General features: G+C 52.7%; 46 protein-coding genes, 6 tRNA genes, 1 other RNA gene and 1 pseudogene (1 of these 54 cut by a window edge). 25 read left to right on the top strand and 29 right to left on the bottom strand.

Features of this window, described 5'->3' with window-relative positions:
- Positions 1-8 precede the first annotated feature (8 nt).
- The 3 genes from OGV83_RS11045 to gap form a co-directional block, all read right to left on the bottom strand.
- Positions 9-1,571: a sensor domain-containing diguanylate cyclase gene (locus OGV83_RS11045; RefSeq protein WP_049011460.1), complete on the bottom strand. Its 1,563-nt coding sequence runs from the start codon at positions 1,569-1,571 to the stop codon at positions 9-11.
- Positions 1,568-4,111 carry an oxygen-sensing cyclic-di-GMP phosphodiesterase DosP gene (gene dosP / locus OGV83_RS11040; RefSeq protein ID WP_286463580.1) on the bottom strand — a complete coding sequence of 848 codons (2,544 nt, stop codon included), beginning with the start codon at positions 4,109-4,111 and terminating at the stop codon, positions 1,568-1,570. The genes OGV83_RS11045 and dosP overlap by 4 nt, the downstream gene beginning before the upstream one ends.
- Positions 4,112-4,495: 384 nt before the next feature.
- Positions 4,496-5,497 carry a type I glyceraldehyde-3-phosphate dehydrogenase gene (gap, locus tag OGV83_RS11035; protein ID WP_012131419.1) on the bottom strand — a complete coding sequence of 334 codons (1,002 nt, stop codon included), beginning with the start codon at positions 5,495-5,497 and terminating at the stop codon, positions 4,496-4,498.
- A gap of 182 nt (positions 5,498-5,679) precedes the next feature.
- On the opposite strand from gap, the gene OGV83_RS11030 reads away from it, so the two are divergent.
- Positions 5,680-6,021 carry a helix-turn-helix transcriptional regulator gene (locus OGV83_RS11030; protein WP_071818848.1) on the top strand — a complete coding sequence of 114 codons (342 nt, stop codon included), beginning with the start codon at positions 5,680-5,682 and terminating at the stop codon, positions 6,019-6,021.
- A 211-nt stretch (positions 6,022-6,232) separates the two neighbouring features.
- Here OGV83_RS11030 and OGV83_RS11025 read toward each other — a convergent pair whose 3' ends face one another.
- Positions 6,233-7,135, bottom strand: coding sequence for a LysR family transcriptional regulator (locus OGV83_RS11025; protein ID WP_012131418.1), 903 nt, complete (start codon positions 7,133-7,135; stop codon positions 6,233-6,235).
- 525 nt (positions 7,136-7,660) lie between these two features.
- Here OGV83_RS11025 and OGV83_RS11020 point away from each other — a divergent pair.
- From OGV83_RS11020 to OGV83_RS11010, 3 genes are all read left to right on the top strand, one after another.
- Positions 7,661-8,341, top strand: a complete 681-nt coding sequence (locus OGV83_RS11020) for a hydrolase (RefSeq protein ID WP_012131416.1) — start codon at positions 7,661-7,663, stop codon at positions 8,339-8,341.
- Positions 8,342-8,406: 65 nt separating this feature from the next.
- Positions 8,407-8,685, top strand: a complete 279-nt coding sequence (locus tag OGV83_RS11015; protein ID WP_012131415.1) for a XapX domain-containing protein — start codon at positions 8,407-8,409, stop codon at positions 8,683-8,685.
- A complete protein-coding gene (locus OGV83_RS11010) occupies positions 8,682-10,577 on the top strand; it encodes an amidohydrolase (protein ID WP_012131414.1) in 1,896 nt (631 codons plus the stop codon). The genes OGV83_RS11015 and OGV83_RS11010 overlap by 4 nt, the downstream gene beginning before the upstream one ends.
- Before the next feature lie 246 nt (positions 10,578-10,823).
- Here OGV83_RS11010 and OGV83_RS11005 read toward each other — a convergent pair whose 3' ends face one another.
- From OGV83_RS11005 to OGV83_RS21565, 4 genes and pseudogenes are all read right to left on the bottom strand, one after another.
- A complete protein-coding gene (locus OGV83_RS11005) occupies positions 10,824-12,335 on the bottom strand; it encodes an EAL domain-containing protein (RefSeq protein WP_115625769.1) in 1,512 nt (503 codons plus the stop codon).
- 62 nt (positions 12,336-12,397) lie between these two features.
- Positions 12,398-12,979: a LuxR C-terminal-related transcriptional regulator gene (locus tag OGV83_RS11000; RefSeq protein WP_047462248.1), complete on the bottom strand. Its 582-nt coding sequence runs from the start codon at positions 12,977-12,979 to the stop codon at positions 12,398-12,400.
- A gap of 97 nt (positions 12,980-13,076) precedes the next feature.
- On the bottom strand, positions 13,077-16,550 hold the full coding sequence (locus OGV83_RS10995) for an autotransporter outer membrane beta-barrel domain-containing protein (protein WP_286463578.1): 3,474 nt from the start codon (positions 16,548-16,550) through the stop codon (positions 13,077-13,079).
- A 174-nt stretch (positions 16,551-16,724) separates the two neighbouring features.
- Positions 16,725-16,952, bottom strand: a pseudogene (locus OGV83_RS21565) (hypothetical protein); the annotation flags it as partial.
- 1,086 nt (positions 16,953-18,038) lie between these two features.
- Between OGV83_RS21565 and lpxP the strand changes: the two are divergent.
- Both lpxP and ypdK read left to right on the top strand, forming a co-directional pair.
- Positions 18,039-18,959, top strand: a complete 921-nt coding sequence (gene lpxP / locus OGV83_RS10990) for a kdo(2)-lipid IV(A) palmitoleoyltransferase (protein ID WP_130028553.1) — start codon at positions 18,039-18,041, stop codon at positions 18,957-18,959.
- 379 nt (positions 18,960-19,338) lie between these two features.
- Entirely contained in the window at positions 19,339-19,410 is a 72-nt protein-coding gene (gene ypdK, locus OGV83_RS10985) for a membrane protein YpdK (protein WP_010723117.1), read from the top strand.
- A 52-nt stretch (positions 19,411-19,462) separates the two neighbouring features.
- Here ypdK and alaC read toward each other — a convergent pair whose 3' ends face one another.
- Entirely contained in the window at positions 19,463-20,701 is a 1,239-nt protein-coding gene (gene alaC / locus OGV83_RS10980) for an alanine transaminase (RefSeq protein WP_286463577.1), read from the bottom strand.
- A gap of 389 nt (positions 20,702-21,090) precedes the next feature.
- On the opposite strand from alaC, the gene ypdA reads away from it, so the two are divergent.
- The 3 genes from ypdA to OGV83_RS10965 are packed head-to-tail and all read left to right on the top strand — an operon-like array spanning position 21,091 to position 24,409.
- Positions 21,091-22,788, top strand: coding sequence for a two-component system sensor histidine kinase YpdA (gene ypdA / locus OGV83_RS10975; RefSeq protein ID WP_104868386.1), 1,698 nt, complete (start codon positions 21,091-21,093; stop codon positions 22,786-22,788).
- 14 nt (positions 22,789-22,802) lie between these two features.
- Positions 22,803-23,537, top strand: a complete 735-nt coding sequence (gene ypdB / locus OGV83_RS10970; RefSeq protein ID WP_058667806.1) for a two-component system response regulator YpdB — start codon at positions 22,803-22,805, stop codon at positions 23,535-23,537.
- A 14-nt stretch (positions 23,538-23,551) separates the two neighbouring features.
- Complete coding sequence (locus OGV83_RS10965; RefSeq protein ID WP_012131402.1) at positions 23,552-24,409, top strand: AraC family transcriptional regulator; 858 nt, start codon at positions 23,552-23,554, stop codon at positions 24,407-24,409.
- A 341-nt stretch (positions 24,410-24,750) separates the two neighbouring features.
- Here the strand turns inward: OGV83_RS10965 and ptsP are convergent, their stop codons facing one another.
- The 6 genes from ptsP to glk form a co-directional block, all read right to left on the bottom strand.
- Positions 24,751-27,246 (bottom strand): phosphoenolpyruvate--protein phosphotransferase, encoded by a 2,496-nt coding sequence (gene ptsP, locus OGV83_RS10960; RefSeq protein WP_286463576.1) that lies wholly within the window; start codon positions 27,244-27,246, stop codon positions 24,751-24,753.
- A gap of 26 nt (positions 27,247-27,272) precedes the next feature.
- A complete protein-coding gene (gene ypdE, locus OGV83_RS10955; protein WP_115614590.1) occupies positions 27,273-28,310 on the bottom strand; it encodes an aminopeptidase in 1,038 nt (345 codons plus the stop codon).
- The gene (gene ypdF, locus OGV83_RS10950) at positions 28,310-29,395 is read right to left on the bottom strand and encodes an aminopeptidase (protein WP_115614589.1); all 1,086 of its coding nucleotides are present in this window, start codon (positions 29,393-29,395) and stop codon (positions 28,310-28,312) included. Before ypdF ends, ypdE begins: the two co-directional genes overlap by 1 nt.
- A gap of 16 nt (positions 29,396-29,411) precedes the next feature.
- Complete coding sequence (locus OGV83_RS10945) at positions 29,412-30,659, bottom strand: PTS fructose transporter subunit IIC (RefSeq protein ID WP_047462213.1); 1,248 nt, start codon at positions 30,657-30,659, stop codon at positions 29,412-29,414.
- Between the two features lie 20 nt (positions 30,660-30,679).
- A complete protein-coding gene (locus OGV83_RS10940) occupies positions 30,680-31,006 on the bottom strand; it encodes a PTS fructose transporter subunit IIB (RefSeq protein ID WP_047462211.1) in 327 nt (108 codons plus the stop codon).
- Between the two features lie 247 nt (positions 31,007-31,253).
- Complete coding sequence (gene glk, locus OGV83_RS10935; protein WP_012131396.1) at positions 31,254-32,219, bottom strand: glucokinase; 966 nt, start codon at positions 32,217-32,219, stop codon at positions 31,254-31,256.
- A 204-nt stretch (positions 32,220-32,423) separates the two neighbouring features.
- Between glk and OGV83_RS10930 the strand changes: the two genes are divergently transcribed.
- Positions 32,424-33,659 carry an ion channel protein gene (locus tag OGV83_RS10930; RefSeq protein ID WP_286463573.1) on the top strand — a complete coding sequence of 412 codons (1,236 nt, stop codon included), beginning with the start codon at positions 32,424-32,426 and terminating at the stop codon, positions 33,657-33,659.
- Positions 33,660-33,672: 13 nt separating this feature from the next.
- On the opposite strand, the gene OGV83_RS10925 is transcribed toward OGV83_RS10930, so the two are convergent.
- Positions 33,673-35,328: an alpha-keto acid decarboxylase family protein gene (locus tag OGV83_RS10925; RefSeq protein ID WP_104868382.1), complete on the bottom strand. Its 1,656-nt coding sequence runs from the start codon at positions 35,326-35,328 to the stop codon at positions 33,673-33,675.
- A 182-nt stretch (positions 35,329-35,510) separates the two neighbouring features.
- Here OGV83_RS10925 and mgrA point away from each other — a divergent pair, with 182 nt between their 5' ends.
- Positions 35,511-36,509, top strand: a complete 999-nt coding sequence (gene mgrA / locus OGV83_RS10920) for an L-glyceraldehyde 3-phosphate reductase (protein WP_047462199.1) — start codon at positions 35,511-35,513, stop codon at positions 36,507-36,509.
- Between the two features lie 124 nt (positions 36,510-36,633).
- Positions 36,634-36,954 (top strand): DUF2502 domain-containing protein YpeC, encoded by a 321-nt coding sequence (gene ypeC, locus OGV83_RS10915; protein WP_058667818.1) that lies wholly within the window; start codon positions 36,634-36,636, stop codon positions 36,952-36,954.
- A 100-nt stretch (positions 36,955-37,054) separates the two neighbouring features.
- On the opposite strand, the gene OGV83_RS10910 is transcribed toward ypeC, so the two are convergent.
- Both OGV83_RS10910 and OGV83_RS21625 read right to left on the bottom strand, forming a co-directional pair.
- Positions 37,055-38,293, bottom strand: a complete 1,239-nt coding sequence (locus OGV83_RS10910; RefSeq protein WP_134769179.1) for an Nramp family divalent metal transporter — start codon at positions 38,291-38,293, stop codon at positions 37,055-37,057.
- The gene (locus OGV83_RS21625; protein WP_418222348.1) at positions 38,274-38,363 is read right to left on the bottom strand and encodes a hypothetical protein; all 90 of its coding nucleotides are present in this window, start codon (positions 38,361-38,363) and stop codon (positions 38,274-38,276) included. Before OGV83_RS21625 ends, OGV83_RS10910 begins: the two co-directional genes overlap by 20 nt.
- Before the next feature lie 275 nt (positions 38,364-38,638).
- On the opposite strand from OGV83_RS21625, the gene nupC reads away from it, so the two are divergent.
- On the top strand, positions 38,639-39,826 hold the full coding sequence (gene nupC / locus OGV83_RS10905) for a nucleoside permease NupC (protein ID WP_012131386.1): 1,188 nt from the start codon (positions 38,639-38,641) through the stop codon (positions 39,824-39,826).
- Positions 39,827-39,906: 80 nt separating this feature from the next.
- Here the strand turns inward: nupC and OGV83_RS10900 are convergent, their stop codons facing one another.
- The 3 genes from OGV83_RS10900 to OGV83_RS10890 all read right to left on the bottom strand — a co-directional run bounded on the left by OGV83_RS10900 (position 39,907) and on the right by OGV83_RS10890 (position 42,506).
- Positions 39,907-42,105, bottom strand: coding sequence for a sensor domain-containing phosphodiesterase (locus tag OGV83_RS10900; protein WP_286463570.1), 2,199 nt, complete (start codon positions 42,103-42,105; stop codon positions 39,907-39,909).
- Between the two features lie 210 nt (positions 42,106-42,315).
- Positions 42,316-42,391 (bottom strand) — tRNA-Ala (locus OGV83_RS10895).
- 39 nt (positions 42,392-42,430) lie between these two features.
- A tRNA-Ala gene (locus tag OGV83_RS10890) sits at positions 42,431-42,506 on the bottom strand.
- 221 nt (positions 42,507-42,727) lie between these two features.
- On the opposite strand from OGV83_RS10890, the gene OGV83_RS10885 reads away from it, so the two are divergent.
- A complete protein-coding gene (locus OGV83_RS10885; protein WP_012131384.1) occupies positions 42,728-43,090 on the top strand; it encodes a YfeC-like transcriptional regulator in 363 nt (120 codons plus the stop codon).
- 1 nt (position 43,091) lies between these two features.
- Positions 43,092-43,481 (top strand): MerR family transcriptional regulator, encoded by a 390-nt coding sequence (locus tag OGV83_RS10880; RefSeq protein WP_012131383.1) that lies wholly within the window; start codon positions 43,092-43,094, stop codon positions 43,479-43,481.
- Positions 43,482-43,557: 76 nt separating this feature from the next.
- Here the strand turns inward: OGV83_RS10880 and gltX are convergent, their stop codons facing one another.
- A complete protein-coding gene (gltX, locus tag OGV83_RS10875) occupies positions 43,558-44,973 on the bottom strand; it encodes a glutamate--tRNA ligase (protein WP_047462188.1) in 1,416 nt (471 codons plus the stop codon).
- Between the two features lie 259 nt (positions 44,974-45,232).
- Here gltX and OGV83_RS10870 point away from each other — a divergent pair.
- The 5 genes from OGV83_RS10870 (at position 45,233) to OGV83_RS10850 (ending at position 45,785) form a co-directional block, all read left to right on the top strand.
- Positions 45,233-45,308 (top strand) — tRNA-Val (locus OGV83_RS10870).
- 44 nt (positions 45,309-45,352) lie between these two features.
- Positions 45,353-45,428: transfer RNA gene (locus OGV83_RS10865), tRNA-Val, on the top strand.
- A 46-nt stretch (positions 45,429-45,474) separates the two neighbouring features.
- Positions 45,475-45,550, top strand: a tRNA-Val gene (locus OGV83_RS10860).
- Between the two features lie 4 nt (positions 45,551-45,554).
- Positions 45,555-45,630: transfer RNA gene (locus OGV83_RS10855), tRNA-Lys, on the top strand.
- A gap of 29 nt (positions 45,631-45,659) precedes the next feature.
- Positions 45,660-45,785: non-coding RNA, RtT sRNA (locus tag OGV83_RS10850), on the top strand.
- A gap of 71 nt (positions 45,786-45,856) precedes the next feature.
- Here OGV83_RS10850 and OGV83_RS10845 read toward each other — a convergent pair.
- From OGV83_RS10845 to xapA, 3 genes are all read right to left on the bottom strand, one after another.
- On the bottom strand, positions 45,857-46,741 hold the full coding sequence (locus OGV83_RS10845; protein ID WP_012131381.1) for a LysR family transcriptional regulator: 885 nt from the start codon (positions 46,739-46,741) through the stop codon (positions 45,857-45,859).
- Between the two features lie 97 nt (positions 46,742-46,838).
- Positions 46,839-48,095: a nucleoside permease gene (locus OGV83_RS10840; protein ID WP_286463569.1), complete on the bottom strand. Its 1,257-nt coding sequence runs from the start codon at positions 48,093-48,095 to the stop codon at positions 46,839-46,841.
- 59 nt (positions 48,096-48,154) lie between these two features.
- On the bottom strand, positions 48,155-48,988 hold the full coding sequence (gene xapA, locus OGV83_RS10835; RefSeq protein WP_047462182.1) for a xanthosine phosphorylase: 834 nt from the start codon (positions 48,986-48,988) through the stop codon (positions 48,155-48,157).
- A 235-nt stretch (positions 48,989-49,223) separates the two neighbouring features.
- On the opposite strand from xapA, the gene OGV83_RS10830 reads away from it, so the two are divergent.
- Positions 49,224-49,565, top strand: coding sequence for a FlxA-like family protein (locus tag OGV83_RS10830; protein ID WP_024130136.1), 342 nt, complete (start codon positions 49,224-49,226; stop codon positions 49,563-49,565).
- On the opposite strand, the gene OGV83_RS10825 is transcribed toward OGV83_RS10830, so the two are convergent.
- A complete protein-coding gene (locus OGV83_RS10825; RefSeq protein ID WP_012131376.1) occupies positions 49,556-50,482 on the bottom strand; it encodes a LysR family transcriptional regulator in 927 nt (308 codons plus the stop codon). The genes OGV83_RS10830 and OGV83_RS10825 overlap by 10 nt on opposite strands.
- 89 nt (positions 50,483-50,571) lie before the next feature.
- Between OGV83_RS10825 and OGV83_RS10820 the strand changes: the two genes are divergently transcribed.
- Positions 50,572-51,570: a bile acid:sodium symporter family protein gene (locus OGV83_RS10820; RefSeq protein WP_012131374.1), complete on the top strand. Its 999-nt coding sequence runs from the start codon at positions 50,572-50,574 to the stop codon at positions 51,568-51,570.
- Here OGV83_RS10820 and OGV83_RS10815 read toward each other — a convergent pair.
- The 3 genes from OGV83_RS10815 to zipA all read right to left on the bottom strand — a co-directional run bounded on the left by OGV83_RS10815 (position 51,567) and on the right by zipA (position 54,898).
- Positions 51,567-51,785 carry a DUF3820 family protein gene (locus tag OGV83_RS10815; RefSeq protein WP_012131373.1) on the bottom strand — a complete coding sequence of 73 codons (219 nt, stop codon included), beginning with the start codon at positions 51,783-51,785 and terminating at the stop codon, positions 51,567-51,569. The two genes, OGV83_RS10820 and OGV83_RS10815, sit on opposite strands and share 4 nt — an antisense overlap.
- A gap of 1 nt (position 51,786) precedes the next feature.
- Positions 51,787-53,802 (bottom strand): NAD-dependent DNA ligase LigA, encoded by a 2,016-nt coding sequence (gene ligA, locus OGV83_RS10810; protein ID WP_058667836.1) that lies wholly within the window; start codon positions 53,800-53,802, stop codon positions 51,787-51,789.
- A gap of 70 nt (positions 53,803-53,872) precedes the next feature.
- Complete coding sequence (gene zipA / locus OGV83_RS10805) at positions 53,873-54,898, bottom strand: cell division protein ZipA (protein ID WP_286463567.1); 1,026 nt, start codon at positions 54,896-54,898, stop codon at positions 53,873-53,875.
- 229 nt (positions 54,899-55,127) lie between these two features.
- Here zipA and cysZ point away from each other — a divergent pair, with 229 nt between their 5' ends.
- The 3 genes from cysZ to ptsH form a co-directional block, all read left to right on the top strand.
- Positions 55,128-55,889 carry a sulfate transporter CysZ gene (gene cysZ / locus OGV83_RS10800; RefSeq protein ID WP_112001786.1) on the top strand — a complete coding sequence of 254 codons (762 nt, stop codon included), beginning with the start codon at positions 55,128-55,130 and terminating at the stop codon, positions 55,887-55,889.
- Positions 55,890-56,077: 188 nt separating this feature from the next.
- Positions 56,078-57,049, top strand: coding sequence for a cysteine synthase A (gene cysK / locus OGV83_RS10795; RefSeq protein ID WP_047462171.1), 972 nt, complete (start codon positions 56,078-56,080; stop codon positions 57,047-57,049).
- Positions 57,050-57,432: 383 nt separating this feature from the next.
- Positions 57,433-57,671 carry the 5' portion of a phosphocarrier protein Hpr gene (gene ptsH / locus OGV83_RS10790; RefSeq protein ID WP_005971891.1) on the top strand. It continues 19 nt past the right edge of the window, so only the first 239 of its 258 coding nucleotides appear in the window; it begins with the start codon at positions 57,433-57,435; its stop codon lies off the right edge, out of view.

Genomic DNA, 57,671 nt, shown 5'->3' with positions numbered 1-57,671 from the left:
CTGCTTTTTTATCCTGCGACCACCTGGTTTCTGCCCGCCTGTTTCGCCTGGTACATCAATTCATCAGCCCGTTTCAGCGCCTGAGAGACAGAGTCAACGCCCGACGGCCACACCGTCACGCCAAGAGAAATGGTGATATGCCCTACCGTCTCTATCTTTGCGGCGGCGACCTCTTTTCTCAGCCGCTCCGCAATATCCGCCGCAGCCTCTACCGACGTCTCCGGGAAAAACATCATAAACTCCTCTCCTCCCATACGGCAGGCGGTATCATTTTTACGACAGCTTCGCTTCAGCAGCTGCGCCAGCGCTTTTAACGTAACATCGCCAATGTCATGACCAAACGTGTCGTTGACGGCTTTGAAGCGATCGATATCCAGAGAAATCACCGCAAACTGTCGCTGCTGATGTTCGTATTCAGCCAGCAGTTTCTCTGCCGCCCGTCGGTTGACCAGGCCGGTAAGCGGGTCAGTGCTGGCCTGATCGTTCAGCCATTTCATTTTCTCCCGGATTAATTCCATTCCCTGAAGCAACGCGCGCCTGAGTCGGGAGGCTTCGATATACCACGATCGAACGTTTCGTACTTTTTCTGCGGACTCATCGCTGTCCATCGAAATGGCGTGATCCGCCAGTTGACGCAATGGTCTGACGATTTCATTCCCCAGCCACCAGAGAATGAACAACCCCACAATACCCAGCGGTACAACGCCGCGTATCATTTGCCACATGAGCCCATCAAGCGCAGTAAGGGTTTTATCTTTTGGTTTTTGCGCCACAACGCCCCAGCCCGAAGTATTTATACTGGCATACCCTGCCAGCATTTCCACGCCACGGGAGTTTGTCACCTCCATCGCGCCGCTCAGCCCTTGCTCCACGGCTTTCACTGCGGCATTGCCTTCCTCTTTTTCCCCTCTGCGGGCCGGATCGGGGTGATATAAGAGCTGGTCATTTTTATCAACGACATAAATATAGCTGTCATCATTGCGGAAATGATTAGAAATGAGCGCAGAAAGAACGTTGCTTCTTTGCAGATAAATCGCGCCGCCAATAAAACCGAGGTATTTCCCCTGCGCATTCCTGACGGGATGTGAAATATACACCACCAGATTACCGGACAAAGAATTGTAGGCGCTGCTGACCGTCGGCTGCATTTCTTTGAGAGCCTCGACGCCGCCTGGCGTGGTCAGCATTTTCCCCTTCAGGTTCAGGGATTCAGGCAGCACGCCAATAATTTTGCCTTTTTCATCCACCAGCGTAACGGAATCAAAACCAAAATCTCGCCGCTGCATCCTCATCATTTCACCAGCGATAATGCTCTCATCATCGAAATGCTGACCGATGACGCTCGCACTGTATTCCAGACGCTCCATGAAAACCGCCAGATACAAATCAATAGTGGAAGCAATCCTCTCCGCATATGCCTGGTTTTCACTGAGTTCATTCTCAATGAGTACCTGCTTCTGGACACGCCAGGCTGAATAGAAACTATTGAAAAGAGTAAGGAGGGTCATCAGAAACGCAAAAGCAATAATAAGCAGACGCAAATTCAGCATCTGTAACAGTTTTTTCTTCATGATTGTGCATCCTGCAAGGGTGAACGGTAAGCCTCTAGCCATACCGGTAACGTATTCGCCGACAATGGTCGGGAAAAAAGAAATCCCTGAAGTACGGAACAGCCCATTTTTCTCAGTTGCTGATGCTGATGGGTATTTTCCACACCTTCCGCCACAACCGTCAGGTCGAGGTTATGCCCAATACTAACAACCGCTTCGACCAGCGCATTGACGCGACGATCGCGGGCGAACCGGTCAATGAAGCTTTTATCAATTTTGACCTCCGTCACCGGCAGATACGCCAGGCTGGCCAGACTGGAAAAGCCGGTGCCAAAATCATCCATTGAGACCCCCGCGCCCATCGTGCGAATCTCCCTGACCCGCGCAAGCATCTCGTCCGTCAGTTCCATCATGGCGCTTTCCGTAATTTCAATGGTCAGGACATTGCCGGGCAGCTGATATTCATTCAGCAGGTCGGCGATATAACGGGGTAAATCAGGCTTACGGAAGTTATGGGCAGACAGGTTTACAGATACCGCCGACACATTCGTGCCCTTTTCCCTCCATTCAAAAAGCTGTCGGCAGACTTCACGCAGCGCCCAGAGGCCGATATGCTCTATCTCTCCCGTCTCTTCAGCCAGAGGAATAAACGTCCCTGGAGAGATGTCGCCAGCGTGCGGATCGTGCCATCGGGTCAGCGCTTCAAAACCGTATACCTGCCCGTCCGCAGCCCTGATCTGAGGCTGATATTCCAGCCGCAAATGCCCCTCCGTAATCGCATTTCGCAGCGCCATGCCCAGTTTCAGACGTTGCATGACGGCCTGATTCAGTTCCGGGTTAAAAAACTGATAGCTTCCACCGCTTTCACGTACCCGCTCCATCGCGCTCTCGGCGTGGGCCAGCAGCGTTTCCCTGTCGCCGCCAATGGAATGGCTGATCCCAATACAGGCTTTAAGCTCGAAGGTCTGCCCGGCGGCGCTCATTTCAGCGCCAACGATATGCTGCATAAGCTCAGCCAGGTGTGAGGCCTCATCAACACGACAGGCGCTCGCCACCACAACAAACTGCGCGCCACCCACCCGGCTGATAAAGTGATGCGGCCCGAACCTCTCCTGCAAGCGGTTAGCCAGCGTGATAATCACCTGGTCGCCAGCGGAATACCCCAGTGACTCATTCACCTTACGAAAGCGGTTAATATCGAGGAAAAACACGGCGAGTTCCGGTTCGTTACCCGACAGCAGTTTATCCAGATGGTGATAGAGATACTGACGATTGGGCAGCCCCGTAAGGGCATCGAACCGAACCAGCCGGTCGATTTGCTGGCGACCTTCCTCCCGCTCAATCGCCAGAGCGCAAAGATGAACGCTGGCATCGGCAATGCGAACCAGAAATGTATCCGGCTCATTCTGTGTCCTGAAATAAAAAGCAAACGTCCCTGCCACGGAACCATCTCGACGTTTTACAGGGTATGTCCAGCATGCCCGAAAACCATGAGGCAACATCTGATGTTTATAGGGAGCCCATAGAGGATCGGTGCTGATATCCTGAACCATGACGGGCTCGCCACGCGCAGCACAAGTACCGCAGCTTGCCACGCCTTCACCGACGGCCACGCCATCCCAGTATTCACCATATTCTTTTGGAAAACCGGGAGCTGCCCACGGGCGCATCCGGTTATCGACGATCCGGCATACCGAGACCAGTACGCCTGGCGCAATATTTCCAATTCGCTGGCAGATGTAATCACCCGTTTCCTGGAAAGTCATCCGGCTGGTCAGCGCGGCCAGTACATCCCGTTCCAGATTACGAATATTACGTTCTTCCGTAATATCAACGAAGGTTACGACAAGGTTACGGGTCTGGCGGTGGTCACGCTCATTGAGGACAGGGTTTACCGAAACCCGGCTCCAGACTTCCCTGCCGTTTCTGGTCGCGGTGAGGAGTTCTTCCTGAAACCAGCGACTTCCCCGCAGATGTTCTTCCACACGCTTTAGCGCGTCATCGCTGTTTCCTGAAGACAGCAGGAAATCAGGGAACACCTGGTTCATGGCTTCGTCTGCGCCATATCCAAACATGCTGGTGAATGCACGGTTGGTCTGGACAATACGACGTTGTTCATCCAGAACAACCACGGCTCTGTCCGTGTTATTGACGGCAAGTAACAACAGACGGTTTTGCTCGCGTCTGGCCACCTCTTTGCTGACGTCCCGGGCGGCGGCCATGTAGTGGATGCGGCCATCCACATCTATTTTGGAGAGCGAAAAGCTGGTCCAGACCTGCGTGCCGTCTTTTCGTTCCAGTTGAAGTTCACGATTCATCCCGACAACCCGGGAATTTCCCCCGTCGCGGTGATGGTGGACATAATCCCCGTGAACATGCTTCAGAGGCCCGGGAATTAATATATTCATATCCCGGCCAAGCACTTCATCCCTGGAATAGCCCCACAATTTCTCTGCGGCTTCGTTAAAGAACAGAACCCGGTTACGCTCGTCGACGAGGACAACCGCCATGAACGTCTGCTCAAGAGCAGGAAACAGAATATTGTCAGCCGCAGCTTTCATTTTCAGATAACTCCTCAACAGATAATGCCTGACTAACGGAAAGTCGCATTATCCTGAACAATTGTCCCTGCAAACCACAGCCTCAGGCAGGCCGATACATGGTGATGACGTCACCTGCCGCATTTCGCTATTCAAACCCTGTAGGAAAAGTCTACTGAAGCAAACGGATTACTTCCACTCAGCGGTATAAAATATGTCACGATTATCATGCCTGCTATTCCTTTCCTGCCCGGTTCCTTTTCTTACGCAGTACGAAGCCATGTTTGCCGTTTTCATTACCTGAACGACAGCGCACATCAACAATAAAAATCCGACATAACCTAAATTTATATCACCATTTAAAAACCCCCGCATTTTTGTGCAGGGGCTTCTTTTCAACAAAAATCAGAGGGAAATATACTTCTTCAATACTCTGACCAACTGGGTCACAAACCCGTATTCATTATCATACCAGGCGACCGTCTTGACCAGTTGCACGCCGTCAAATTCTGTTACTTCCGTTTGGGTCGCATCAAAAACGGAACCAAAATGGATGCCAATAATATCAGACGATACAATTGGCTCATCCGTATAGCCAAATGACTCATTATCAACTGTTGCATTTCTCAGCGCGTTATTGACCTCTTCAACGGTGACGGTCTTATTCAGGACGGTCACTAACTCCGTCACTGAACCCGTTTTTACCGGAATGCGTTGGGCATGACCTTTCAGTTTCCCGTTAAGTTCAGGAATAACAAGACCAATCGCTTTGGCCGCCCCTGTCGTATGCGGGATAATATTTTCCGCCGCAGCACGAGAAGCCCTGAAGTCTTTACCTCGGGGACCATCCACCAGAGCCTGGGTGCCGGTATAAGCATGTACCGTCGTCATCGTGCCGACGTTAATACCAAAGGCGTCATTCAGGGCTTTTGCCACCGGCGCCAGACAGTTTGTCGTACAGGACGCAACGGAAATAATGTTATCAGCAGAAGTGAGCGTTTCATCATTCACATGATAAACGATGGTCTTCATATCGCCTGCAGGCGCGGAGATAAGCACTTTTTTCGCCCCGGCTTCAATATGGGCATTCGCTTTTTCTGCTGAAGTATAAAAACCGGTACATTCCACAACAACATCAATACCCAGGCTACCCCAGGGGATATCACCCGCATTTTTCTCAGCAAATACTTTGATGACTTTACCATTGACGATAATTGAACCGTCAGCATGGGAAACCGTGCCGTTAAAGGGACCATAGTTTGAATCATATTTCAGCAAATAAGCCAAAACATCCGGCGAGGTAAGATCGTTTATAGCGACAATTTCCACATTCAGTTCGGTTTCCAGAATCCGGCGTAATACCAGTCTACCAATACGACCGAAACCATTGATGCCAATTCTTTTCATATTCAATCCTCAAAATAAAAGCACTCATAAGACACTACCAACATACACAACAAGGTTGCCGATGCTGTATAATTTTATTGCTGGTTATCATCAAAAAAACTGCACAATAAAGTTCGATATAAGCATTATGATTATGATACGTTGATACATAATCAATAACCGAAAATGGCAGATGTATTATCATGTACAAAAGTGTGCTCGACGTTCTACTTGAATGGCTCCACAACAATACAGACAAACCATTACGAATTACTGACATAGCCGCGAGATCTGGATATTCTCCCTGGCACCTCCAGAGAATATTCAAGTCGCATACCGGCGTAACCCTTGGTCAGTATGTGACAGAGTTAAAATTAAATAAGGCCTTTGAACTTTTATCGACAACCAGGACACCGATAATGGATGTGTCCTTTATCGTAGGTTTTTCCAGTCAGCAAGCCTTTTCAAGACGATTCCATCAATACTTTGGGAAAACGCCAGGACAAGTCAGACGCGATATGACAGAAAAAAGAGAACGCGTTTAATTTCAACCGAACATCAGGCAAGCATAATTTTAAAGAGCAACGAACATCTTATCCCTTCTGGAATACCAGGGATTACATCACTTTGATGATCATATGATAGTTATCAGCGTCGGCTTGACACGGCCATTTTATGTCACTGCCTGAGCCCATCAATACTCAAATAACATATTCACTATCCTGATTTAGTTGACAACATCAGCCCCTACATCACTCATGTTTTTTTAATCGGGTCGACGATGCCGGCAATTCTTTCGGCCAGAAATGGCAATAAGATCCGGGTCACTGCGCTGCGCTGGCGATGTTTTGGATACAGCGCGCTGATCGTCAGCGGAGGCGGCGAGTAATCAGACAATATCTGCACTAAAGCGCCTTGTTGCAGCGAGTCTTCAACGATAAAAAGCGGCAAAAGCGCAATACCGGCCCCCGCTTCTGCGGCCTCGCGGATCACGTCCCCGTTATTACTGCTCAGATTGCCTCTGACGGCATACGTATTCGGTGAATTTTCCTCCGTCAATTTCCAGCCGAATTGCCCCTCCCGACCATACAAAAGGCAGCTATGCTGCGCCAGTTCAGAAGGCGCCAGAGGCGTACCGTGCAAACGGAGATAATCCGGGCTGGCGCAAATCACCATCGGTAATTTACCCAGACAGCGAGCAATTAAGGTAGAGTCCATCAGGTTCCCGATACGCAAAACCATATCGTAGCCTTCGCCCACCACATCAACATATCTGTCATTCATATCAATATGAACGGTAAGTTCTGGATGCGCCGCCTGAAATTCAACAATCAGGGGGGCAAGTCGCCTGATGCCGTATGTCATCGGCAGGCTAATCCTGAATGACCCGGCCAGTTTTTGCTGCCGGGCGGAGATAACCTGCTCGGCTTCATGAACCTCTTCCAGAATGCGCCGGGCATGATGAAAAAAAGCCTGGCCGGTATCCGTAACGGACAACTTTCGGGTATTTCGCACCAGTAATCGGGCTGAAACTTTTTTCTCCAGCGCGGCCATTCTTCTGCTGACAAATTGTTTGGATAGACTCAGGTGTTCGGCTGCTGCTGTAAAACTTCCCATATTTACGATGGTTACAAAAATTCGAATATCTTCTAAATGCATTACTGTCACCAGATACGGGACGTATGATTGTCCTGTTATGAATACAGTCCCTATAATAGTTTACCGGTGGTGAAATCGTAAACCCCATGAGTCATGACAAGGAACAATATTTAATAAATAATAAGTTTCCAAAAGTTTTCTTAAACATGTTGTATAAAATTCTTAAACAAGACATGAGAAAAATATGATTGTCACATTTTAAAAGACAGTGAGTAATGTTTTTGAACATTGATGTTAGCCATAAAACTTCTAAACTGAGTCTGTCGTCACATTCTGACCGACAGATCAAAATGATGGTAAAGATATTCCCCTGTCATTAATCAGATGACGGATGGATAACAAATAAAAAGGAAGAGTACGCGGATAAGGAACGAACATTGCTGACAGCACGTATACCGTAACATGAAATAAGTGCAACGGGAAAATGTTGAACGTCAGGAAGGAATAACACGGCATTATTCTCTTCGGGAATGCGCATTTCTAATCATGTTGTGCTTACACTATATTAGTTCAGGAGAAAGTGATATGTCTCATTACCTTGATGTCCTCACCCCGCAGAACAGTCAACTGATTTTTATCGACCAGCAACCCCAGATGGCCTTCGGGGTACAATCTATTGACCGTCAGGTACTGAAAAACAACGTTGTTGGCCTGGCCAAAGCGGCAAAACTGTTTAATATCCCCACCACCATCACGACCGTAGAAACCGAAAGTTTTTCCGGTAACACCTATCCCGAACTCCTGGCCGTTTTCCCGGAAAACAACATCCTGGAACGTACTTCAATGAACTCATGGGACGATCAGAACGTGCGTGATGCGCTGGCGGCGAATGGTCGTAAGAAAGTGATTGTTTCCGGTCTGTGGACGGAAGTCTGTAACACCACGTTTGCCCTGTGTGCAGTCAAAGACGCGGATTATCAAATCTATATGGTTGTTGATGCTTCCGGCGGCACCTCCGTTGATGCGCACAAATACGCTATCGATCGTATGGTTCAGGCAGGCATCGTACCGGTAACCTGGCAGCAGGTCATTCTTGAGTGGCAGCGCGACTGGGCCCGTAAAGAGACCTACAACGGCATTATGGATATCGTGCGTGAACACTCCGGTGCCTACGGCATGGGCGTCGATTATGCCTATACTATGGTTCATAAAGCGCCTGAGCGCGTACAACACGGCGAACGTATCGGCCCAAACCCGGCTAAATAACACCTCCAACTGATTTACGGCAGGCGTAATGCACCACGCATTGCGCCTGTCCTGATGAGGTCCGCATGAAAATGTATATCCTTTCTCTGGGTGCCGGACTTCTTGTCGGCATTATTTACAGTTTGCTGAATGTCCGCTCCCCCGCCCCACCGCTGATAGCCCTCCTTGGCTTGCTGGGAATGCTGGTCGGCGAACAAGTTATTCCGGTAGGCAAACAACTTCTGTCCGGCACAGCCTTTTCTTCGGCCTGTACCAAAACACATGCCATCAGCCATATCTTCGGGCAGCTCCCCGGCCGCCAGGCAGCTGAAGACAGTCATTCCTCAGAGGAGAAACGCTCATGACACAACATGTTGTCGCAGACGTTATTCTGCATCATGGTCTGTTTACCACTCTCGATAAAAGCAACCCAACCGCCAGCGCCGTCGCAGTCAAAGACGGGAAGTTTCTCGCGGTTGGCGGCGACGCTGAAATTATGGCCTTCGCGGGTCCGGCAACCAAAGTCGTCGACCTGAAAGGCAAACGGGTATTACCCGGGCTGATTGATAACCATACGCACGTAGTACGCGGCGGGCTTAATTACAATATGGAGCTTCGCTGGGATGGCGTACGTTCGCTGGCTGACGCGATGGATATGTTGCGTCGGCAGGTAGCCATCACCCCGGCACCGCAGTGGGTTCGCGTGGTTGGCGGTTTTACTGAACATCAGTTTGTGGAAAAGCGTCTGCCAACTATCGAAGAGATCAACGCCATTGCGCCGGACACCCCGGTGTTTCTGCTGCATCTCTATGACCGCGCGCTCCTGAACGCCGCGGCTTTGCGTGCTGTCGGGTATACAAAAGAGACGCCGGAACCACCCGGAGGCGAGATAACCCGCGATGCGAAAGGCAATCCTACCGGATTATTACTGGCACGCCCCAACGCAGGCATCCTTTATGCCACGCTGGCTAAAGGCCCCAAACTGCCGTTTGACTACCAGGTTAACTCCACCCGCCATTTCATGCGTGAGCTGAATCGTCTGGGCGTAACCGGTGTCATCGACGCCGGTGGCGGATTCCAGAATTACCCCGATGACTACGCCGTTATTCAGAAACTTGCAGATGAAAATCTGATGACCGTGCGCCTGGCCTATAACCTCTTCACGCAGAAACCCCAGGAAGAGAAAGAGGATTTCCTCAACTGGACCCGCTCCGTCACCTACAAACAGGGTAACGACTACTTCCGCCATAACGGCGCCGGTGAAATGCTGGTATTTTCAGCGGCGGATTTCGAAGACTTCCGCCAGCCGCGACCGGATATGCCGCCGGAAATGGAAGGCGAGCTGGAAGAAGTGGTTCGCATTCTGGCGGAAAACCGCTGGCCCTGGCGTCTGCATGCCACCTATGACGAGACCATTTCTCGCGCCCTCGATGTTTTTGAGAAGGTCAATCAGGATATCCCGCTTGAAGGGATTAACTGGTTCTTCGACCACGCCGAAACAATTTCTGAGCGTTCAATCGATCGTATCGCGGCGTTAGGCGGCGGTATTGCGGTTCAGCACCGTATGGCATATCAGGGTGAATATTTCGTTGAGCGTTACGGTGCCGGCGCTGCGGAAGCCACGCCGCCCATTGCCCGTATGCTGGAAAAAGGGGTGAAAGTGTCCGCCGGTACGGATGCCACCCGCGTAGCATCCTATAACCCGTGGGTTTCTCTCGCCTGGATGATCACCGGGAAAACCGTGGGAGGCATGCAGCTTTATCCGCGTCGTAACTGTCTGGATCGGGAAACAGCGCTCCGAATGTGGACGGAGAACGTCACCTGGTTCTCCAATGAAGAAGGTAAAAAAGGCCGTATTCAGGCCGGTCAGTTCGCTGACCTCATTGTGCCGGACAAAGACTTTTTTGCCTGCGCCGAGGATGAGATCTCCTTCCTGTCTTCAGAATTAACGATGGTGGGCGGAAAAATCGTCTGGGGGGCGGGTCCTTTCGAATCCCTGGATGACAATCCTGTCCCACCCGCGATGCCGGACTGGTCGCCAACGCGCACCTTCAAAGGCTACGCCGCATGGGGAGAGCCAGAAGGCGCGGGGAAAAACTCGCTTGCCGTACGACAAATGGCGATGGCCTCCTGCGGTTGCTCTCACGGCTGCGGCCTGCACGGGCACGATCATGCTGGCGCATGGACATCCAGCCTGCCGGTATCGGATCTGAAAGGGTTCTTTGGCGCGCTTGGCTGCTCCTGCTGGGCTGTCTGACCGTGGAACCTGACATGACATTTTCACAACGTCTGACGCATGCCGTTCGCCCCCTTATCGGGGCGGCGGTATGCCGTTGGCTGGCTGGACGTGCAGAAAAAGACGGCTGACGAGTAAAAAAACATTCAACAATGGCGGTAATCCGTGGTGGATCATTCGTGACAGTCGTGAACTGTATATCGCCCACCACTTACTCCAGGTAATATGCGCATGATATATCGATAACTTTCGCATTATTATCATAAATTAACACAGTAATACTTTGTCGCTCTGAATAATATACTGCATTAAATGAAAACTGGACAATGGCATTGACCAGTAATTCCCCTGTTGTAAAACAACACCGCGCAGTGATAAATAGTGGTACTGCTGATCATTTTCAATACCATCCGCGATAATCGTATAGTTTTTATTTACTGCCGAACGAATAATATCATCAACACTCGCGACAGGTTCTTTGGAGTCCGAAATTAATCTGGTAACTGACTTTTCAATTCTGACAGCATCAACCGGAAGGTATAAATTACGGTCAGCATTTAAACGTTCTAAAAATAAGGAGCTCATTTTAATTTTAATGCCTTCGACACGTAACCTCCTGAGAACTGAATCAAACTCAAGCGTTGTATCACGATAAACAACCTCAGGAAATTCCAGCGTCAGTTTTACATCGCTGGGCAAGCGTTTTTGAAACTCAACAAACGAATCAATAAGTTCTGGCATAGCGATCATCGATTCACTAAGTCGGAAATTAATGTAGAATGTTCTCGGCAGTCTGAGGCGTAAAGAGAGTATATCTTTTTCCACCTGTCGTAAAATGAAGTTAACTAATGGAGATATCATCCCGGTTTTATTTGCCAGAGAGATAATCTCTTCATTAATAACGGATGTATCGTTCCCCTTCTTCCATCGCATGACCACTTCTGCGCCATATAACGCCCCGGAAGCACAATTCATGACGGGTTCGTAATAAGGAACGAACTGCTGTTTGCGCAGCCCCCGGCGAAGTTGTATATACCGGGACATCGCGATTCGTTGTAGCGTATAGTTAAACAGAAAAGCGGCAGGGACGGCAATCGCTGCGGATAAAAAGAGAATAAAAATAAAGTTAAGAACAGAAGCAATGCCCGTATGTTCCGGGTATTCCATTACCTGATAATCAAACATATTAGATTGTTGCCAGGCGGAGTTTTGAAAATCAATACTGCTTGTACTGATTAACTTATCATCGGAGAGAATATTTCCATTCACGTTAACAAGTAAACGACTGTCTGCAAGCAGCGACTTAAACCAGTAGGTGCTGATCGTCACCACTATTGCGTTATTTCCTCTCACAGTAACGTAGGCTAATACAGGCTCCCCGCGAAATGCCGGCGTTTCATCAACTAAAAATAGCCGATTACCGTTCTCCCCTGCGGTTAAATTGCTGAGTTCAGGTTTTGCCATCCCGGATGAGCAATATACCTGCGAATCCTGCAACAGGAAAATGCCCCCAATATGCGGATAACGGTGTATCTGTTTCGTCAGCATACGCACCGTTTCATCTGAGCAGCGTTCTGTTAAATGGGCGGTCAACGAATCTGATATCTGTTTCGCTTCAAACAGTAGCGAATCTACGCGCTGGATTAATGCTCTTTTGTCATTATCTATCCGGCTGGACGCGCCCAGCCAAAAAGTCACCATGCCGGTTATAGTGATGGTTAAGAATACGATCACAAAAACTAGCTTGTTTCCCACCAATCCCCCAGCATGTTGTTTCATTGAGTTCTGTAAAAGTCCCTTTAAATATAAGCAAGACTCATTGTCATCCTGGCTTACGTAGATTAAACCTCTATTAAAACCTCACTCCGCCTTTTTGTAAAGGTTTCAGGCGTGATGACAGAGAGTTTAACCGGTTTTCGCATTTGATTGTTTTTATACTCAACATACTCATGCCACAATCTCAGCCAGGCCAGATACTCAACGAAAAACTTTGTTGTTTTATTGATGCTCAGCTTTCGCAAGGCGTTCATTTTTTGATTACTGATCGTCTTTTCGCTGACCTTGAACTGTTCTGCAATTCGTCGTTGACTGATCCCCTGACAAACTTTTTTTATGACCCGTAACTCACTTACGGTTAATACTTCTCGCTTCCGTCTGACAGCGGGATGAGATTTCGTTTTTGATAGCAGCGTTTCGATTTTGAATTTTCTGTTTTTCTCGGTGAGATAAATACGCCGACAATGTGAAAAAATCAAAATCGGTTCATGGAAAAAAGGCATCTTTGCCTCTTCAGTATCAAGCATATAGAGACAATCGCGCCCCGTATCAAACACAATCAAATTACGGGTGGTATTCAATGCCATTCTTTCTACTAATGCGCTAACCCCAAGATGGAAAAAACTATTTTCTGAGATTACAATCATTCATCCCTCACTCTATTCTTCCTGAAGAAAATTGTTTTTTAATGTTATAAAGATGAGAACTCACGACAGAAAAAGGGGGCACGACGCCCCCTTTCTGCTATTTAAAGTTATATTTAATCCCTATCATTGCTGAGGTGTCATTGTATCCTTTATCGCCCACCTGGACGCCGACATTCCCCCAGACATTGAGTTGTGGATTAATTTGTCCCTCAACGCCCGTTTTTATTTCACCCAGATTACGCGCGCCTTCCTGCCGGATGCTGACACCATCCATTTTTGTACCGAAATCGCGCGTATTGTGGAGCCAGTTCACTTCCACGAACGGCTGGAACTCGCGCGCTTTGCCTTCATCAATCGCGCTGTGGCCTTTCAGGAAAGTACGGACGCCCAGTCGGGTCTGAACGTTGCCGTCCCCTTCACCGCTGATACGTGTGCCATTCGATTCACGATGATCGTCAGCTTCGACGCCCATCCAAATGGCCTGCGCCTGCGGCTGGATAAACCATTCATTTTTAGAGCCCTTACTTCCTGCAAATTCACCCAGCTTGTGGGTGTACCCCAGCTCCAGCGACCCGGTGATCCCTTTGGATTTGTACGATTCGCTCTGAATATCCTGGCCTTTGACGCTGTTATTAAACCAGCTGTACTGTGCCCATGAATCCAGATAAGCGCCCTGATGCGTTTCATCATTGGCATACCACGTTGCATACACCCCGGCGCTGTAGCCGTTCACGGAACCGTCAGAGCGATACCCTGTCGATGAGGAGCGCGTGTTGCTGCTGTTGTGTCCATATCCAGCCATGACGCCAAGGTGCCAGCGATCCAGTCCGTCGCCGCTCCAGCGGGCAACATCGCCCCCTACCTGCATCACATAGCGGTTACTCTGGGTTTTAAGCTGGCCGGAGCTGTCCCGCCAGGCATTATGCCCGCCCGCCTGACGCATCCACATGCTGGTGACTTTCTTCTCGCCCGTCAGCGCGTCAATGTACTGCGTTTCGCCAAGACGATCGTGAAGCCGCGTGACAAACAGCGTATTGGCTGCCGCCAGGTTAGCCGTCCAGGAGCCCGGTTCAGGACGGATATCGGGTTCAGGTTTCGGGCCCGGCCCCGGATTTGGATCTGTCTTATGACTGGTTAAATACCAGTTACCGTTGTTGTCGCCCTGACCACGAGCCAGTGAATAATCATACGCCCCGGCCACAATCCTGCCGTCCTGCGTAAACTCACCGTCGGACTGACCATCAACATGAATCACTTCAATGCCATTGATCGTCTGCGCGCCAGAACCGCCAGCATTCGTCACGCTGACGCCGGTTGTGCCAGAGGTGTTTCCTTTAACAATCAGTTTATCCGTGACGGAATTATCATCATTCAACGCGGTATTCAGATGAAGATGACCGCCATCTCCCTGATAGTTCCCGTTTACCACAAGCTGATTACCGGCATCTTTACCTTTGCTTCCGGTCCAGATATCGCCGCTGTTCGTCAGATTGCCGCCTACGGTAAAGCTGACAGGTGAAGAAGCCGCTCTGCGAGCCGCGCTGACGTCATCGCCAATCAATAGCGTGCCCTGGTTAGCCATATTTCCGGCTACGCCGCCAAACCCGGATAAGCGCCCGTCTTTCCCGATATTGACCTGATGACTGGCCAGCGTGAACGCGTTATCCGCGCTGCCCAGAGTCAGACCACCGGCATTGATATCCGTCGCGCCGGTCCACTGGGCGCTGTCGCTAAGCGTGACGTTGCCGCTGCCATTCTTCACCACGCTCCCGCTGCCTGTAACACCGTTCTCCAGCGACCAGTTTTCGTGAGTGTTCAGCACAAACTTACCGGCATTCTGAATCGCGGAGGTGCCTAACTGCTGCGCGGAAGAGGCCGTCAGCGTGGAGTCGTTGTCGATGTCGAAGGTCCCGGCAAAATGGCTATTGTTGCCAGCAAGCACCACATCACTGGCATCCAGTGCGACTTTCCCGGCATCGCTGATGCTGTTGTACAGCACGCCCGTGGCGTTGCTCAGATTAAGCAGCCCGGCGGCAACAATATCTCCGGTTCCCAGCCCCAGCGTATTATCCAGCACCGCCGTCGCGCCCTGAGCAATCGTGGTCGTCGCCTTCAGTCCCGTATTCGCCCCGGAGACATTCAGGGTTCCGCCTGCAACGGTGAGCTCCCCGTCGCCCGTCAGTACGCCAGACGCTTCACCGCCGTTTGTCAGCGTCAGATGACCGCCGTTCAAATCGGTCAGAGAGCCACTTTCAGCCGTGAGCTTGCTGATGGTTTGTGAATGACCGCGCATATCAAACCCGGTATCGCCAGCCAGTTTCAGTTCGCGGGTATTTCCCAGCACGTTATCGTTCAGCATCGCCAGATTACCGCTGCGCACATCGGTGACGCCGCTGTAATCATTATCCATATTCGACAGCGTCACCGTCTGGCCTTTCTGGCTGTCAAACGCCAGATCGCCGCTACCGGTCACTCTGGCGCTCAGGTCAGCCGCGTTGCCACTTTTCCCGTTCGCATCAAGGATAAGCGCATCGGCGTCTTTACCCAACAAATCGACCTGGGTCAGGCCATAGCTGACATAAAGTCCGTCATCACTGTCACCGCCGGTCAGACGATAGTCATACGTTCCTTTCGCCACCACCACGCCATTCTGGGCGATATCGGCTTCAACAGCATCACTGATAGCATTACTGCTCTGGTCAGTTAGCGTTAAATTACCACCGTTACCGATAACGCCTCCGTCACTGGACACAAGTTGAACAAGAATATTGCTGTTATCCTGTTCCAGAAGAGGGATATGAGTATCCGGCGTTGGTCTGTCGTTACTGAAGGCCGCTCCCGTTGTAACCTGTACGGTTCCCTGACCTGAAATATCCAGTATTCCTGTGGTATGTACGGTATTTTCTGTCGTCGTCTGGCCCGGAATAATATCGCCAAAAACCAGCGTACCGCCGTCAAAGGCAAGTCCATCAATAACCTGCTGTCCTGGCCCCACTTTAACTGTCGCTCCCTGGCCCACCTTTAGCCACATAGTTTTCAGCGCAGCTGTATTCGTATCTGCAAGGTGAAATAAGGTCTCTTTAAGCGCCAGAATGCCGCTGAAATTATCGGTCAATGAAGAGGAGTTAAAATCAAAAATATTCCCCCCGGTATTCACTGCAAGCGTACCCTGCCCCGTCAGCAGGTTAATAAACTGCCAGTCATGATCGGTATTAATCGCCAGTGTGCCGCCAGTAACCGCAATATCACTGGAGCCGATATTTTTTTGTTCTGAAATAACCAGCGTGGCAGGAGCACCAATATTAAAGTCCCCCTGATAAGCTGAGTTATCACCAGACAGCGCAGAAACTCCGCTTAACGCATTTATTGCCCCATTACCGCTGATATCTGCCCCAAGGGAAAAATCACTGCTGGTATGATTCAGAGTCAGTACGCCATTTCCGGAACCAAAAATAATTTTTTGAGCGTCGATCATTCCCGCAGCGACAGCATTCTCGCCCGCTCTGGCACCGGTTGCTAATTCCCCTAAAGAACCTGCACTGTTCGCAATACGGATTTCCGGAGCGCTCAACGTTCCGTTATCGGAAGCAACCGCGGTTCCTCTTCCAGCAAGTCCAACGGTTAATATGCCCCCCGCAGAGACTATTGAATCCGTTCCATCAACTTTAAGCAGGTTATCGTAGACCTTCGTTTCCGCCTGGTTTCCTACCTGAATAGTAGCTTCGGCGCGAGTAACCCCGCCATTCGATGTGATGAGGCTTCCAGAGCCATATGTTCCAACAATAATTCGACTGGCAGTCCTGAGCTCACTTCCTTTACCGTCAACATTAACGATGCCAAAAGTCTCCGCAGATGTTGCTCTTCGTCCACCAATCCATATTCCACCGAATGATATGCTCGGATCTTCATGATAAAATTTACCGCCATCAGTGATATTCAGTACACCGCTTCCGGCGCCAGCGCCAACCTGCATGGCACTGGTTCCCACAGATACAGTAACGATACTCCCCTCACCAGAAACATTGAGCGTACCAGTCCCCCCCTTGCTTTGAGTACTGGAAACATCTGTTGTACCGCCAATATCCAAAGGATAAGAATAACTGGAAGCCCTGATTGTCAATTTTCCACCATCGACAACATTTACGATTCCATTGGAACCGGCTCTGCCAATCTTTAATAGATCAGTTTGTACTTCACCACCGCGAATAATATTCAGGATACCGTTAGTTTCATATCCTACATTCGTGGAGGAGGTATCACTCCATAAATAATCAATTGTGCTTTCCTGATTATTGTTGATATTTGTCGCCACCGCGTTTGTTGCGCATAACGCAGAAACAACAGCAAGAAACACTTTACTCAGTTGCATAAGAGACCAACTTTAAGCTCACGATTAATCATGCATACTTAAACTCTGCTATAGCAGGATACGAGCTACGCTGACGGGAGCTCATCCACCCCAGGTAATACCTGGGCTATGACGCAGATGTAAAAGCCGTAACCAGAATAAAAGTCAGTTAAGCTGCGAAGCAGAAACAAACCCCTACTCAGAGGAGTACTATTATTATACAAAATATCAATTAGATCGACAAAAACGATCAATATCATAATTTCAATAGGAAATAACAATCAAAAATACATAGATCGATCGTCACCGGCGATCGGAAATTTAAAAAATATTAATAAAAAAACCTTATATTTCAGCATGAAAAACAGAAAAATGAATAAAATAAGAGGAAGAGTGGAAATGCAGTGTCAGTACCTGATATTTCAGACTGTGTGATGTGGGTAATGCCATGACAAGCAGCACATTCGCGTCATCCTTCACCCCCATCAAAAAATATTTACGCATCTTAATTAATAATTTCTGGCTGATATTAATCCCCCGGTGGTACATTAGTTGTCCAAGCATTCATGCCCCTCGTGGTTTTGTCCTGACTAAGCTTTACACTCTTTACAGGAACCATTGTCGTACATGATGGCCTAACTATCGTGAGTGTACCGCTGCGGACAATGAATCTTCTGCGATACATATTGTTCGTATCAACAGAGGGTATTTATGTTCCCACAATGCAAATTTTCTCGTGCGCTACTGCACCCGCGCTACTGGCTTACCTGGTTTGGTCTTACTGTACTCTGGTTACTGGTGCTGCTTCCCTACCCCGTTTTACGCTTCCTGGGTACGCGAACCGGCAGACTTGCCCGTCCCTTTCTGAAACGTCGCGAATCCATCGCCCGTAAGAATCTTGAGCTTTGCTTCCCCAATCTGACGCCGGAAGAAAGGGAAAAGATGATAGTGGAGAACTTCCACTCCCTCGGTATGGCACTTATTGAAACGGGTATGGCGTGGTTCTGGCCTGATAAGCGGGTACGTAAATGGTTTGATGTGGACGGTCTGGATAACCTCACACAGGCGCAAGCGCAAAAACGCGGTGTGATGGTCGTAGGCGTCCACTTTATGTCGCTGGAATTAGGCGGTCGGGTCATGGGGCTGTGCCAGCCGATGATGGCGACATACCGCCCGCACAATAACTCGCTGATGGAGTGGGTTCAGACGCGGGGTCGCATGCGTTCAAATAAAGCGATGATTGGGCGCAACAATCTGCGCGGCATCGTCGGCGCGCTGAAAAAAGGTGAAGCCGTATGGTTCGCCCCGGATCAGGATTACGGCCGTAAAGGCAGTTCATTTGCTCCCTTCTTCGCGGTCAAAGACGTCGCAACGACTAACGGCACCTATGTGTTATCCCGCCTTTCCGGCGCAGCGATGCTGACCGTCACCATGATCAGAAAAGGTGATAACTCAGGTTATCGTCTGTACATCACGCCAGAAATGGAAGGCTACCCGGAAGAAGAGAACCTGGCGGCAGCCTATATGAACAAGATTATTGAGAAAGAGATTATGCGCGCACCTGAGCAATATCTCTGGATCCATCGTCGTTTCAAAACGCGCCCTTTAGGGGAAGCATCATTGTATGTTTAAAAAAGGCCGCAAGGCCTTTTTTATTGCCCGGCGCTATCTTTTCACCTCAATACCCATGTTAACTATCTGGTTTTTATGTGACTTTTTCTGAACAGCAATGGCGTCGCTGAATAGCAATTTATTACCGTCAGAAATTAAACTGTCGCCGAATCACGACAGTTGTAAGTTACTAAAAGTAAATAAAAAAATGCCTCTTGTCTCGCCTCATTTTTAGGCGTACATTAGCGCCGTCTGGAGCAATAACGCACAGAATTCTGAGGTGATGCCACAAGAAAGACGGAGAACATTCTCAATCTCATTCTGGCGGGCACCAGCTCTCTATACTCAGGTAAATTTAAGTTCATTTAGGCGTGCTTAAAGCGACGCGGAGAGATGAAACGTGAAATATTTCTTTATGGGCATTTCATTTATGGTCATCGTTTGGGCCGGTACTTTTGCCCTGATGATCTAAATTGAAAAGATGCAGCAAAAAAACAGGAGCCAGATGGCTCCTGTTTGCTTTTCTAGTCGGTACCTTCTGTTACCGATTTCGCCCCCGCAGGCAGCAGGCCGTCTGCGCGGAACATGGTCTTAATACCTCTGATCGCCTGACGTATACGATCCCGGTTTTCTATCAGCGCGAAACGCACATGGGTGTCGCCGTAGTCGCCGAAACCGATCCCCGGTGACACACACACTTTGGCGTCGTTGAGCAGCTTTTTCGCAAATTCCAGCGACCCCATTGCCGCGTACTGCTCCGGTATTTTTGCCCAGACATACATCGAGGCTTTTGGCATTTCGACCATCCATCCGGCTTCATGCAAGCCTTTCACCAGTACGTCGCGGCGACGTTTATACTGCTCAGCGATATCACGCACGCACTGTTGATCGCCTTCCAGCGCGGCAATCGCCGCCACCTGTAACGGCGTGAAGGTTCCGTAATCGTGGTAGCTCTTAATCCGCGACAGCGCGCTGACTAACGTCTGGTTGCCCACCATAAAGCCAATGCGCCAGCCCGCCATGTTGTAACTTTTCGACAGGGTGAAAAACTCCACCGCCACGTCGCGCGCGCCCGGCACCTGCATAATTGACGGCGCTTTCCAGCCGTCATATACGATATCGGCATAGGCCAGATCGTGGACCACCAGCACGTCGTAGCGTTTGGCCAGCGCAACCACTTTTTCGAAGAATTCTAACTCAACGCACTGTGCCGTCGGGTTGGAAGGGAAACCAAGAATCATCATCTTCGGTTTCGGGTAGCTTTCACGGATCGCGCGTTCCAGCTCGTTGAAGAAATCCACGCCTTCCACCAGCGGAACCGAACGTACCTGCGCGCCGGCGATGACGGCGCCATAAATATGGATGGGATAACTGGGGTTCGGCACCAGCACGGTATCGCCATGATCAAGGGTTGCCAGCATCAGGTGCGCTAACCCTTCTTTCGAACCAATAGTGACGATCGCTTCCGTTTCTGGATCGATATCCACGTCGTAACGTTCCTGATACCAGCGGGAGATCGCCCGGCGTAAACGCGGGATACCGCGCGAGGTCGAGTAACCATGCGTATCCGGGCGTTGAGCCACCGTACAGAGTTTCTCGACGATATGAGGAGGCGTTGCCCCATCCGGGTTCCCCATGCTGAAGTCGATAATATCTTCGCCGCGCCGACGCGCAGCCATCTTCAGCTCAGCGGTAATGTTAAAAACGTAGGGAGGGAGACGATCAATACGCGTAAAGCGACGTTCAGGGCGGGTATCAGCCATAGTATCCTCAGATTCACGTTAGCGCCCGGACCGTCCGAGCGACGCTGCCACGACCGTAGCATGCTTAGAAAATAGCCTGAAAAAAATCCTCCTGTCGAGAGGCAAACGAAAATATTTTTCATCGGCTTAAAAGGGGAATACTAAAAAGAAAACGGGAATACTCAGCAAAATACCGCCCATAACAACCATCAATTAATTAACATTTTGATATCAATAAAATTACCTTAAGGCGTTCCTCATCCTGGCGAGGTCTTGTCATTTCTCTAACAAAAGATCAATCCCCTTTTAATATTATGGTTTTTCCTCATTAACAGCGCCGCATCAGCGGGCTGGTCATATGGGTGCGGGTTACCTATCATAGTGGTTTAACCCAGTCACAAGAGTCACCCGTGCACGAAATATTCAACATGCTGCTGGCGGTATTTGACCGGGCAGCGCTAATGCTGTTCTGTCTGTTTTTCCTCATCCGTATCCGCCTGTTTCGCGAACTGTTGCATAAGTCAGCGCACTCCCCGAAAGAGCTGCTCGCCGTTACCGCGATTTTCTCGATGTTCGCCCTGTTCAGCACCTGGTCCGGCGTACCGGTCGAAGGCTCGCTGGTGAATGTTCGCATCATCGCCGTGATGTCCGGGGGCATTTTGTTTGGCCCGTGGGTCGGGATCATTACGGGTGTGATCGCCGGTATTCACCGCTACCTTATCGATATTGGCGGGGTCACTGCCGTACCGTGTTTTATCACCAGTATTCTGGCGGGATGTATCGCGGGCTGGATAAACCGGAAAATCCCAAAAGCACAGCACTGGCGCGTGGGTATTTTGGGCGGGATGCTTTGTGAAACCTTGACCATGATTCTGGTCATTGTCTGGGCGCCGACCATCGCGCTGGGCGTAGATATCGTGTCCAAAATCGGTATCCCGATGATCCTCGGCAGCGTATGTATCGGTTTTATCGTGCTGCTGGTTCAAAGCGTGGAGGGCGAGAAAGAGGCCAGCGCCGCGCGGCAGGCCAAACTGGCGCTGGATATCGCCAACAAAACGTTGCCGCTCTTTCGTCAGGTCAACAGCGAATCACTCCGCCAGGTGTGCGAAATCATCCGTCATGATATCCATGCCGACGCGGTAGCAATCACTAATACCGAACACGTTCTGGCCTATGTCGGCGTGGGGGAAACCAACTACCGCAATAACGATGATTTTGTCAGCCCGACCACGCAACAGGCCATCAATTACGGGAAAATCATCATTAAAAACAATGATGAAGCGCACCGCACGCCGGAAATACACTCAATGCTGGTCATCCCATTATGGGAAAAGGGCGTGGTGACCGGGACGCTAAAAATCTACTACTGCCACGCGCATCAGATCACCTCTTCCCTGCAAGAGATGGCGATCGGCCTGTCGCAGATTATCTCCACCCAACTGGAAGTGTCCCGCGCGGAGCAACTGCGGGAAATGGCAAATAAGGCAGAGCTGCGAGCGCTGCAAAGTAAAATTAATCCCCATTTCCTGTTTAATGCGCTGAACGCCATTTCGTCATCCATTCGGCTCAACCCGGACACCGCACGCCAGCTCATTTTTAATCTGTCACGCTATCTGCGCTATAACATTGAATTAAAAGATGATGAGCAAATTGATATCAAAAAGGAGCTGTATCAAATCAAGGACTACATCGCCATTGAGCAGGCTCGTTTTGGCGACAAGCTGACCGTCATTTATGATATTGATGAAGAGGTGAACTGCTGCATTCCCAGTCTGCTTATTCAGCCGCTGGTAGAGAATGCAATCGTCCACGGCATTCAACCCTGTAAAGGAAAAGGCGTGGTGACCATCAGCGTCGCCGAATGCGGCAACCGTGTGCGAATCGCCGTCAGGGATACCGGCCACGGTATTGATCCTAAAGTAATTGAGCGGGTGGAGGCGAATGAAATGCCGGGAAATAAAATCGGCCTGCTGAATGTCCATCATCGCGTTAAGCTGTTATACGGTGAAGGGCTGCACATCCGCCGTCTGGAACCGGGCACCGAAATCGCCTTTTATGTACCCAATCAGCGCTCCCCTGCCGCCGCACCGGCAACGTTATTGCTTTAACCCGGAGATGAGTAGTGAAAGTCATCATCGTTGAAGATGAATTCCTGGCCCAGCAAGAATTAAGCTGGCTGATAAAAGAGCATAGCCAGATGGAGATTGTCGGTACGTTTGACGACGGTCTGGACGTGCTCAAATTTCTACAGCATAACCGCGTTGACGCCATTTTTCTGGACATCAATATTCCCTCGCTGGATGGCGTACTGCTGGCGCAAAACATCAGCCAGTTCGCCCATAAGCCGTTTATTGTGTTTATTACCGCATGGAAAGAGCACGCGGTAGAGGCGTTTGAACTGGAAGCATTTGACTACATACTGAAGCCGTACCAGGAATCACGCATCGTGGGGATGCTACAAAAGCTGGAGGCCGCCTGGCAACAGCAGCAGGCCGTCGCCGTTCCCGGCAGCCCTGTCGCCCGTGAAAACGACACCATTAATCTGATTAAAGATGAGCGCATTATCGTCACGCCGATCAACGATATCTATTACGCGGAAGCGCATGAAAAGATGACGTTTGTCTACACGCGACGGGAGTCGTATGTCATGCCGATGAATATCACCGAGTTTTGCAGCAAACTGCCAGCGTCGCATTTCTTTCGCTGCCACCGCTCGTTTTGTGTGAATTTAAACAAGATCCGCGAAATCGAACCCTGGTTTAACAACACGTACATCCTGCGGCTCAAAGATCTGGAATTTGAAATCCCGGTCAGTCGGAGTAAAGTGAAAGAGTTCAGGCAGTTAATGCATTTATGACGCAGGATTAAGTGATGAAAGAGCCAGGCTTGCCCGCAGACCAACAGTTTTTTGCCGATCTGTTCAGCGGCCTGGTGTTAAATCCGCAGCGGCTGGGACGCGTCTGGTTTGCCACGCAACATACCGCTCTCCCCACAGGCAGCCTGTGTATTGATTTACCGCGTCTCGACATCGTATTGCGCGGAGAATACGGTAACCTGCTCGAAAAAAAACAGCACGCCCTGACGGAGGGGGAGATGCTGTTTATCCCCGCCAGGGCGGCAAACCTGCCCGGTAGCGATAAACCGGTGATGCTGTTAAGTCTGGTGTTTGCCCCGGCCTGGTTAGGATTATCGTTTTACGATAACCGTACCGCTTCTCTGTTACGCCCGGTGCGACGCATTGAGTTAGCGCACCAGCAGCGCGGCGAAGGGGAAGCCATGCTCACGGCTCTGACCCACCTGAGCCGCTCGCCTCAGGCGCAGGATATTATTCAGCCTCTGGTTCTCAGCCTGCTGCATCTGTGCCGTAGCGTGGTCAATACTCGCCCGGACTCACGCCGCCCGCGCTCGGAATTTCTCTATCACAGTATGTGCAACTGGGTGCAGGACAACTACGCCCGGCCGCTGACGCGGGAAAGCGTGGCGCAGTTTTTCAATATCACGCCGAATCACTTATCAAAACTGTTCACCCAGCACGGCACCATGAGTTTTGTCGAGTATGTTCGCTGGGTGCGAATGGCGAAGGCGCGCATCATTTTGCAGAAGTACCATCTGTCGATTAGCGAGGTGGCGGAACGTTGCGGATATCACGACAGCGACTATTTTTGCCGCCTGTTTCGCCGGCAGTTTGGCCTGACGCCGGGAGAGTACAGCGCACGTTTTCAGGGGTAACCGCCGGATGGCGGCGTAACGCCTTATCCGGCCTACGCGAAACGGATAACCGGGCATAACCGCCGGATGGCGGCGTAAATGCCTTATCCGGCCTACATGTAAAACGGATAACCGGACATAACCGCCGGATGACGGCGTAAACGCCTTATCCGGCCTACGCGTAAAACGAATAACCGGGCATAACCGCCGGATGGCGGCGTAAACGCCTTATCCGGCCTACGCGTAAAACGGATAACCGGGCATAACCGCCGGATGCGGCGTACACGTAAAACGAATAATTGGGCGTACACGTAGGCCCGGTAAGCGATAGCGCCACCGGGCATTCACTCAGACACGCAGACTCAAAACGTCAGTTCCGCCTCCAGCAGCGCCAGAAGGCTTTCGGCATCCTGAGCGGCGAACAGCGACTGACGGAAGTTTTTATTCACCAGCTTACGCGCCAGCTGCGAAAAGACTTTCACATGGTTAATCCCTTCATCAGCGCCCAGCGTCAACATAATCACCAGCTCAACCTCGCCCATCTCCGACTGCCAGTCAACAGGGCGCGCCAGCCGCGCAATGCTGATGCTGGAATGGCGTATCCACTGTGATTTGGTATGCGGGATCGCCACGCCAAAACCGACGGCAGTCGTGACAATCTCCTCACGTTGCCAGACATCCTCTTCCAGCTCAAACGGATGCTCAGTACGCCCGTTTACGCCGAGATTGCCGCAAAGAAACTGAATCACCTGCTCTTTGTTGCTCAATGACTCGCCCACAAAGATATTTTCCAGCGCCAGCAGCGGACGCACGTCTTTTTGCGGCGCAAACTGATTCAACAGCGTTTCAATCTCCTCTGCGCTACGACACTCACAGGCCTGCGCCGCAAGCGCCCGGCACGCCTGGCTGTCCATCTGCCGCAGCTGGCTTTTCACGCCAGGGATTCGCGGGCTGCTCATGCTTAATTCATCCAGTTCCAGCCCCAGCAGTAACGGTAAATATCGGCTTTCACCGCCCAGCTCGCCGCAAATCCCCACCCATTTTCCGTGCTGATGCGCCGTGCGGACAATCTGCTGCAACATGCGCAGAAATGACGGCGTAATCGGGTTATACAGCGGCGAGACACGCGGATTATTACGATCGACGGCATACAGATACTGGGTCATATCGTTCGAGCCGATGCTAAAGAAATCCACCTCATCGCAGAAGTGGTCGATGATGTAACAGACCGACGGAACTTCCACCATAATCCCCAGCGGGATCGTTGCAGCATGGCGCAGCCCATCTCTTTTGAGTTCCACGATCGCTTTTTGCAGCTCGCTTTTAACCCACAGGATCTGATCGAGACTGTGCACCATCGGGATCATCAGTTGCGCCTGACCAAAAGTTGCCGCACGCAAAATAGCGCGAAGCTGCGTGCGAAACAGCCCGGCAAACTCAGGATAAATACGCACGGCGCGATAGCCGAGGAAAGGGTTCTCTTCCTGCGGGATATTGAGATAGCGAATATTTTTATCGCCGCCAATGTCCATCGTGCGAAAAATAACCGGCTTCTCTCCCGCCGCAAGCAGTACCTGCTGGTAGGCCTCAAACTGTTCCTGTTCGTCAGGGGCGCTGTCGCGATCCATGAACAACATTTCGGTGCGGAACAGACCGATGCCTTCCGCGCCATTGGCAAACGCGCCCGGCGCTTCCAGCGCCGTACCAATATTGGCGGCGATATCAAGACGCTGATTATCCCGGGAAAAAGCAGGCAAAGACGCTTCTCTCGCCTGTTGCTGTTGACGCTTATCCGCCAGTTGCTGCGCAATGGCGTAATAGCCGCAGACGGCGGCGTTCGGGTTAATCGCCAGCACGCCGCACTGGGCATCCAGCACCGCAGGTTGCCCGGCGTAGCGACTGAGCGCGTCCAGGGGCAGCCCACTGAGCACCGGAATCGCGGATGCGCGCGCCAGAATCAGCGTGTGCGACGTTCTGCCGGTTTTCTCCAGAATCATGCCGGACAGGTGCTGCAAATCGAGGCTCAGGAACTGGCTTGGCGTCAGATCTTCCGCTACCAGAATGGTCGGCTGTTCAAGAATCAACGTATTACGCGGGCGTCGTTCCGGCCAGGTGATATGCAGCAACTGTTCGCTAATATCACGAATATCGCTTACCCGCTCGCGTAAGTAGTCGCTTGCGGAGGACGACAGCTTGTCGCACACCTGCTCCATATTGACGATAATCGCCGCGCCCAGCCCCTTGTGCTGCTCGTCCATCAGGCGGCGAATGTTCCCCGCAAACTCGTCATCCTGGATCAGCGACAGATGGGCGCTAAGGATCGTTTTACTTTCACCGTCACGTTCGCGAAGCTGTTGATTAAGCTGCTCCGCCAGCGTCGCCAGGCTATGTTCAAGCCGGGTGCTGTCTTCCGCGCTGGCCGGAATTGCGCGATACGCCTCCAGATTATCGTTTTGCCACAACGTGAGCGCGCCAGCGCCGACGCCGTTAGCCAATACCGCGCCATACAGTAAATCGGGATTCAGTCGAACCAGCGAGCGCGGCAGCGGATGCGCCGCCAGTTCCGCAGAGGTCGGCTGAACGCTGTCACTGTCGATAAACCGGTGCTGGAGATAGGTCTCCAGAGAACGCCTGGCCTGCTCTTCATCACTGCCGCTAATGTTCAGACTGCAACTGTCGTTAAACAGCGTTCCGGTGCCGATCAGCGCCAGCGAGCTTTTCGCGTCCGCGCGCGCATTCTGGCGATGGTTAATAAACGTCACCTCGCTTTGCCACTGGCTGCACTGCTCTTTCAGTTCCCACGCCGGACGCGCATGCAGGCCATTTGGCAACGGGCAAAGAAATTGAATCGTTAACATAACAACTCCTGATTAACGCAAGACGCTCATCTGAAATCCGTAAGATGAACGACGGTCTCACGCGTAAGACGGGTAATAAGTGCCGATAAAAGTTGCTGCGTGTGGATAATGTCGCGGCAATCCGCAATGGACGCGGCGCAATGCCCGTGACGCGTGGCGGGCCCAATAACCACCGTCGGGGTTCCCGTCTCGCTCAAATGCACCGCTCCGCCATCCGTCCCTCCATTACTGAACATATCCAGTTGCAGCGGCAGACCGGAGTCGCTGGCGACGCTTTCAACCCAGGCGGTCAGTTTGGGCGGCGCGATGAGCGACTTATCGGCAAGCACCAGCATCGGCCCTTTACCGATCTGCCGATGATTCGCCGCGCCATAATCAAAGTTTTTCGCCCAGCAGGCGGTGTCCAGCACGATAGCGATATCGGGAGCAACCGCGCGAGCGGCCGTTTGCCCGCCGCGTAACCCGACCTCTTCGCTGGAGCTGGCTACCAGCCAGACCTCGGCGGGCAGCGCTGCGTCATGCCATTCACGCAGCAGCATGATCAACAAGTAGCACCCCAGTCGGTCATCAAACGCTTTCCCCATTACCCGCTGGTGTGGCAGCACCTGAAACACAGAGTCAAAAGTGACGCGATCGCCTGGTCGAACGCCCGCCTGGATCACCTCATCATATGAGCGTGCGCCAATATCGACCCGCAAGGCGCCAACCTCATTTCCATTACGCTCGCCATCCAGCAAACCGGGAATTTTACTGTCTTCCCGCGTGGTAATACGCACGGGCTGGAGCTGACGGGCCGCCATACGCACGTTGCCGACCGGCAACACATCGATCGCCCCTTCCGACGAGATACTGCGCACAATAAACCCCACCTCATCCATGTGCGCGCAGATCATCACTTTCGGCCCATCGGACTCATTAAGACGGATCAGCACCGATCCCAGCCCGTCAAAGCGCACCTCTTTGTGCAGACGATCCGCTTCCTCCAGTAAGATCTGGCGCACTTCCTGTTCTGAGGAGGCAATGGCATCCGCCTCGCTCAGGGCTTTTAACAGCGATAAATCCATTATGCTTCTCCCGTGAGCAATACTGTTTTCGGCATCGTGTAGAGCACTTCCGCGCCGTCTTCCGTGACCAGTACGACATCTTCAATACGCACGCCGCCCTGCCCCGGCAGGTAAATGCCCGGCTCTACGGTCAGCAACATGCCTGCGGCAAGTCGGGTGGTATCCGTGGGTGAAAAGCGCGGCGCTTCATGCACCTCAATGCCGATAGCGTGCCCGGTGTTGTGGCCAAAATAATCGCCATAGCCCGCCGCCTCAATCACCCGACGAGCCGCAGCATCCACCGCCTGGCAGCACACGCCCGGACGAATGGCGGCAATCGCCGCCTGCTGCGCCTCAAGAACCGTCTGGTAAACGGCGAACAGCGGATGAGATGCGACGGGCGCATCCTGCCCGCTCACGAGGAATGTTCGCGTCATATCCGAACAATACCCCTGATATTGCGCCCCAAAATCCAGGGTAATAAATTCACCCGCCGCGACGATTTTTTCGCTGGCTTTACCGTGGGGTAACGCCCCACGCCAGCCGCTGGCGACGATGGTGTCAAAAGAGGCTTTTTCCGCCCCCTGCTGGCGCATAAACCACTCCAGCTCCGCGGCAATTTCTCGTTCGCGAAGACCGGGGCGAATAAAACGACGGATATGCTCCGCGCTGCAATCGGCAATCCGGCAGGCCTCGCGTATCAACGCTATTTCCTGTGCCGTTTTGATCTGTCGCAGCGCGTCCGGCGACGCGCTCACCAGCTTCGCCCGCAGCCTTTCCTGCCAGCGTTGCGCGCAATCCCAACTCACCTGCGCGCCTTCAAAACCAATGACCTGCAATTGCTCGTCGTCGATTATCTGGTTCACAATGGAAGTCAGCGTCTGCGACCCGGCCAACAGATGCAGTTGATCGCCATGCGCACGCGCTTCAACGTCAGCGTAATAGCGGCCATCCACCAGCAAATGCGCGCTTTTATGCGTGATAAAAACAAACCCGGCGCTACTGGAAATCCCCAAATGCGGTTGCTTGTTCTGCCGGGATGAAATCAATACCGCATCCAGGCGTTGTTCCACCAGCCACTGGCGAAGCGATGCTCGTAACGTCATGATGTCAGTCCTTTTTTCAGAGGCTTTCAATCAGCAGTTTGCCTCTGCGATACATCATGTGACGCAGGAAAACGACCATCAGCGCCGTGATCACCGCCCCTAACACGATCCCCGCCATATAGACGCCAAGATTGCTCACCAGCGGCCATGCCCAAATCGCAGACTCAGGGAACCACTGCACGGCGCCCAGCCAGACGGCGGTTGTCGAGCCGACAATCGCGCCTACCATATACGAAGGGATTGCCGTGATCGGGCTTTCCAGCGCGAAAGGAATCGCCCCCTCGCTGATCCCCATAAACGCCAGGAACATCGCGGTTTTGCCTTGCGGATACAGTTGCGCGTTAAACAGACGCTTACCGGTTAAGCGACGATCGAGAATCGTTGCCAGCCCCAGACCAATCGGCGGGATCACAATCGCGATAGAACGCGCAGTGACGGGTAAAACGTGATCGGTAGTGAAACTAAAAGCGACAAATCCTGCGGCCTTGTTAATCGGGCCGCCGAGGTCGATCGCCGTTGCCGCCGAGATCCCCATCGCATACATCAGCGTTCCTTTTTCACCCGCCGCCGTCAGCAGCGTGCGGATACCGCCGTTGATCCATCCGCCAAACGGCGTGATCACGTAGTACATCGCCAGCATCACAAAAATGGCGGACAAAATGGGCAGCAAAAAGGTGGTTTTGAAGGCCAGTAAGAAATCAGGCAACTGGATTTTTTGATTCATCCACTTCACCAGATAGCCCGCGACAATCGAGATAATCAGCGCCCCGATGAACGTTGACGGTACGGGCGCGGTCGTTACCCATTGCAGGCTGGCCGGGTCAAAATTCAGTATCTGGGTTGGCTGGGTGGACATTAAGCCGCCGATGAATCCTGCGGGAAAGGCCAGCTTACCGCCGATAGAGTTAGCGACAAACGCCGCGAACATTGGAATCGCAAAGCCAAACAACACGCCGCCAAAGGATTGCGATAGCCAGGCGAATTTCAGTAATGAGAGGTTAAAACCGTCGAATTTTCCGCTATTCAGCGCATCCATAATGCCGGTATCTGCGGGAATTTTCAGCCAGCTATAGGCAATCAGCTGGCTGAAAGCGAGAATCACCCCACCCATGATTAACGTGGGCACCATGCGCGAAATACCCGACATGACGTGCTGCGGAAGTTCGCCCCAGAAGCTGTTACGGGAGGCCGGAGGGGTTTTTATTGCCGCTGCCGCACCGGATGCGCCAGGCACAACGGTTGCACTGCGTTTTTTAATGGCCATATGTGTATCCCTGTCGAAAATTATTGTTGCTCTGCCGCAATCATCTCTTCGATTTCTTTAATGATACCGGCGGCGTTTTTTATCGCGTCCTGGAGCGTAATTTCATACACATCGCGCGACTCAAACCGTTCATTGTCTTCGGGGGTAACGGCAACGGAATGGATAATTAGCGTCGCCTCAGCGATATCCTGCGCCGTCAGGCGATTCTGGATGCCGTCCGCCCCCTGGGTTTCAATTTTCACCTCGTATCCCGCTTCAACCGCCGCCTCTTCCAGCGCCTGAGCCGCCATAAATGTGTGGGCCAGCCCCATCGGGCATGCGCAAACAGCAATGAGTTTTTTCGCCATAACAGACTCCTCCAGATAGTTAACGAGAGAAATTATGGCGGTGAGAGCCTGCGCATTGTTATCAGACAAATAATGCTTTTACTGGACAAATAATCCCGTTAAACAGAAATGTGACGAGCGTCGGAAAGGTCGGTGACGGGCACAAAAAAACCGCGTCAATGACGCGGTTTAAGGCCGGATAATGCAGGCAACGACTGTCATGCCCTGCCTGATGGCGCTAACGCGTATCAGGCCTGCCGATCTTCAATTACAGAATTTGCCCTAACGTCTGGCGCAGATGCGCGCCGGAGCCGAGCAGACCGGGATTATCATGCACAATCAGATAAACCGGAATATCCTGAACGTAGGCTTTGAAACGGCCTTTGTCTTCAAACCCGCCACGAAAGCCAGAGGCTTTAAAGAACTCCAGGAAGCGCGGCACGATGCCGCCCGCAATGTAGACGCCGCCAAACGTGCCCAGCGTCAACGCCAGATTACCGCCAAAACGGCCCATAATGACGCAAAACAGCGACAGCGCACGACGAGAGTCAATGCAGGTATCCGCCAGCGCGCGTTCGGTAATATCTTTCGGTTGCAGATTTTCCGGCAGACGGCCATCAGATTTGACGATAGCGCGATACAGATTCACCAGCCCTGGCCCCGACAACACGCGCTCGGCGGAGACGTGACCAATTTCCGCACGCAGTTCTTCGAGAATAATGCCTTCCTCTTCGCTGTTCGGCGCGAAGTCAACGTGACCACCCTCGCCCGGCAGGCTGATCCAGCGTTTATCGACATGAACCAGGTGTGCCACCCCTAATCCGGTTCCGGCGCCGTAAACAGCAATCGGTTTGCCGGCAACCGGTTCCGCGCCGCCGAACTGGATCAGATGCTCTTTGCGCAGCATCGGGATCGCCATCGACACGGCGGTAAAATCGTTGATGATTTCCAGATGGCTAAAGCCAAGGTTCTTTTTCATCTCCGCAATAGAAAATGCCCAGGTGTGGTTGGTCATCGCCACCCAGTCACCGGTGATCGGGCAGGCGATAGCGATACAGCCGTCTTCCACCCTGGCGTTATGCTCGTCCAGATACACGCGCACCACGGCTTCGAGGCTCGGATAATCCAGCCCGGAATAGGTTTTCGCCTGCGAAATCTCCCCGCTGGTCATATCGCACAGAGCAAGACGCGCGTTGGTGCCGCCTACATCACCTACTAAAGCATATTTTGTCATTCTTCTACTGCTCCGCTAAAGTCAGAATAAATCTTTGCCACACTGTAAATTCATGGGGGCATAACAACAACGGTCGAGAGGCGAGCTCCCCAAAAATATCGATCTGCATCACATAATTACTTTATCGTTTCAGCACCATTTGCAGCGATGCCGTCGGGCAGGCTGTGCAAACTAAGCATATGACTCAGTATTAAGGAATAGATCATGCTCCATCCGCGAGCCAGAACGATGCTGTTATTATCGCTTCCCGCACTCATTATTGGCATTGCCTCCAGTCTGGTATTGATCGCCGTGATGAAAGTCGCCTCCGTTTTACAGCGCCTGCTGTGGGAGCAAATCCCCGTCGGCCTGGGCATTGCCCATGATTCCCCCGTCTGGATTATCGGCATGCTCACGTTTACCGGGATCATGGTCGGGCTTGTCATCCGCTACAGCCCTGGGCATGCGGGCCCGGACCCGGCGACCGAACCGCTGATCGGCGCGCCGATGAGCCCTGTCGCGCTTCCGGGCCTGCTGATCGCGCTCATTCTCGGCCTGGCAGGTGGAGTAAGCCTGGGGCCGGAGCATCCCATTATGGCGGTGAATATCGCGCTGGCCGTCGCTATCGGCGCGCGCCTTTTCCCACGCATAGGGGCGCTGGACTGGACGATCCTGGCTTCCGCAGGCACTATCGGCGCGCTGTTCGGCACCCCTGTCGCCGCCGCGCTGATTTTCTCGCAAACCCTGAACAGTTCTGACGATACGCCCTTGTGGGATCGTCTGTTCGCTCCGCTGATGGCGGCAGCCGCAGGATCGTTAACCACCAGCCTGTTCTTCCATCCACACTTCTCTTTGCCGATTGCGCACTACACGCAAATGCGGCTGAGCGATATTTTCAGCGGCGCAGTGGTGGCGGCCATTGCGATTGCGGCGGGTATGGTGGCGGTATGGTGTTTACCACGTCTGCATTCGTTGGTGCATCGTCTGAAAAATCCGGTACTTATTCTCGGTATCGGTGGTTTTATGCTGGGGATTCTGGGCGTATTGGGCGGGCCGCTGACTCTCTTTAAAGGACTGGACGAGATGCAGCAGTTGGCGTTCAGCCAGACGCTGGGCGCCACGGACTACTTTATGCTGGCGATCGTTAAGCTGGGCGCGCTGGTTATCGCCGCCGCCTGCGGTTTCCGGGGCGGGCGTATCTTCCCGGCGGTCTTTGTGGGCGTGGCGCTGGGTCTGATGCTGCACGCGCATGTTGAAGCGGTTCCGGCGGCAATTACCGTCTCATGCGCGATTCTGGGGCTGATGCTGGTCGTAACCCGTGACGGCTGGCTGAGTCTGTTTATGGCCGCAGTCGTCGTACCGGACACCACCCTGCTTCCGCTGTTGTGCATCGTTATGCTTCCCGCCTGGCTCCTGCTGGCAGGCAAGCCGATAATGGCCGCCAACCGCCACGACAGATAACCAGCCACCGCGTTTACTCCCCGTTGCGCGATTCCAGCGCGCGGGTGACGGTACGCAGCAATTCCGGCAAATCGGCTTTCGGCAGCACGACCTCAATCAGCGAAAGCCGCTGCGGGGATTTCAGGCGCGCCAGCACTTCCTCCAGCTGGATAGCCTGCGTTACCCGCCAGCACTCCGCCTGACAGTTCGCACTGAGCGCCTGCGGAACCTGCGTCCAGTTCCATCCGGCGATATCGTTATAACGCTGGTTCGCCCCATGAATGGCGCGCTCCACGGTATAGCCATCGTTATTGAGCAGCAGAATGACCGGCGACTGTCCATCCCGCATCATCGACCCCAGCTCCTGAATCGTCAGCTGCGCCGCGCCGTCTCCGGTAATCAGAATCACTCGCCGTTCCGGGCAGGCGGTTTGCGCGCCAAAGGCGGCGGGCAAAGCATAGCCGATTGATCCCCAAAGCGGTTGCACCAGCACGTCCGCGCCAGCAGGCAGTGAAAGATCCGCCGCGCCAAACGCGGCGGTTCCCTGATCGGCAAGGATAATATCGCCCGGCAGCAGGTACGCCTGTACCGTATGCCAGAAGTTTTCTTGCGTCAGCGCCCCTTTCTCAATATGGCCGCCGGGCGCATGCGCCGGGGTCGGAGGAGGCGAAAATGAAAGTTCCAGACATAACTCGCGCAACGTAGTGACCGCCTGCTCCATCGACAGACCGCTGAACCAGCTATTCCCGACGCGCGAAGCATGCGGCTGGATTTCAATCGTGCGTTCCTGCGGCAGTTGCTGTGTGAAGCCCGCCGTCAGCGTATCGACAAACCGGGTACCAACGCAGATAACGGTATCCGCCTCTTCAATCGCCTGACGCACCGATTCACTGCTGGCTCCGGCGCTGTATGTACCGACAAAATTCGGGTGCTGCTCATCAAACAGCCCTTTGCCCATGAGCAGCGTCGCGTGCGCTATTGGCGTTTCCGCCATCCAGCGTTGTAAAACCGGCTGCAAGCCGAAACGCAGGGCGAGAAAGTCTGCCAGCAGCGCCACACGCGGGCTGTTCATCAGCCGCTGGCGCGCGCGATAGCGAAACGCCGCCACCGTGTCATTTTCCCCTTCGGCACGGTCAGGAGTGAGAACGTTTACAGGAGGGACAGCAGATCGTTTTGCCACATCCGCCGGTAACATCAGATAGCCGGGTCTGCGCATCGTCAGCATTTCGCGTAATACGCGGTCGATTTCATAACAGGCGTTCTGTTCATTCAACACGGCGCTGGCGGCCGTTACAGCCTGGCTTATACGGTAAAAATGCTGAAAGTCGCCATCGCCGAGGGTGTGATGCATCAGTTCGCCCCGTCGCTGTGCGCCGCTGCATGGCGCGCCGACAATATGCAGCACGGGAACGTACTCTGCGTAGCTTCCCGCCAGGCCATTAAGCGCGCTTAACTCCCCTACGCCGAAAGTGGTCAACAACGCCCCAGCCCCGGCTAACCGGGCGTAGCCATCAGCCGCATAGGCGGCATTCAGCTCATTCGCGCACCCTACCCAGCATACGTCACGATGCGCAATCACATGGTCAAGAAACTGCAAATTATAATCGCCCGGCACACCAAAAAGATGCCCGATACCGCAGCCTGCCAGTCTGTCCAGCAGGTAATCCGCAACGGAGTATGGGGTTTGCATGACAGCTATCCTTCTGACGGTAACCTCATGTTGAGTATTAAAGAACTGTGATAGCTGTCCAGAAAAGCTGCTGCAAAAGGGGTGGAAAGCAGGATTTACAGTTTTTCACGGTGTAATCTCATTGAATAACAATCCGTGTAAACGTATACACTGGAAACTCACGTCATTCAGAGGGCAACAACATGGTTTATCGGGCCGATGAAAATCGCTACCAGACAATGGAGTATCGCCGCTGCGGTCAGAGCGGTTTAAAGCTCCCCGCCATTTCACTTGGGCTATGGCACAATTTCGGTGATACCACTCAGGTAGAGAACAGCCGGGCGCTGCTACAGCGTGCTTTTGATCTGGGAATTACCCATTTTGATCTCGCGAATAATTACGGCCCGCCGCCAGGCTCAGCAGAGCGCCATTTTGGCCGTATCCTACAGGAAGATTTTTTACCGTGGCGCGATGAACTGATCATTTCCACTAAAGCGGGTTATACCATGTGGGATGGCCCTTACGGTGACTGGGGTTCGCGCAAGTATTTGATAGCCAGCCTCGATCAAAGCCTGAAACGTCTGGGGCTGGAGTATGTCGATATCTTCTATCACCACCGCCCTGACCCAGAAACGCCGCTCAAAGAGACGATGAAAGCGCTGGATCATATTGTTCGTCAGGGAAAAGCGCTGTACGTCGGGATTTCCAACTATCCGGCGGATCTGGCCAGACAGGCCATTGAGATCCTGGACGACCTGGGCACGCCGTGCCTGATTCACCAGCCCAAATACTCGATGTTTGAGCGCTGGGTCGAAGACGGCTTGCTGGCATTATTGCAGGAGAAAGGCGTCGGCAGTATCGCCTTTTCACCGCTGGCGGGCGGGCAATTAACCGATCGTTATCTCAACGGCATTCCGGCTGATTCCCGGGCCGCCAGCGGAAGCCGCTTCCTTAACCCGGATCAGATTACCCCGGAGAAACTGGAAAAAGTGCGCCAGTTAAATGCGCTGGCCGGACGTCGGGGGCAAAAACTGTCCCAGATGGCGCTGGCCTGGGTGCTGCGCGACGACAAGGTGACGTCAGTGCTGATTGGCGCCAGCAAGACCGCGCAAATTGAAGATGCCGTGGGGATGCTGGCGAATCGTCATTTTTCTCCCGCCGAATGCGCAGAAATCAACGCAATCCTGAACGGCAGCCAATAATCACTTTTTAGCAAAAAGTGCTCTCACTCATGATTTAAGAGTTAAGGCGATGAAACGGGGCTTTACCGCCCCGTAATATTGCGTTAACAGGCCGATTACGGCTCGATCGTGAAGGAGAAAAAGAATGTTCAGGTCACTGATTCTGGCGGCAGCCTTATTGGCTTTTACACCGCTTGCCGCGAACGCTGGCGAAATCACCCTGTTGCCATCGATAAAATTACAAATTGGCGATCGCGATAATTACGGTAACTACTGGGACGGCAGATACTGGCGCGACCGGGATTACTGGCACCACCATTATGAATGGCGTAAAAATCGCTGGTGGCGACACGATAATGGCTATCATCGCGGCTGGGATAAGCGCAAAGCCTATGAACGCGGCTACCGCGAAGGCTGGCGCGATCGCGACCACCGCCCTGGCCGGGGTCACGGACACCGTCATTAAAAATAGCCCCGTTTGAACGGGGCTATTTTCGAATTGTGTTTTTATCAGCAATACCGATTCAACCATTTCTCTTAACTTCCCTGGCTATACGGTCTTCAGATCACAACCCCAGCGCGGTTCCTACCAGCAACCAGATATTCAGCGCCACCACCAGCACCACAATCATCCAGCCGATGTACTTAACCCATTGGGTATTCACCAGATCGCCCATCAATGTGCGATCGCTGGTAAAAATCAATAACGGCACCAGCGCCAGCGCAATGCCGAAACTCAGCAGGACCTGGCTCATCACCAGGATTCGGGTTGGATCAAGCCCCATAAGAATAACGATAAACGACGGCATCATCGTGATGGTGCGGCGTACCCACAGCGGAATATGAAAGCGAACAAATCCCTGCATCACAACCTGCCCCGCCAACGTACCGACCACGGTGGAAGAGAGCCCCGCCGCAACCAGGCTCAGGCCGAACACCGTCGCCGCAGCATGGCTAAGCAGTGGTTCCAGCGTCAGATACGCCTGATCAAGATCGGCAATACCGGTATGCCCGCTAAAATGGAACGCGGCGGCAGCGGTCGCCATCATCGCCAGGTTCACGAACCCTGCAATCGTCATCGCTATCGCCACATCCCATTTGGTGGCGGCATAGCGCTGCTGCCGGGAGCCGTCGTGCAGATACTGCGTTAAAGAGGAGTGCAGATAGATAACGTGGGGCATGATGGTCGCGCCCAGCACCCCGGCGGCCAGAAATACCGCCTCAGAGTTCGGCAGGCTGGGGATGATCATCCCTTTACTCAGCTGCGCCAGGCTTGGCTGCGAAAAAATCAGTTCCACAATATAGGCTGCGGCCACAAACAGCAGTAATCCGCCAATCACTTTTTCCAGCGGTTTTTGCCCACGACGCTGCAACATCAGAATCAGGAATGTGGCGATACCCGTCAGCACCGCCCCCTGCAACAGGGAGATGCCGAGAATGAGTTTAAAGCCGATCGCCGCCCCGATAAATTCCGCTAAGTCGGTGGCCATCGCGATGATTTCCGCCTGAACCCAATAGAACCAGACGACAGGGCGCGGGTAATGATCGCGAATTTGCTCCGCCAGGTTTTTGCTTGTCGCAATCCCCAGTTTGGCCGACAGAACCTGGATGAGCATCGCCATCAGGTTCGCCCAGACAACCACCCACAGCAATTTATAGCCAAAGCTGGCCCCGGCCTGGATATTGGTCGCAAAGTTACCGGGATCGATGTATCCGATCGCGGCGATGAACGCCGGGCCCATCAATGCGAGCCTCAACTTGCGCGCCGCTCGTCCACTACTGCTTTCAACGCGATCGTTTGTCATCTTTTGCCTCAGAAACATAGCCTTTGCTATGTTTTATGCTATGTTTATTGAGAATGATTATCAAGTGCATTTTAATGGGTAACGTTGATATCTCTGATAGCGCCAGGCTATGGGTCAGCAAGGGAGGGTCGAAAAACAAAACCAGGTTGTTTGTTAATTGTATGAGATTAGCACAATGACATAACTTTTCACTTCCATACTAAACATAACAGAAACGTATTCCAGATCACTAATTTTGAATCTCATCACAGCTCCTTATTATAGTGTGTGTTTGATCTCGTTTTCTTTATTGTTGTTGCATAGAATGTGCACGGAAATTAAACCTGCCTCATATTTGGAGCAAATATGGACCGCGTCCTTCATTTTGTCCTGGCCCTCGCTGTTGTTGCGGTACTCGCACTGCTGGTAAGCCATGACCGTAAAAAAATTCGCATTCGTTACGTCATTCAGCTGCTTGTTATCGAAGTTTTACTGGCCTGGTTCTTCCTGAACTCAAACGTTGGCCTGGGCTTCGTGAAAGGTTTCTCCGAGATGTTTGAAAAACTTCTCGGTTTTGCCAACGAAGGGACCAACTTCGTTTTCGGCAGCATGAACGATCAGGGCCTGGCCTTCTTCTTCCTGAAAGTCCTTTGCCCCATCGTCTTTATTTCCGCGCTGATCGGTATTCTTCAGCACATCCGCGTTCTGCCGGTTGTGATTCGCGCGATTGGTTTCCTCTTATCCAAAGTCAACGGGATGGGTAAACTGGAATCATTTAACGCCGTCAGCTCCCTGATTCTGGGCCAGTCTGAGAACTTTATCGCGTATAAAGATATCCTCGGCAAAATGTCCCGCAATCGTATGTACACGATGGCGGCAACGGCGATGTCTACCGTATCCATGTCTATCGTGGGCGCGTACATGACCATGCTGGAGCCGAAATATGTCGTTGCGGCGCTGGTTCTGAACATGTTCAGCACCTTTATCGTTCTGTCAGTGATCAACCCGTATCGCGTCGAAGCCAGCGAAGAAAATATTCAGATGTCTAACCTGCACGAAGGTCAGAGCTTCTTCGAAATGCTGGGCGAATACATTCTGGCGGGCTTTAAGGTCGCGATTATCGTTGCGGCGATGCTGATTGGCTTTATCGCCCTGATCGCGGCGCTGAACGCCCTGTTCGCGGCCGTTCTGGGCATCTCCTTCCAGGGCATTCTGGGTTACATCTTCTACCCGGTGGCCTGGGTCATGGGGGTTCCGGCGAATGAAGCGCTTCAGGTAGGCAGTATCATGGCGACCAAACTGGTATCTAACGAATTCGTCGCCATGATGGATCTACAGAAAATCGCCTCTACGCTCTCTCCGCGCGCGGAAGGCATCATCTCTGTATTCCTGGTCTCCTTCGCTAACTTCTCTTCCATCGGGATTATCGCAGGCGCGATTAAAGGTCTGAACGAAGAGCAAGGCAACGTGGTTTCACGTTTTGGTCTGAAACTGGTGTACGGCTCAACGCTGGTGAGCGTACTGTCTGCGTCTATCGCAGCGCTGGTGCTGTAATTACGGTATCGCCAGGCGGCGGCGCAAACGCCTTCATCTGGCCTTACGACGCGCAACCGGGGACATGTTCCCCGGTTTTTTTATAGCTGTAGCGCTTCCAGCGGGCGCGGTCGCCCAATCAGATAACCTTGTAGATAGTTCACGCCCAGGCTTAAGAGTAATTCCCGCTGCTCCGGCGTCTCGACAAATTCGGCAACCACGCATAAGGATTTCGCTTTCGCGAGATCGGTAATTGATTTCACGATCATCGCATCCAGAGAGTCCGTCATAATGTCTTTTATGAAGCAACCATCAATCTTGATGATGTCTGCCCGCAGGCGTTTAAGACGTTCATAGTTCGCGTATCCCGTACCAAAATCATCAATGGCTATCCTGAAACCGAAATTCCGCAGTTGCGCAATATTCTGCGTGCTGATTTCAGAATTGGAAAACGCCTGCTCTTCGGTGATTTCGATGATCACGCTTTCTGGCGTAATACCATAACGCCTGAACAGGCCGATAATGCGTGATGCGCTCTCTTTATTCAGTAACGTCAACGGCATTAAATTGACCGAGAAACGGGCGCCCGGCGCTGTCGTCGGGTGGGTAGCTATCCATCGCAGCAGGGCTTCCACAACCTGTAAATCAAAGCGGGCGCTGAGGTTAAATTGGGCAATCAGTGGAATAAACTGATCCGGCGTCATGATGCCGTCATCACTTTTCAGTCGCGCCAGAACCTCCGCATACCCTTTCCCCTGCGCGTTGAGAATCGGTTGCGCGTACAAAACCAGATCGCCGTTCTCCAGCGCTTTGCGAACCTTTTGCAGCAGTAATACCCGTTCCGTCGTCTGATCGGAGACCGCATCAAGGCTTTGGGTCAGCGCCATAACCCGGTGGTTCGCGCAGGATTGCTCCGACAGCCAGCTAAGCTGCCCCAGCAGGGGTTGCAGCGTCTCCTGCCTGCCGTCGTAAGCGCCCCACGCGGCGCCGTATTCCATGTCCAGCCCGGTATTGTTCCAGTAAATTTTGCGGCTATTGAGGAGATTAACCATATGTTGCAGGCGGGCTTCCGTCTCAGGGCCGCGAAGCACTAACAACAATTCGCTGCCTGGCACCTGAAATACGCTCTCGTTTTCTTGCAGGAACGGTTGCAGCATTCGACACACCGAGCGTTTGCAATGAACGCGCATCAGCATGCCATAATGTCGACTCAAAAATTCCAGGTTTTCCATCCGCAGGCAGCAAACCGTTTGTCCTGTTCCCTGCAACAAAAATTGCTCCAGCGCGCGAATGTTAGGAAGACGCGTCAACGGGTCGGTTAATGCCTGACCATGCCACTGTCGGTTCAACCATTCGCTGCGTTGATAAATACACACCATATACAGCAAGCAAATACTAAAGGAGATGAGAACAGAGAGGATAAAGGCCAGTGAATATTCGGAGCCGACGCCCTGCAAGAAATTCCGGTTATACACCAGCAGGCACAGCGCAGAGATGGCCCAGCTGAGGTTCAGCAGCGGATAACTCAGCCTGCCCACGCCGAGCGTAAAAACAATAAAAAAGACGGGCACCAGATAACCGGCAATATAGTCGGCATCAAAAGGCGCGCACATCAGAACGATCAGCGCCACGACGACGGAGATCCAGGTCAGGGTAAACAGACGCTTCTCTTTGACCAGATACGGCGCAATGTCCCTGCGCCAGAAAATGCGGCAATAGCGCGGGTTGATTATCATCCGCAGAGGATAATAAAAGAGCATAGTGAAAATCAGGACCGCTGAAATCAGGCTCAGAATATCCACGATAGTATAAATAATGGTTGCCGTACCAAAGAATGTTGATATCGCAACAGGGTAGTCCAGACAATGCCCCGCGAGATACATGCTGGCTTTGATGCCCGCCGGCGCGACAAACCCGAGCCAGAAGATACGCAACCAGATATTCCTGTCAGGCAATCCATGACGCCAGCGCGCCCCCACTTGCCAGCGGACAATCCCGCAAATGCCCAATACGGAAAAGGTCTGACAAAATAACAGCACCGCTGCCTGCATTAACGGGAGATGAAGGTTCCAGTGATTGGTCGCCATCATCGCTAAAATGATGGGGACAATACCGCGTCGGCCAAATAAGAAAAGCACGGAAAACATGACGCATAGCGGCAGCCAGGCCAGGAAAATAGAGCTGTCATCGACAACGGCGAGCGGAGAAATAGAGCGGGAGAACTGTATGCCGACAATGGATAGCGTCAAAGAAACGATAAATATTCTTATATTTTTTAGTAAGTTATGCTTATCCTGCATAGATTCCCTGTTCTCATCAGTCACGCTATAAGGCACACAAATAATAAGTTTATTCGTGACGCGAAGCAAACCTGCACAGGCCTGATATCAGGCGCTCTTACACGTTCTTTCATTTGATACAAAGGTATTGACGCTTACTGAAACTGTATTACAAAAATGGCGGGAACGCAGATACAAAAAACCCCCGCTTTTCAGCGAGGGTTCAAATTTTGGTGGAGCTAAGCGGGATCGAACCGCTGACCTCTTGCATGCCATGCAAGCGCTCTCCCAGCTGAGCTATAGCCCCACGATGCTTTTACGTACCAGATTTGTTGGGATTCAAATTTGGTGGAGCTAAGCGGGATCGAACCGCTGACCTCTTGCATGCCATGCAAGCGCTCTCCCAGCTGAGCTATAGCCCCGTCACGTAAAGCTTGTCGAGTTGACGGGCGGCATCATATGAATTCCCTTCGCATGTGTCAACGGCAAAATGCCGCCGGCAAATTCAATCGCTGAAAAAGCAGGCAAATGAAGAACATTGCGTAACAACTCGCATTTAGTAGTTAAACGCGTCACGGTTTCAACTAAAATGATGCTATAAAGTGAACCGCTAATTAACCATACGACTATTCAGGGAATCGTTATGTTCAAGGAACGGATGACGCCAGAAGAACTCGCTAATCTGACCGGTTACAGCCGACAAACCATCAATAAATGGGTGCGCAAGGAAGGCTGGACGACGTCGCCCAAACCAGGCGTACAGGGAGGAAAAGCCCGGCTGGTACACGTTAATGAGCAGGTTCGCGAATATATCCGCAGCGCCGAGCGTTCTGCGGAGGGAGCATCGGAATCCTTTTCGTTAACCAGCGATACCTCTCTTGAATCGCTGCTGGTCACGCTGGCCAAAGAGATGACGCCATCTGAACAGAAGCACTTTACGTCTTTGCTTTTGCGTGAAGGGATTACCGGTTTGTTACAACGCTTAGGGATTCGCGATAGCAAATAATATGAAAAAATTACGCAGCAAAATGACGACCGAAGAGCTGGCGGAGTGCCTTGGCGTCGCCAGACAAACCGTTAATCGGTGGATCAGAGAACAAGGATGGGAAACTGAAAAGTTTCCGGGCGTAAAAGGCGGTCGGGCAAGGCTCATTCACATTGATGCTCGCGTACAGGAATTTATTCTTAACATCCCTGCCTTCCGCAACCATTCTGCGTTTTATCAGGCGGAGGAGCCGCTTGCCGAATACAGCCACGTTGTGCGCAGCCACGCCTATCGCCAGATTATTGATGCCGTGGAAAACATGTCGTCCAAAGAGCAGGAAAAGCTGGCGCAGTTTCTGTCGCGAGAAGGCATACGCGGTTTTCTCGCCCGTTTGGGCCTTGATGAATCGTAGACCCAATAAGCGCAGCGCCATCGGGCAACAGGCCGGATGGCGGCGCAACCCCCATCCGGCCTACGGTTAATACACCTTACTGCTGATTTTCACGTTCCGCGATAAAAGCCAGCGCTTTATTGATGCGCTCAATGCTGCGGGATTTACCAATCGCATGCACCGTGACGTCCAGCGCCGGAGACTGGCCTGCGCCGGTGACGGCAACGCGCAGCGGCATACCGACTTTCCCCATCCCCACTTCCAGCTCATCGGCTGTCGCCTGAATTGCATGGTGTACGTTTTCTGCGCTCCACTCTGTGATGGCCGCCAGCTTATCACGCACCACTTCCAGCGGCTGACGCGCGACCGGGCGCAGGTGTTTTTTCGCCGCATCCGCGTCGAACTCAGCAAAGTCCTCATAGAAATAGCGGCAGCTTTGCGCCATCTCTTTCAGTGTTTTGCAGCGTTCGCCCAGCAGTTTCACCAGTTCAGCCAGCTGCGGGCCGTTACGGGTATCGATATTCTCCTGCTCAATGTGCCATTGCAGGTGCGTTGCCACATATTCCGGCGCCAGAGAATTGATGTAGTGATGGTTCAGCCACAGCAGTTTGTCAGTGTTGAACGCACTGGCGGATTTGCTCACGGCATTCAACGAGAACAGCTTGATCATCTCTTCACGGGTGAAGATCTCCTGATCGCCGCTGGACCAGCCCAGACGCACCAGGTAGTTCAGCAGCGCTTCCGGCAGGTAGCCGTCGTCACGATACTGCATCACGCTGACCGCGCCATGACGCTTGGACAGTTTTTTACCGTCGTCGCCGTTGATCATGGAAACGTGCGCGTACACTGGAACCGGCGCGTTCAGCGCTTTCAGGATGTTAATCTGGCGCGGCGTGTTGTTGATATGGTCTTCGCCACGAATCACATGGGTGATTTCCATATCCCAGTCATCCACAACCACGCAGAAGTTATAGGTCGGGGAACCGTCGGTACGACGAATGATCAGATCGTCCAGCTCCTGGTTGCTGAATTCGATCGGCCCACGGATCTGGTCGTCAAAAATAACGGAGCCGTCCTGCGGGTTGGCAAAACGCACAACGCAAGGCTCATCGTCAGAATGATGTTCGTGACCATGACGGCAGCGGCCGTCGTAACGCGGCTTCTCGCCTTTCGCCATTTGTTCTTCACGCAGCGCTTCCAGACGCTCTTTGGAGCAGTAGCATTTATATGCCGTACCCGCTTCCAGCATCTCATCAATCACCGCGTTGTAACGATCAAAACGTTTGGTCTGGAAATACGGGCCTTCATCCCATTCCAAGCTCAGCCAGTTCATACCATCCATAATGGCTTCAATAGCTTCCGGCGTGGAGCGTTCGAGATCGGTGTCTTCAATACGCAGCACAAACTCACCGCCGTGGTTACGTGCAAAAAGCCAGGAGTAAAGAGCAGTACGCGCGCCGCCGACGTGCAGATAGCCTGTCGGGCTTGGCGCGAAGCGAGTTTTGATTTTCATGAAATGGCCTTACGTTTATTAAAGATGCCGACAACCGGCAAATCCGGGAAAGATTATCAGGCTGGTATTCTATCACCGTGGTCTGATTCCTCAATGTTGTTCGGGTTGGAACATCACGCTTTGCGATTTTCGTATACAAATCATGCTGAACGGAGTAATTCGCGATCGTTTTGTTTAAATTTACGACGAACGGACAATTTCTTTAGAAAATGCGTTGACTCATTTTCAACTCTCCCTATAATGCGACTCCACACAGCGGGGGTGATTAGCTCAGCTGGGAGAGCACCTCCCTTACAAGGAGGGGGTCGGCGGTTCGATCCCGTCATCACCCACCAACTACTTTATGTAGTCTCCGCCGTGTAGCAAGAAATTGAGAAGTGGGTGATTAGCTCAGCTGGGAGAGCACCTCCCTTACAAGGAGGGGGTCGGCGGTTCGATCCCGTCATCACCCACCACTTTCTCGCCAGCTGGATTTCTTGCAGTAAAATGAAGTACCGAAGTGGGTGATTAGCTCAGCTGGGAGAGCACCTCCCTTACAAGGAGGGGGTCGGCGGTTCGATCCCGTCATCACCCACCACTTCGGGTCGTTAGCTCAGTTGGTAGAGCAGTTGACTTTTAATCAATTGGTCGCAGGTTCGAATCCTGCACGACCCACCAATGTAAAAAGGCACCCTAAAGGTGCCTTTTTGCTATGCGCGATATTTATGATTCGAACCTGTAGCAGGTTCGGGTCGAACGTAGTGAGACAACGGAGCCGCTAGCGGCGACGGCCCGAAGGGCGAGTGAAGCGAGTCATCCTGCACGACCCACCAATGTAAAAAGGCGCCCTAAAGGCGCCTTTTTGCTATGCGCGATATTTATCGCTTCGCTTATCAGGCAATGCTCAACGAATCAGCGCATCAATCAACTTCGTTAATGCCGGTGTTGCCTGCTGCGGCTCGTAAACAATATACAAATCTGCCGGAATACGTTCTTCCAGAGGGCGGAACACCACGCCCGGCCAGTTCATCTGCGCATAACTGTCCGCGATTAACGTAATGCCAATCCCCATGCTGATCATCGCCAGCACCGTTTGCGGCTCCATAACTTCACGCACTATCATCGGCGTAAATCCGGCTTTCTGACAAACACGTTGCAAAAATGCCCAGTCGGTATGAATCGAAGGCATGGTGACGAAATATTCGTTGCGTAACGCATCAAGAGGGATCGCCGGGCAGCAAGCCAGAGGGTGATCTTCCGGCATCGCCACCAGAAATGCGGATTCATGTAAACGCAGACTGGTAAATCCCTCCGTCGGTTCGATCGCCATCCGCCAGATGCCAGCATCCAGCTCGCGTCGTTCCAGTAACGCCATCTGCATCGCAGGCATTTTTTCGCGAAATAACACCTCGACATTGGGGTTCTCTTTCAAAAAACGGCGCATCACAGGACGCATTTTCCCCCACATCGCCGTGCCCACAACACCCAGTTCAATGCGCCCTGCCTCACCGCGTCCGATCTGTTCCACGCGCGCAAATGCCTGATTCGCGCTGAACAACAAACGCCGCGACTCTTCCATGAGAATTTTCCCCGCATGCGTTAACGCCACGCTGCGGGAATGGCGAACAAACAACGGCGTGCCAAGCTGATTTTCCAGCTCTTTGACATGAATACTCAGAGGAGGCTGAGACATATTCAGACGCGCCGCCGCCCGGCCAAAATGCAGCTCCTCAGCAACAGCGAGAAAATAGCGCAATAATTTAAGATCTATACGATGTACGCGTTCCATGATTATTGCGCTCCACAGATAAGGAATAATGCGCAACGTTAGCACATTTGTCTCAGGGACGTTGAAACGGCGGGCAGGCGCCCTGCCGTTTCAGCCGTTAGTGCGCCAGTGGTTTCGCCAGCCATTTTTCTGGCTCATGTTTATATTTGAAAAACAGCGCAAAAATCACTGCCAGCGCCAGCGCATAAGCGGCGAATACCAGCCAGATGGTCTGCCAGTCTTTCACGCCGTCCACCGAGAAGTAGTCCACGGTGATACCACTCAAAATTGACCCGACCCAGGCGCCTACGCCATTGACCATAGTCATAAACAGCCCCTGCGCACTGGCGCGGATCGTCGAACTGACTTCCTGCTCAACAAATACCGATCCTGAAATATTGAAAAAGTCGAAAGCGCAACCGTAAACAATCATCGACATCAGCAGCAGCACAACGCCAAACGGGGATGGATCGCCAAACGCAAAAAAGCCAAAGCGCAGCGTCCATGCCAGCATACTCATCAGCATCACGATTTTAATGCCAAAGCGTTTCAGAAAGAACGGGATAGTCAGAATGAAACCCACCTCAGCCATTTGGGAAACAGACAGCAGGATGGAGGGATATTTCACCACAACGCTGTCGGCAAACGCCGGATTGTGGGCAAAATCGTGCAGGAAGGGATTACCGAAAACATTCGTAATTTGCAGCACAGCCCCTAACATCATCGCAAACAGAAAGAAAATCGCCATTCGCGGATTTTTGAATAAGACAAACGCATCCAGCCCCAGTTTGCTGGCAAGCGTGGCGGACGTATTCTTCTTCGCCACCGGAATTTTCGGTAGCGTAAAGGCATACAGCGCCAGTAACAGCGAAGCGCCAGCGGCAATGTACAGCTGCGCGCTGCTTAGCTCCAGCCCCATCAGGCTGACCGTCCACATAGCGATAATAAAGCCCACGGTGCCAAAGACGCGAACGGGCGGGAATGCAGTAACCGGGTCCTGCCCAGACTGCGCCAGGCAGGCGTAAGAAACGCTGTTGGATAAGGCAATAGTCGGCATATAGGCCATTGCATTAATTAACATTATCCAGAACATCGCATCCGGGTCGGTCACGGTCGTGGCATACAACAACGCACCGGCGCACACCAGATGGCAGAGCATATATGCACGCTCGGCACGCAGCCATTTATCGGCGACGATCCCCATAATGCCCGGCATAATAATCGCCGCCAGCCCTTTTGAGCTGTAAATCATTCCAACGTTAGCGCCAGTAAAATGTAAGGTGTTAATCATGTAAGAACCCAGGGTCACCAGCCAGCTTCCCCAGATAAAATATTGTAAAAACGACATGACTTTTAAGCGGGACGTAATACCCATTTTTTCGTTCCTTGCCGTAAAGTACGGCCCTGCAAGCAGGGCCATTATTATTTTGTGTTTTAAGCCAGTTGGCGTAAGAAGCCGCAAATCAGATTGATGAAGTTCTGCCGGGAAAGCTCAGCCGCCGCCAGCGTTTGCGCATGGGACAGTTTCACATCACCCAGCCCTTCCGCCAGATTGGTGATCGCGGATACGGCCACCACCTTTAGTCCGCAATGGCGCGCGCTAATCACCTCCGGGACGACCGACATTCCCACCACGTCGCCACCGATGATCTGCATCATGCGAATTTCCGCTGCCGTCTCAAAGTTCGGCCCCGGATAAGAGACAAACACCCCTTCGTGAAGCGTGAAGCCCTCTTCCCCTGCAACGCGCTGGAGAATGGCGCGGTAATCCGCATCGTAGGCATTGGCCAGCGAGAAGAAGCGATCGCCAAAGCGTTCGTCGTTCATCCCCACCATCGGCGTGCCTGGCATCGTATTGATATGATCGCTCAACGCGACCAGGCTGCCTGGCCCGACTTCCGGGCGCAGAGAACCGGCGGCGTTAGTGCAAAACAGCAGTTCACAGCCCAGCAGTTTCAGGGTACGGATCGCGTCAGTCATGATCGTCATGCCGCGACCTTCGTAAAAGTGCCCACGCCCTTTCATACATGCCACCGGGACTCCAGCCAGATTCCCCAGCACCAGTTCCCCCGCATGCCCGTGAACGGTACTGACCGGAAAACCAGGCAAACGCGCATAAGAAATCGCCACCGCGTCTTCAATTTGCTCCGCCAGCGCTCCCAGACCGGAGCCAAGGATGAAAGCAACACGCGGGGTAAAATCAGGCTTGTGCGCGCGAATGATGTCAGCGCTGTACCAGGGATTCTGCGAAAAAAGGGTGTGGGTCATAAGGGGTCCTTAAAAACGGAATAATCGATAAATACGTTGGGTACGTCGTTGTTATAACGAGAGTAACCAGCCGATTACCAATACCGTTTTCCCGGACGATCGATATAAAATGTATATTGATACGTAAAATAAAATGGTCAGACTTTGCCTGATTTGCCCACCAGAAATGGCAGGGACTGCTGAAGGTCTGTTCACCTCTGCCGATATTAATGTTTTAAGGCAAGAGGAAATGGTAATGACGACGATCAACACTTCAGTCTCCGCCGTTCAGAGCGGCAGCACGGGCAGCAAAGCCGCTACCGGTAACGATCTGTCTGCGCAAATCTCACGCATCACGCAGCAAATTACAAAGCTTACACAGCAGCTCAAAGAGGTTGCTGACGGCAGTGGCAGCACAGAAGAGAAACAAAAGCAGCAGGAACTGATACAGACGCAAATTAAAATGTTGCAGGCGCAGCTGGCGCAATTACAGCGCCAGCAGGCAGAAGAAACGCAGCAGAAGCAGGAGCAGAAACAACTCAGGGCCGAAGGTGTCAACGCGCCTTCCGACGATCACCAAATTGATGTTTATATCTGATACAACGGATCGCGTGCACGGCCAGCGGTAAGTTCACTGGCCTGCATGCGCACGACGTCCCACAGCGCCTGAGCCGCCGTAGAGAGCGACCGGTTCTTGCGTCTCGCCAGCATCAACTGCCTTTCGACGACGGGCGTCAGCCGTTTCACCTGCAAATGACTTCCCTGAGGCAGCGGTAACGCCAGCGCGGGCAACACGCTGATGCCAATCCCCGCCTCCACCATCGGAAACAGCGTTGCGGGATGCCCAATCTCCTGCACGATCGTGGCATCAATAGCAAAATGCGCGAAAGCCGCGTCAATCAACGGGCGGCTGCCGGAGGCGTAATCCTGCAATACCAGCCGCTCATGTTTAAGATCCTGCCAGTTAACCCACTCCCGCTGCGCTAACGGGCTATCCTGGCGACACAACAGCAAAAAGGGTTCCGACAGCACGGCTTCACATTGCAAATCCGAAACAGCCCCGGGATCGATGACAATGCCAAAATCCACATCACCCTGACGAATGCTCTCCAGCACCCACTGCTGGGGACGATCGTGCAGTACAAAATCAATTTCCGGGTACAGCTGGTTACTCTGCGCGATGCACTGCGGGATAAGATGCGCGGAAATCGTCTGGCTGGCCGCCACGCGCACGGTGCCAGTTAACTGCGTCCCCACTCTTCCGGCTTCCCGCAGAGTACTGTGCAGTTCATCGAGAACACGCTCCAGACGCCCCGCCAGCTGCTGACCCGCTTCCGTCAGCGTCACTTCTCGCGTGGTGCGATCCAACAGCTTAACTCCCGTCTGCCGTTCCAGCTCTTTTACGCTGTGGCTCACCGCAGACTGACTCAGACCAATGACGTCCCCTGCCCGACTAAAGCTTTTAGCCTGAGCAACGGTGACGAAGATACGAAGTTGACGCAGAGAATAATTCATCTGTTAAATTCATATATAGATGCAATAAATCAATTTTATTTCTCAAACGGAAAAAAGCAAAATACCTGCATCGACTTTCAGGAGTTTTTATGAAACTTTTTCGTATTCTTGATCCGTTCACGCTGACGCTTATCACCGTCGTTTTGCTGGCCTCCTTTTTTCCGGCCAAAGGGGATTTCGTTCCGTTTTTTGAAGGCTTAACCACCGCCGCGATTGCGCTGCTGTTTTTTATGCATGGCGCAAAACTCTCACGCGAAGCCATTATCGCAGGCGGCAGCCACTGGCGACTGCACCTGTGGGTAATGTGCAGCACCTTCATCCTGTTTCCGGTTCTCGGGGTGTTATTTGCCTGGTGGGCGCCCGTCAATGTCGATCCCATGCTGTATACCGGTTTCCTGTACCTGTGTATTTTGCCCGCGACCGTACAGTCTGCCATCGCCTTTACCTCTCTGGCGGGAGGAAACGTCGCTGCGGCCGTCTGTTCGGCATCGGCCTCCAGCCTGCTGGGGATTTTTCTTTCGCCGCTGCTCGTCGGCCTGGTGATGAATATCCACGGAGCGGAAGGCAGCCTGGAACAGGTCGGCAAGATCATGCTGCAACTGCTGCTGCCGTTTGTGCTGGGGCACCTGTCGCGTCCGTGGATTGGCAACTGGGTCGCGCGTCATAAAAAGTGGATTGCAAAAACGGACCAGACCTCCATTCTGCTGGTCGTCTATTCCGCATTCAGCGAAGCCGTCGTTAACGGTATCTGGCACAAAGTGGGATGGGGCTCGTTGTTGTTTATTGTCGTCGTCAGCCTTGTGCTGCTGGCGATTGTCATTGGCGTTAACGTGTTTGCCGCCCGCAGGTTCGGATTCAACAAAGCAGATGAGATAACCATTGTCTTCTGCGGGTCGAAAAAGAGTCTGGCGAACGGCATCCCGATGGCCAATATCCTGTTTCCCACCTCAGTGATTGGGATGATGGTGCTGCCGTTGATGATCTTCCATCAGATCCAGTTGATGGTCTGCGCGATGCTGGCGCGTCGCTACAAACGCCAGACCGATAAGTTGCAGGCGCAGCAAGAAGGCCGCGCCGCGAAGGCTTAAAGAGGTCGTTTCAGGGGCTGCACCAGCTGCGTCAGCCCCTCGGTTTTAATCAGCAGCGTGATTTGCATCAGCTCGCCCAGTCTTCCCGCCGGAAATTCATCCTTACGGGCAAACCACAGCAAATACTCCTCCGGCACATCAATGAGCCGACGCCCTTTGTACTTGCCGAACGGCATCACCGTGTTGGCTATCTCAATCAGCTGCTCTTTTTCCATATCAGACACCCAGTAAGCGGAGCATCTCTGCTTCGTCGATCACGTCAATCCCCAGTTCCTGCGCTTTCGCCAGCTTAGATCCCGCCGCTTCGCCCGCAATCACCAGATCGGTTTTTTTCGATACGCTGCCCGCCACTTTCGCCCCCAGCGCCACGAGGCGCGCTTTCGCATCATCTCGCGACATCAGGCTGAGGCTGCCCGTCAGGACGATCGTTTTACCGGCAAACGGGCTGTCGATTTCGTCGGCGTTAACCACGATCGGCGCAGGCCAGTGAATACCTTCCGCCAGTAACTGCCCGATCACGTCCCGGTTACTCTCTTCAGCAAAGAAGTTGAAGACGTGCGTAGCAACCACAATGCCGACATCCGGCACTTTTTGCAGTTCGTCGATAGAGGCCGCTTCCAGCGCCTCTAACGTACCGAAGTACGCCGCCAACCCTGCCGCCGTGGCTTCGCCCACTTCGCGGATACCGAGCGCATAGAGGAATCGCGCGAAGGTGGTCTCTTTCGCTTTTTCCAGCGCATTCACCACATTCTGCGCCGATTTCGGCCCCATACGATCCAGGCCCGTCAGTTTGCCTGCCGTCAGACGGAACAGATCTGCCGGGGTGTGGACATACTCTTTCTCGACAAGCTGGTCGATAATTTTATCGCCCATGCCGTCAACGTCCATTGCCCGGCGGGAAACAAAGTGCTTGAGCGACTCTTTGCGCTGCGCGCCGCAGATCAGGCCACCGGTACAGCGAGCGACCGCTTCGCCTTCCACGCGCTCGACATCAGAACCGCACACCGGGCAATGCGTCGGGAACTCGACCGGGCGCGTCTCTTCCGGGCGTTCGGAAAGCACCACGTTCACCACCTGCGGGATCACATCCCCCGCGCGGCGAATCACCACTTTGTCGCCAATGCGCAGGCCAAGACGCTCAATTTCATCCGCGTTGTGCAAGGTGGCGTTGCTGACCAGCACACCCGCAACATGCACCGGTTCGAGACGGGCGACGGGCGTGATCGCGCCAGTCCGCCCCACCTGGAACTCTACATCGCGTACAAACGTCATTTGCTCCTGCGCCGGGAACTTAAAGGCCACCGCCCAGCGCGGCGCGCGGGCGACGAATCCAAGCTGTTCCTGCAACGCCATCGAGTTGACTTTAATCACCACGCCGTCAATGTCAAAACCCAGCGTCGGGCGGTCTTCTTCCACTTTGTGATAGAAGTCCAGCACCGCTTCGGGAGAGTCGCACAGCGTCACCCGGTCGCTTACCGGAAGCCCCCAGGCTTTGAATTGCAGCAAGCGCCCCAGATGCGTATCGGGCAGTTCGCCACCTTCCAGAATGCCGACGCCGTAGCAAAAGAAAGTGAGCGGTCGCTTCGCGGTAATACGCGGATCAAGCTGGCGCAACGACCCCGCCGCAGCGTTACGCGGGTTGGCAAACACTTTATTACCGGTGCGGCGCGCCTCTTCATTAATTTTTTCAAACCCGGCCTGCGGCAGGAAAACTTCGCCACGAACCTCCAGACGCGCCGGAATGTTATCGCCACGCAGCTTCAGCGGAATAGCGCGAATGGTACGCACATTGGAGGTGATGTCCTCGCCGGTCGTTCCATCGCCACGCGTTGCCGCGCTGATCAGCACGCCGTTTTCATACAGGATGCTGACAGCCAGACCGTCCAGCTTCAGCTCGCAGCACCAGGTCAGTTTATCGCTGTTTTTTAGCCGATCCTGCACGCGCTTGTTAAACGCCAGAAAACTCTCTTCATCAAACACGTTGTCCAGCGACAACATGGGCACTTCGTGGCGAATCTGGCTGAACGCCGCCAGCGGCGCCGCTCCGACGCGTTGGCTCGGGGAGTCCGGCGTAATTAAATCTGGATGCTGCGCTTCCAGCTCACGAAGTTCGCGCATCAGACGGTCATACTCAGCGTCCGGGATCTCCGGCGCATCCATCACATGGTAAAGATACTCATGATGGCGAAGCGTGGTTCGCAGTTCTGTCAGTTGTTGTTCGATTGATTCCATATCGCACCATCAATGATAAAAAACCCCCGACAGGCGGGGGTTCAGAAAGGGGGGATCACGCCTGGGTTTCTCAGGCGTTGGATTCTTTCACTTCGCGAATGCGATCCTGATATTCACGCAGTTTCTGCGGCGTCATCATCCGGCGCTGGTCATCAAGCACCACGCCGCCGACTTCATCAGCGATATGCTGCGCAGACTGGAGCATCAGCTTAAAGTTTTGCAGTTCATCGCCGTAAGAAGGCACCTGCATAAAGATAGTGACCCCCGGCGTGGAGAAATCACCGGTCATTTCAGGATCAAACGTTCCCGGGTTCACCATGTTGGCCAGGCTAAACAACGCAGGGCCGCTGCCATCCGGGCTCAGGTGGCGATGGAAAATATTCATATCGCCAAATTTGAAACCCGCTTGCTGGATGCTGTTCAGCAGCACTTCGCCGCTAAGCTCGCTGCCATGATGAGCGGCGACGTTCATAATAATGACCGCTTCTTTACGCTGCGGTTTTTCCGCGACGGGCGCTTCTTCCACTGCCGGTTCAGGCGCTGGCGCAGGCTCTGCGACAGGTTCCGCTGGCTGGAAAGTCTGCGGAGCAGGCTGAGGCGCAGTTTGCTGTGGCGCTGGCTGGACAGGCTGTAGCGGCGCAGACTGAACCTGCGGCGCTACCGGCTGTTGCTGTACTGGCTGCTGCACAGGCTGTGCCGGTTGTTGTGCCGGTTGCGGTTGCGACGGCTGCCCATACTGCGGCCGTTGCTGCGGCTGCGCTGGCGCTTCAGGCGGCTGCTGAGCCGGTTGACGAGGCTGCGCAGACGCATAAGGCGGCTGGTATTGGTGTTGCGGCGACTGACGAGGCGCATCATGCTCCTGAGCGTTGCCGGGGGCATGATTCACGCGGTGAACACGAACTTCACCCACGCCTTCCTCTTCTTCGACGTCATCGTCGTAAGAATCGTCGTCACGTTTTGACTTCATGCGTTTCAGTGGACGATCGCGGAACATAGAAGATCGTTCTTTACGGCTGGTCCAGAAACCATGTACCAGTAAAGCGATTATGGCGATCGCGCCAACAATGATTAATATCAGACGCAAATCCTGCATCATTATATTCTCTGTTGTTCTAACACCTTGCCACCACGGCAAACATTTACTCACTAAGAGTATTTGCCGATTACGTCAAGTGCAAGTGCGCTCTTGGCTTTCACAGCATAAAGATGAACGAAATCGTGCTTTTTGCTGTTTTTTCGAACATTTCTTAACTGGCGAACGCGTCACAACCCGGTAAGATACGCAAAGTTTACCCGGGGCTTTATTAAAGGAGCATGTCCTGATTATGGTGTCATCATCCGCAACTGCACCTCGCAGCGGCTTTTACTATTTCTCACAGGGGTGGAAACTGGTCACGCAACCGGGGATCCGTCGCTTTGTTATTTTGCCGTTACTGGTAAACATTTTGCTGATGGGCGGCGCATTCTGGTGGCTGTTTACGCAACTGGACGTCTGGATCCCTTCGCTGATGAGCCACGTTCCCGACTGGTTGCAGTGGTTAAGCTATCTGCTGTGGCCCATTGCGGTCATCTCGGTTTTACTGGTCTTCGGCTATTTCTTTTCAACCATTGCCAACTGGATCGCCGCCCCTTTCAATGGGCTGCTAGCGGAACAGCTTGAGGCGCGCCTGACCGGCGCAACGCCGCCAGATACCGGCGTACTGGGTATTATGAAAGATGTGCCGCGCATTATGAAACGCGAATGGCAAAAGTTCATCTGGTATCTGCCGCGCGCCATTGTGCTGTTAATTCTCTATTTTATTCCAGGAGTCGGGCAAACCGTCGCCCCGGTGCTGTGGTTCCTGTTCAGCGCGTGGATGCTGGCGATTCAGTATTGCGACTATCCCTTCGACAACCACAAAGTCCCGTTCAAAGAGATGCGCACCGCCCTGCGCACGCAGAAAGTCGCCAATATGCAGTTCGGCGCGTTAACCAGTTTGTTCACCATGATCCCGGTGCTTAACCTGGTGATCATGCCCGTCGCCGTGTGTGGCGCAACGGCGATGTGGGTTGATTGCTACCGTTCCAGACATGGGTCATGGAAATGAATCACAGCACCCCCATAAACCTGTAAAATAGTTGTATAAAAAAGGAGGGGCTTATGCCGCTCCTTATTCCATCCAGGTAACCATTATTTCCCTTCCGAATATAGATATGCTAAATCCTTACTTCCGCATATTCTCTGAGCAGGTATGCTAGCCCATGTATCCCAATTTCATACAGTTAAGGACAGGCCATGAGTAAGATTTTTGAAGATAACTCGCTGACTATCGGTCATACGCCGCTGGTTCGACTGAACCGTATCGGTAACGGACGCATTCTGGCGAAGGTGGAATCACGTAACCCGAGCTTCAGCGTTAAATGCCGTATCGGTGCCAATATGATTTGGGATGCCGAAAAACGCGGCGTGCTGAAACCGGGCGTCGAACTGGTGGAACCGACCAGCGGCAACACCGGTATCGCGCTGGCTTATGTTGCTGCCGCGCGTGGCTACAAGCTGACGCTGACCATGCCGGACACCATGAGCGTTGAGCGTCGCAAACTGCTCAAAGCGCTGGGGGCGAACCTCGTACTGACCGAAGGCGCGAAAGGCATGAAAGGCGCTATCCAGAAAGCGGAAGAGATTGTCGCCAGCGATCCAGAAAAATACCTGCTGCTTCAGCAGTTCAGCAACCCGGCTAACCCGGAAATTCACGAAAAAACCACCGGCCCGGAAATCTGGGAAGATACCGATGGTCAGGTCGATGTCTTTATCTCCGGCGTCGGCACCGGCGGTACGCTGACAGGCGTCACCCGCTACATCAAAGGCACCAAAGGCAAAACGGACCTCATTACCGTAGCAGTAGAACCGACCGACTCTCCGGTTATCGCGCAGGCGCTGGCTGGTGAAGAACTGAAGCCCGGCCCGCACAAAATTCAGGGCATTGGCGCAGGCTTCATTCCGGGCAACCTCGATCTGAAACTGATTGATAAAGTTGTCGGTATCACAAATGAAGAAGCCATTTCCACCGCTCGTCGCCTGATGGAAGAAGAAGGTATACTGGCGGGGATCTCTTCCGGCGCGGCCGTTGCGGCAGCGCTTAAGCTCCAGGAAGATGAAACCTTTACCAATAAGAATATTGTGGTTATCCTACCGTCATCGGGTGAGCGTTATCTGAGCACTGCTTTGTTTGCCGATCTCTTTACTGAAAAAGAACTGCAACAGTAATGCCAGCATGTTAAAAACGCGTAAAAAAGCACCCTTTTGGGTGCTTTTTTGTGGCCTGCTTCAAATTTTCAACCCTCCTGGCATTGATTCACCCTGCCGGGTCTGGTATTTAACCAGACTAATTATTTTGATGCCCGAAATTAATCGTTACAGGAAAAGCGCTAGCTGAATCGATTTAATGATTTGGTTCAAGTCTTCCTTTCACGGCATAATGTTTAATGACGAGCGAAACGTCAGCGGCCAGCAGTTGCCAGCAACGGATTGCGCATAACACCTGGTGTGTCGCGTCCCGTTTACGCCGACGCTAACAATACAGGCTAAAGTCAAACCGCCAGGCTAGACTTTAGTTCCACAACACTAAACCTATAAGTTGGGGAAATACAATGTTCCAGCAAGAAGTTACCATTACCGCTCCGAACGGTCTGCACACCCGCCCTGCTGCTCAGTTTGTTAAAGAAGCGAAAGGCTTCACTTCTGAGATTACTGTGACTTCCAACGGCAAAAGCGCCAGCGCAAAAAGCCTGTTCAAACTACAGACTCTGGGCCTGACTCAGGGCACCGTTGTCACCATCGCTGCTGAAGGCGAAGACGAACAAAAAGCGGTAGAGCATCTGGTCAAACT

The organism is Citrobacter sp. CK189 (genome assembly GCF_030333505.1).
GTDB lineage: Bacteria > Pseudomonadota > Gammaproteobacteria > Enterobacterales > Enterobacteriaceae > Citrobacter_B > Citrobacter_B koseri.
The sequence above is the reverse complement of the archived record's forward strand: the minus strand, read 5'-3'. Positions and strand labels throughout refer to the sequence as shown.

Bases quoted from the DNA above. Each gene is read 5' to 3' on its own strand.
- mgrA (WP_047462199.1), top strand. From the start codon at position 35,511: ATGGTTTATCGGGCCGATGAAAATCGCTACCAGACAATGGAGTATCGC.
- OGV83_RS10840 (WP_286463569.1), bottom strand. From the start codon at position 48,095: ATGGGTATTACGTCCCGCTTAAAAGTCATGTCGTTTTTACAATATTTT.
- OGV83_RS10940 (WP_047462211.1), bottom strand. From the start codon at position 31,006: ATGGCGAAAAAACTCATTGCTGTTTGCGCATGCCCGATGGGGCTGGCC.
- OGV83_RS10825 (WP_012131376.1), bottom strand. From the start codon at position 50,482: ATGAATTATTCTCTGCGTCAACTTCGTATCTTCGTCACCGTTGCTCAG.
- gltX (WP_047462188.1), bottom strand. From the start codon at position 44,973: ATGAAAATCAAAACTCGCTTCGCGCCAAGCCCGACAGGCTATCTGCAC.
- ypdF (WP_115614589.1), bottom strand. From the start codon at position 29,395: ATGACGTTACGAGCATCGCTTCGCCAGTGGCTGGTGGAACAACGCCTG.
- alaC (WP_286463577.1), bottom strand. From the start codon at position 20,701: ATGGCTGATACCCGCCCTGAACGTCGCTTTACGCGTATTGATCGTCTC.
- OGV83_RS10885 (WP_012131384.1), top strand. From the start codon at position 42,728: ATGTTCAAGGAACGGATGACGCCAGAAGAACTCGCTAATCTGACCGGT.
- OGV83_RS10930 (WP_286463573.1), top strand. From the start codon at position 32,424: ATGCTCCATCCGCGAGCCAGAACGATGCTGTTATTATCGCTTCCCGCA.
- cysK (WP_047462171.1), top strand. From the start codon at position 56,078: ATGAGTAAGATTTTTGAAGATAACTCGCTGACTATCGGTCATACGCCG.
- dosP (WP_286463580.1), bottom strand. From the start codon at position 4,111: ATGAAAGCTGCGGCTGACAATATTCTGTTTCCTGCTCTTGAGCAGACG.
- OGV83_RS10910 (WP_134769179.1), bottom strand. From the start codon at position 38,293: ATGACAAACGATCGCGTTGAAAGCAGTAGTGGACGAGCGGCGCGCAAG.
- cysZ (WP_112001786.1), top strand. From the start codon at position 55,128: ATGGTGTCATCATCCGCAACTGCACCTCGCAGCGGCTTTTACTATTTC.
- nupC (WP_012131386.1), top strand. From the start codon at position 38,639: ATGGACCGCGTCCTTCATTTTGTCCTGGCCCTCGCTGTTGTTGCGGTA.
- OGV83_RS10815 (WP_012131373.1), bottom strand. From the start codon at position 51,785: ATGGAAAAAGAGCAGCTGATTGAGATAGCCAACACGGTGATGCCGTTC.
- OGV83_RS11000 (WP_047462248.1), bottom strand. From the start codon at position 12,979: ATGATTGTAATCTCAGAAAATAGTTTTTTCCATCTTGGGGTTAGCGCA.
- OGV83_RS10830 (WP_024130136.1), top strand. From the start codon at position 49,224: ATGACGACGATCAACACTTCAGTCTCCGCCGTTCAGAGCGGCAGCACG.
- ptsP (WP_286463576.1), bottom strand. From the start codon at position 27,246: ATGTTAACGATTCAATTTCTTTGCCCGTTGCCAAATGGCCTGCATGCG.
- OGV83_RS11015 (WP_012131415.1), top strand. From the start codon at position 8,407: ATGAAAATGTATATCCTTTCTCTGGGTGCCGGACTTCTTGTCGGCATT.
- ypdE (WP_115614590.1), bottom strand. From the start codon at position 28,310: ATGGATTTATCGCTGTTAAAAGCCCTGAGCGAGGCGGATGCCATTGCC.
- lpxP (WP_130028553.1), top strand. From the start codon at position 18,039: ATGTTCCCACAATGCAAATTTTCTCGTGCGCTACTGCACCCGCGCTAC.
- OGV83_RS10900 (WP_286463570.1), bottom strand. From the start codon at position 42,105: ATGCAGGATAAGCATAACTTACTAAAAAATATAAGAATATTTATCGTT.
- OGV83_RS10945 (WP_047462213.1), bottom strand. From the start codon at position 30,659: ATGGCCATTAAAAAACGCAGTGCAACCGTTGTGCCTGGCGCATCCGGT.
- OGV83_RS10880 (WP_012131383.1), top strand. From the start codon at position 43,092: ATGAAAAAATTACGCAGCAAAATGACGACCGAAGAGCTGGCGGAGTGC.
- glk (WP_012131396.1), bottom strand. From the start codon at position 32,219: ATGACAAAATATGCTTTAGTAGGTGATGTAGGCGGCACCAACGCGCGT.
- zipA (WP_286463567.1), bottom strand. From the start codon at position 54,898: ATGATGCAGGATTTGCGTCTGATATTAATCATTGTTGGCGCGATCGCC.
- gap (WP_012131419.1), bottom strand. From the start codon at position 5,497: ATGAAAAGAATTGGCATCAATGGTTTCGGTCGTATTGGTAGACTGGTA.
- OGV83_RS11045 (WP_049011460.1), bottom strand. From the start codon at position 1,571: ATGAAGAAAAAACTGTTACAGATGCTGAATTTGCGTCTGCTTATTATT.
- OGV83_RS11005 (WP_115625769.1), bottom strand. From the start codon at position 12,335: ATGAAACAACATGCTGGGGGATTGGTGGGAAACAAGCTAGTTTTTGTG.
- OGV83_RS11025 (WP_012131418.1), bottom strand. From the start codon at position 7,135: ATGCATTTAGAAGATATTCGAATTTTTGTAACCATCGTAAATATGGGA.
- ligA (WP_058667836.1), bottom strand. From the start codon at position 53,802: ATGGAATCAATCGAACAACAACTGACAGAACTGCGAACCACGCTTCGC.
- xapA (WP_047462182.1), bottom strand. From the start codon at position 48,988: ATGACCCACACCCTTTTTTCGCAGAATCCCTGGTACAGCGCTGACATC.
- OGV83_RS21625 (WP_418222348.1), bottom strand. From the start codon at position 38,363: ATGCACTTGATAATCATTCTCAATAAACATAGCATAAAACATAGCAAA.
- OGV83_RS11020 (WP_012131416.1), top strand. From the start codon at position 7,661: ATGTCTCATTACCTTGATGTCCTCACCCCGCAGAACAGTCAACTGATT.
- OGV83_RS10925 (WP_104868382.1), bottom strand. From the start codon at position 35,328: ATGCAAACCCCATACTCCGTTGCGGATTACCTGCTGGACAGACTGGCA.
- OGV83_RS10845 (WP_012131381.1), bottom strand. From the start codon at position 46,741: ATGGAACGCGTACATCGTATAGATCTTAAATTATTGCGCTATTTTCTC.
- OGV83_RS11030 (WP_071818848.1), top strand. From the start codon at position 5,680: ATGTACAAAAGTGTGCTCGACGTTCTACTTGAATGGCTCCACAACAAT.
- OGV83_RS10965 (WP_012131402.1), top strand. From the start codon at position 23,552: ATGAAAGAGCCAGGCTTGCCCGCAGACCAACAGTTTTTTGCCGATCTG.
- ypeC (WP_058667818.1), top strand. From the start codon at position 36,634: ATGTTCAGGTCACTGATTCTGGCGGCAGCCTTATTGGCTTTTACACCG.
- OGV83_RS10820 (WP_012131374.1), top strand. From the start codon at position 50,572: ATGAAACTTTTTCGTATTCTTGATCCGTTCACGCTGACGCTTATCACC.
- OGV83_RS11010 (WP_012131414.1), top strand. From the start codon at position 8,682: ATGACACAACATGTTGTCGCAGACGTTATTCTGCATCATGGTCTGTTT.